The following is a 57,671-nucleotide window of genomic DNA, read 5'->3' as shown; positions in this document are numbered from 1 at the left end:
TTTGTCGGCCATCAACAGGTTGCGCCCGGCACTGACTTCCAGGGTGCCGGGGCCGGCGACGTTGAAGCTGCTGTAGAGAATGTCGCGCCCGGCGGAAACCACTGACACGTCCTCAGGGCGGCTGTGAACGAACAGGTTGCCGCGGCTTTCACCCAAGTAATCGCCGTTGTAACCCAACAGTTTAGGAAGCACCGTCGACGAGCCCATATCGGTACCTGAACTGACAATGTCGCGCCCCGCCCGCATCCAGACCGGGCCTGCGGACTCATAGCGGACCTGGCCTTGACGCGGGCTGCCGAATGTCAGGATCTCACCGCTGCGCAACCCTACGATGTCGCCCTGCTGGGCATAAAACCTGGCCGGTTCTGCCTGGGAAGCCGGACGCGCAAGATCAGTCGCGCTGCGGAAGGCGAACAAGGAAAGGTCGTCCTGTATCGCGTCACTGCCCAGGTTGTTGACGACCAGGCTAAACCCGTTCCTGCCGACAAAGGCTGGCGCGAACGGCGTCGGTATAGCACCCTGGCTGTCACCCGACTGGTTGACCGCATAACCGCTGGCGTAAATTGAGTCCCCGGCCAACATGGCCAATCGTCCTTTGCTCGACGGCGCCAATAACAGCGAATAAGCAGGATTGTTAGGCAGCGGGCCAGCACCCAGCGCGGATGCGCCGAGATAAATACTGCCATTGGCTGCTACCACGCCGAGCTTGGAGGGGAAGATGAAACGCCCGTCCGAACTGGAGTAGTTTTGCTCGGGCAGAGGATTCAGCTGGCCATTGGCGCTCAGCGACATGCTCTGCACGCTAGGCGTCAAACTGCCACCTGCGGAGAACAAGTCGATGGCGGTACGCTCGGTCCATAATGAGAACCATGTGGTGCCATTGCCATAAGCGCTACCGTTGTAACTGAACGCTTGGGTATTTTCGGTAGAGACGCGTCCAGGGTCGCCGGTCCCCGCCAACACCAGGTCACCTCGCGTCGACAGGGTGGCCGTGGCGTCGCCCAGCATCAAAGTGATCCCGCCCGTGGCCGTGCCCAGGCTTGCGGTGTACGGCGAGTAGGCTCGGCTTTCCTTGACATCCTGATCGTTACGCATACTGCCGTAGTTCAAGGCAATGCCCCCCAGGCTGCCTGCCTGCAGGTTCAAGGCGCCACGCAGGTTGGTCAGCACGCCATTGAGGCTGAGTGTTTGTGCCTTATAGTCGACTGATTGCAAGCTGGCGGTATTACTGCGGGTCGCACGAGCGTCCAGCCCAGGGTTCAAATCGCCTCCCATGCGTACATCCAGGTCGCCGCCCCCCGTCAACAGCAATTGACCGTCCACCACCCGCCCGGTACTCCCCACTGCCAACACCAGGCCTTCACTGCGCGGTGCTCTCAAGCCATCCACGGAGCCACGGCGCGTCTGCATGCCACCATCGCTGCCCAGGTCCAGGGTCAGATTGCCGCCGCCCAGCGTGCCGACACCGGTGAACCCCACCAGGCGTGGCAGCTGGTCTATCTGTGCAGCGTCGTCAAAATACCGGTTGGCAGTGCCGCTTTTGCCCTTTATATAAGTGCCAAAGTTGATCCACCAACTGGTCGGTATCGGGGTGACACCCGCCGTGCTGCCTGTGCCTTGGCGCCACAACCAGTTGCCCAGGTTCGCACTGTTGAGTTGGCTGCGACCGTCATTGTCCATTGGCCTATCTTGCATCGACGTCCAGACAGCGCCCGTCAGGCTACCGCCGGTGCGCAGCAACACGTTGCCGCCGCCGTCGGGGTACCAGGCGGCGTAAGGGCTGGCGCTGCTTTCATCGACCAAGGCTTCATACGCCTTGGCCGCGCTGCCCAGCACCGTCCTATCCGCAGCGGTGACGCGAGCCTGGTTGAAGTCGGCGGCGGCACCACCTGCGCGAGACGCGCTGGACGCCCCTGCGGTGTACACGCCGTAGGGCGATTGCATTGAGACGTTGCCCGCAGCGATCAGATCCAGATCACCGGTGCCGGTGCGCAGCACACTGAAATGCTGACTCACGGGTGAAACCAGTTTGACCGGACCGACGATCACCTGCTCAGGGATTGCTGGAGTGGGTTCGCCCAAGGAAACGCACAGATCTGCGTCGCACGTGCTTTCATTTTCGGGTGATACCGGCGCCCCGGGAGTAAAGCCAAACAACTCGGCTAAGTCGCTCCACACGTAGTTGACGCGCACGCACAAGTCCGGGCAAGAAGCCCACTCGGACTCCGGCACCGGAGTACCCGCCGTGACGCCGAACAGCTCGGCGGCAAAGTCACTCCAGTACCAGGCGCCGCCTGGCCGGGCCGGTTGCCCCGGGATGGTGGTTTTACTGTGAGTCTCGTAAATGCCGTAGTGCGTGTCCGCCAGGGTCAGGTCGCCGGCAAAGGCCGGCTGGATAGAACGCGTGTCGGCCGCCTGGGTATCAGCACCGGACACCAGACGCAACGACCACGACTGCGAGCCTTCGGCCAACATCGGCGCCACAGCCCAGTTCTGGCGTGCCGTGGCGCCGGTCACGGTGTGCAACGGCACCGATATCGCGCCGTTCGGCAGTTTGACGTCCGTGCCATAAGGAATCAGCGCGCCAACCTTGAGAGCCAGGTTCACAGCCAGCAAAACACCGTCGGTAGCACTGCCGATCAGCACCCCTCGGCTGGGTAACGGCACGCCGGCCGGCCAGGTCATCGCGCGCAGGGCGGCAGCGCCCGCCAATACGGTGCCGGCGTCCAGTCGTGTATCGGCAGCGAGCACCACAGGTTGTTGCAACAACGTGCCGGCGGCATACAGCAGGTTGCCGGCGCTGTCGCGAACCGCCGCGCTCAACACGGTATTGGCCGGCAGGGTCAGTGGCGCATCGAGGATGCCCTGCGTCGGCAGCACAGTGCCTTGCGCCAGCGTGGTGGCCTGGATCGGTAACGAGTAGTTGAGGGTCTTGCCAGTGGGGAATGCACTGCCCTCTGCCAGCACCACACCAGGGCCGGGCACGATCACATCGCTGCCGAACCCTTGCAGGCCGGGAGTCAGCACCCAGCCGTTGTCGTCCGGGGTGGGCGGCGGCGGGGCAAAACCGTCGTTGATGCTGCCGTAGACGTCCAGGTTGCCACCGGCACGCACCACCAGGCTGCCGACCTCGCCCGAACCATACACCGACGTCTTCGGCGTATTGCGGTTGAGGCTGGCATAGCGCATGCCCGACAGGTCCAGGTCGCCACTGACCACCAGATCGCCTTCGGCGACGATTTCCACGCCTGGGCGCAGGTGGAAGGCGTCGGCGTAGCGGCTGTTGTTCAAGCCCGCCAGCTTGCCTTGCGTCAACCCGAGGTTGTTCAAGGCATTGTTGATAAAGGTTTCACTGAGCGCGTGTTTTTTATTCAGGTAATCCTGATCGATCATCTGATACGGCCGGCCACTGACCGACGGCTCAACGCCGGGCGGCGCATCGGTGTAACGGGCAACGGCGTTCAGCGCGATGGAGCGAGCGCCAAGGATATCGACGCGCCCGCGCGCATCGATGGCCACATCATTGGCATTCAGCCGGGGGGCATTCAGTTCCAGGGTGCCACGGGCCAGGCCGTCGTATTGCCCCGGGCCACGGCCCAGGACCGCAGCCGTGCCGTGGCGCACGTCGATACGCGCGCCATCGGCCAAGGTCAATTGACCGTCACCGCTGTTGAGTTCAACCATCGCCCGGTTCGGCGCATCGATGATTTTGCCGTAGCTGTCGACCCGCAACGCCGTACCGTGGGCATCCAGCACCGCACTGCCGGCGAGGGTCAGACCCTGCTTGCCGGCCAGGCGGATACTGCCGACCCGCTCACCACTGGCGTCGATAGTGCCCACCACCGTCAAACTGCCGTTATCCACCGAGACGTTGACCTGATTGGCCTTGAGTTCATCGCCGATAACCAGGTTGCCCTGCTTGAGCTGGAAGCTGCGCGAACCCCACACCTGTCCCTGGTTCAAGCGTTGGTTCAACGCGGCGAAATCCCCCATCTGCTGCGCACGAATGTCCACCCCGCCCGCCTGGTACGGTACCAGGGTGCCACCGGCATCGTAATAGCCGCTGCTACCGGCGCGGATCTGCCCTTGCAAGTCGACCTGCCCTGCTCCGGCGTCCACCGCCACGGCTTTGAGCAGGCCACCTTGGTTGTATCGGGCTGACAGGTCGACGAGCGCACCTGCGGCCTGATAAATGTTGCCGTGGCGGCTTTCCAGGCTGACGTCACCGCCCCAGCTGTATTTGCTCACGTCGTTGTTCCGCACGGTGCGACCACTGAGGTCCAGACGCGAAGAGGCGCCCAGGGTCAGCGCTTCATCGGCGCTGAGGGTCAGCTTGCCGCTGGGCAACACCACCGCCGTATCGACCGCCACGCTGCGCCCGGACAGCAATAACTCGGCGCCCAACGCGTCGATGGCCGTCGCATCCGCCGGGGCCGCACCGTTGGCCGGGGCCACTACGGTCACTGCGCCACCGGCGGTGATCCGGTTGATCGAACCGGCTTCACCGGTCAACAACGGCGCGGTGATGGTCAAGTTGCCGCCACTGTAGGCAAAGCCCTTGCCCGCTTCATAAGCGCCCTGGGACTGATGCACCGCCAGGCTGCCTTTGTGGTTGGCCGTAATGCGTTCGTCGGCGTTGAGGTGGACATTGGCAAAGCCCAGGGTCATGCGGCCATTCTCGGTCAGGCCATCGGGCTGGGCGTTGCGGCCATAGCCGAATTCGATGCGCCGAGCCTGCAGCTCCAGGGTGCCGCTGCCAGTGCCCGCGCCTTGGTTGATCACGGCCGGCGGCGCACTGGTATCGCCTCCCCACACCAAGGTGCCGGTCTGGATCAACGCCACATCCGCCGCGTTGCCATAGCCATAGATCGCCGGAGTCGTCAGTAACAGTTCATCCAGCAGTGACTTACCCGAGCTGTCGAGGGTGCTCAGGGTGGCGCTGCCATAGAAGTTCAAGGATTGCCCAGCTGTCAGTGCCAGGCTTTTCAGGGCCGGTGCGCCGCGTGAGGTATCGCCGCGCAACAAGCGATCCATCACTTGCTGATTGAGGGTCAAGCCCGACGGCAACACGCCGCGCGCGGCTGCCTCGGCCAACGCCTCCGGGCTGCCGACGTTGATCCCACCCACCGCCAGCGCCAGATGACGGGTGCCGTAGCGCACACCGTCACCCAAGGCAAAGCGGTTGGTGGTGGCAAAGGCAATCGAGCCCTCGGAATACAGTGACGTTTCACCGCTGCAAGCCCCTGGATTGCACTGGCCGATCAGGATGCTGCCTGGTCCTCTATTATTGTCGCCAGCGGTTGGGGCCAGCATCTGCAAGCGCCCATTGGACACTGCCAGGACACTATGAGCGCCTGGTCGATAGATAAAACCATCATCCGAGTCATAGGCAGCCTTGCCGAGCCCCAGGGTGTTGATCGACGCACCTTGTTCGATCTCAATGGCGCCCGAGGACGTACCCGTCATCAAGAACACTTCCGGCGCCGCCAAGCTCGCACCTTGACGCACAACCACCGAGTTCGCGCTGGATCCTGTGTCGAACCCGACGAAATTACCACCCTGGCCGTACATCACCGTCGTCAAGCCGCCCACCACCAAACGGGCGGCCCCCAAGGCATTCAAATCGCTGGCGCGTACCGCCACTGTCGACGGCGTGGTACTGGCTTGGGCAGTGTCAGAAATCACCTCGATAGCGTCGCCCTGCACCGTTACAGTGGCACCGAATCCACCCTCCGCGGGTTTAAAACGCCCCTCGCCATCAAAGGTGAACCCCACGTCTTTTTGACCGGCGATCAGTTGCAACTTCAGGGTTTTGGCGTCGGCTTCAAGGGCCGCACGCGGGACGCCCAGGCGCGCAGCGTCAGCGCGCACGAAGTCTGCGTAACGGGTTTCGTTGTACTGGGAGTACCGGCGCAATACCGCCGCCGGCGTGACGATCACCTGGCTCGACAGGCTGTCGCGAATGCCGGTGTGGGCAATCGACAGGAAGCCCTCGGTTGACCAGGAACCGTTATTCATGGCCGAAGCGTTCGGCATCGAACCTGCGGCAAACGCCGTTGCCAAGCCGTTGATCTCGACCCGAAACGCCCCCGGCAACAAGGCGTAACTAGACGGCAGCAAGGTGTAGGTCCCCGCCGGCAAGCCTGGAACCCCGGCACCGATACTGATTTGTTGCCCCACCAGCGGCTGGGTCGCACCCGGCTCGCCACCGCTGGGCGCGACTCCCGGCTGGGCGCCGGGAACAATCGCATAGATCGGGTTGGTAGCCAGCCCCGGCAAGGTAAAGCGCCCGTCCGCACCGATTTGCACCAACGGGTTGTAGCGCGCATCGGTGGAGCCGCCGCGCCCGGAGACAAACGCCGCGCCGAGCAACTCGCCGCCACCGGCAAGGTCCAGCACCGCGCCCTGCTGCACATTCAGCGAGCGCCCGACCAATTGCATACCAACGGCCAGACTGCCCGTGTTATAGGTGCCGCCGACGCCCAGCAACTCCACCTGTTTGCCGTTGTACTGCCAGGTCACGCCGTCGACTGTCCCGCCATACGGCAGCACCAGGCCACCGGCGCTGACGGAGGTCAGGCTGCCAGGCAACAGGTTGATCACTTTGGTGGAACGGACGATGCCGCCATCCATGCCCAGGGTCAGCACGCCCATGGGCGCCCGTAACACGCCGCCTTGTTCGATGGTCGAGGCACTCAGCAGTAAGCTGCCAAACACTGAATAAGGTTGCGCCGGGGCCTCACTGCCGACCCGGCCGATGCGCAAGGTGCGTGTCGGGTCAAAGTCGCTGTTGGGCCCCGTGTAGCCGGCCGTGACCTCGGCAACGGCCCCCGTAGCCGGGTAAATCTGCGCCGCCGTCAGGCTCAAGTCGGCCTGGGTGGTCAAGGCGGTTTTAGTATTGTTCGCGCTGCGGGCCAGAAAGCGCATATCCCCCAGGCTGACCAACTGGGCCTGATCGAAGGCGCGTCGGTCAATGCCGTTGGCCAACGCCTTGGAGCGCTCGGCATGGGCACCGAAGTTGAGGCTATCACGCACATCCAGCACGTTTGCCGCTTCAACCCTCAAGAGCCCGGCTGTACCCTGCGTGGAAACGCCACCCTGGACCGTCGGACGAACGGCGCCGTCGCTGCCCTGGCTGTTGTTGCCAACCCCGGCCAGGCGTACATAAGGCGCCGCCAGGAGCACCTGGGACTGTCGGGGCGCGCCATCCGTCAACGCCATGGCCCCGGAATACAGGCTCAGGCTCTGCCCCAGACGCAGGGATACGTCACCGTCGAAGCTGATCAGACCATTGCTCAACAGCGACAGGTTATCGAAGCCGCCGGCGTCGACCTGGCTGACCGTGAGCCGGCCATGACCGTAGACCAGGCTGCCCGCGGCCGATTCGGGGGTGCTGCCGGCGGGCAACGGCACGCCCGGATCGGCGGCACTGACAATCAATTCACGGGCTTGCCGCACGCGAGCCGCGGCCGATTCGGCGTACAGCGGCGTTTCCAACGCCAGGCTCAGGGAACCACCCGCCGCACCGGCACCACCGCTACCGGCCTTGAGCGTACCGTCGAGGTACACGCCAGTGTTGGATGCCAGGGAGATGTTGCCGCCACGGCTGGCGATCACGCTCGGGCCGGCACCGTCCAGGTCCAGCACCGCCTGGCTGCCGGAAGCGTCAAGGCGCGCGCCTTCGCGCACCACCACAAACAAGTTGGCGGCGGAGGCGATCCCAGTGGCCGGGTCGATCACCCCGCCAATCACGATAGTGCCGCCCTGGCCGACCGTACCGTAGCGCCGGCCGAGACTGTCCACTGCGGTGAACGCCCGCCCGGCCACGTCCAGTACTGCGTGTTCACCGATCCAGATCGAACGGCCATGGCCCTGGTTTTCAACGCCATCGGCCACGTTGGGTTGCACGCTGACAGCGCCCAGCGTGATGCTGCCACCCCAGGCATTCAGGCTGCCATCCACGGTCAACTGGCCAATGCTGCGTAGACTGATCGCTTGACCCGGATCAACCTCAATCCGCGCGCCCTGGCCGATGCGCAGTTGCGCCGACGCCATCTGCGCCGCTGTCGACAACAACGTACCGGCTTGCAAGCTCACACTCGCGCCTTTGCGGGGGGTCAACAGGCCCTTGGTGGGGTTTTCCTGATACTGCGGCGGAGTCCAGATCTCCAGCGCAGTGCGTGGCGCTGCACCGCTCGCCACGCTTTGTGCGTTGTCATTGAGGCGGTACACCGGGGTTGTCACGGCAAGCTGGGTGCCATCGGCGACCACCAGACCTTCATTGCCCGTGATGTCATAGGCGCCAAAGCCCTTATTGAAGAACCCACTGCCGAGCTGCAACGTCCCGGTACCTGGGGCAACCGCCGAATCGCTGATCAGCACCTGGCCGGCCTGCACACTCAGGCGCCCGCCGCCATTGACCCCATACCCGAGCAACTCACCGTCGAGGGCCAGGCTGCCTCGGCTGTCGCCACTATTGGCGTTGGCCGCGAGCGTCAGGTCACCACCCTTGCCGCCAGTGAGCTGGCCCTTGGCATCCAGGGCTGCGCCGGATGACACGTCGACCTGGCTACCTGCCGTCAGGGTCATATCACCGCTACTGCGCAACGCCACGCTGCCGCCGTTGAGATAGGGCAAACGACTGCCATCGCCGGTGCCCAGCCGCTGATTGCTCCACAAGCCGCTGGCATCCAGGGACACGCCGTTGTTCACCGTCAGGCTGCCACGCCCGCCGAGGGTCACATCGACTTTGCCGGCGGGGGTGATCTGCGTTTGTACGTTACCCAACTGCAGGCTGCCGGAATGCGCGGTCAGGTTGGCATTGACCTCGATTTTCGGAGCAAACAGGGTGATGTCGCCGGCTGCGGCCACCTCCAGCGCACTGTTGACCAGAATCGAACCGGTGCTGGCGATTTTGATCGCGCCCAGCTCCGTCGCGTTCAAGGCATCGGTGTCCAGATAGAGCGTGGACACCCGATCAGCCGGCAGTGCGGTGGTCAAGTCCAGACCTGCGGCGATAGCCGCCGCCCGCTGCCCGAGCACGACGTTTTTCACCGTGCCGGCATCCGCCCCCAGGGCGTACTGCAACGTGGCGCTGTCCTTGACGTAATACGGCACGTAACTACCGACCACGAATTGGGCACCGCGGGCCACGGCTTTTTGCGATTGCAAATAACCGTCCAGGCCTTTTTGCGCGGCCTGGGTCTGGCGTTCGCCCTGATAGGTGTCACCCACAACCTGGCCCTCCAGAACCGCACTGGCGGTACTGACGACCAAGCGTCCGGCATCGCGCCCCACGGTGTAGGCACCTTCTGAACGCTCACGCGGGGCGATCAAAGGGTTGTAGTAATACTCGGTCACGCCCCAGCGCTGGCTGTGGTCTTCATAGCCTTTGTAAATCCCGCTGTAGAGCAAGTCCCCCGGCGCGGTGGACAGTTCATACAAACGCCCGTCCGGCCCTTTGAGCCAGGTTTGCTGGACCTTGCCCGCCTGCACATCGAGGGTGCCGCCGGACAGGTTGATCTGCGAACCCTGTTGGGTCACCACGTCCTTACCGCTGAAGGTCACCGTACCGCCCTGGGCCATCCACTCGCCAATGCCGTGGTTACGGGTGCCCAAATAACCGCCCACTTCCAGCAGGCCACCCGCGGTGTACCAGCGGTCGGTGGCATAGCCATTGGTGCCAGCCGCGACAAAAATCAAGTCGCGGACATCCACCCACACATCGTTGTTATTCAGGGACTTGTCGTCGCGATTGACCGCCGCATCGCGCTGCTCGTTGCCTTGGATATTGACCTTGACGCTATTGGACGCCATCGACACCTTGACCCCGGTGGCGCCGGACACGTCGATCACCGCGCCGTCGCGCACCAGGGTGCGCTGCGCAGCCTTGATACCGACTTGGCCGCCAGTGGCCAGGGTCACGGAACCGCTGCGAAAATCCACCGTGCCGTCGCTGGTGATTTCCACCAGGGACTGGTCACGGCGGTAGGTATCGGCCGGCACAATGTTGCCGTTCTGATCGAGCGACGGCGTCATCAGCCCGGCGCGCTGGCTGTCGAGGGCGCTGCTGCTGTCGAGCAAAATCGCGCTGAGGCTGCCCTCGCCCAGGGTCACGCTAGCGTTGTTGCCCGTGCCCTTTACATGCAGGGCACCCCGGGCTTCCACCGACGAACTGGCGAGTAACACACCGTTTTGCAACACCTGCTGGCCAGCCAGGGTGATGTCACCGGTAGAGGCCTGAATGAGCCCGCTGTTGCTGACCTTGCCGCTGCCGGTGACGCTGACTTCATTGCCCCGCGTGGTGGACGCGACATTGCCATCGGTGCTGTAGCCCTTCTTGATCACAAAGCTGTCGCCCGCCGCCAGGGTGGTCTGGCCTCGCGCGGTGGAAATGGTCCCGGCGTTCTCCACCTCTTTGCCGAGCAACAGCACATAACCGCCGCCCGCAGTGGAGGTGGCGGGCACCTGGGTCTGGATCTGCGCGCCACGCTCGACCGTCACCTTGCCGGCGGCCTGGGTGAATCCGGGCGCGCTGTTGCTTGAACTGTACAGCCCCTTGGCGGTGAATTGCTCATCGCTGAAGCCCGTGGCGGCAGCCACCAGGTTGCGCACGTTGACCTGGCTGCTGCCGCTGAACACGACGCCGTTGCTGTTGAGGATCAGCACCGTGCCGTCAGCTTTGAGAGCCCCTTGGATCTGGCTCGGCGCCGTGCTGTTGTTGACCTTGTTGAGCGCGGCCCAATCGCTGTTCTGTTGGAACTGCACGGTGGTGTTGCGACCGATGTTGAAGGTGTCCCAATTGAGGATCGCCTTATCGGCCGTTTGCTTGATCGAGACCAGCGTCTTGCCGTTGGCATCGGTTTGCACCGGCCCCTCGGCGTTGACGAACAGCGGCTTGCCATCCGCGCCGATCACCACATTCAAGCCGTTGCCGCCCAGACCGTTATGGATCGTCTCCGGCCCCGCGCTGGCGTTATTGCGGGCAGCGGCCTGCGCCGCCTGTTGCGCGGCAATTGCGGCGACGCTGGTGTTGAGGGTCTGAAAGGAGCGTTGCAACTGCTGACCAAGCGCCTGTTGCTGGGCCAACGGCGGCGGCGTTCCCGGTGACGTCGCGCCAGGGCGTGCGCCGCCATCGGCCTGCGTCACGCCCTTGGCGGCAAACCAACCCGAACTGAACGCCTGGGGCTGCGCCGCGTGGGCACCGCCGGTAAACACCAGCAGTGCGATCACATGGGCCAGGGGTTTAAGGCGCAACACCGGTTGACCGGCAGTGGCAGGCACGTTGGCAGCGCGGTTGGCAGGCAGCTTCAGACGGGAACGCATCACTTACAGGTCCTTTTGACGGGGCAGGCGAACGACGGGCGCGCGAACACTGCGCGGGCACGTGTTGTGGTTATTGCTTAAGGCGGTTGCCGAGGGGTGCGACCGAACTGATGTCACACAATGTTCATACAACGCGGTTCAACTGGCGGGTCGCGATGCACAACGACAAAACCGGCAATGACACGAAGTCATTGCCGGTTGTGGGGCCAACCCTGTCGAGACGGGGTGTTACAACGGACGACCGATACCGTTGCAAGTGTTGGTGTCGCCGATGCGCAGCGAGCTGGTGGTGGCAACGAAGTTGTCGTAGACCGCTTTCTGCCAGGTGGTGGACAACGGAATGAACGAGTGGCTGCTGATAGCCGCGTTATTCACGCCGGTGTAGTGACGTTTCAGGAAAGTCTGGATGCGGATGTTGTCAGTGGAGTCTTTGTAGCACTGGCTGAAGACCAGGTTGGTGTAGCCGACGATGGGGTAGCCCGCAGTCGGGTTGGCAAACGTAGGGACCCAGTTCAACGGGTCGGCGGCGGCGGCGGAACCGACGGCCGGTGGCGCAATAGTATCGAGAGAAGCTTGAACGTTCACTTCAGTCGGCAGGAAGCCATTGACCGACGCAACGGCGGCGGCGCTGTTGAACGCTGCGTAGTCAGGGCTGACGTAACCGATGGCACCATTGTTATTGGTGATAGCAGTGGCGACACCTTGACTGCCGGTTACAGCGAGGTAGCTTGAACCGACCGGAGCGCTGGTGGCTGGGTCAAAGCCGATGGCGGTGACGAAGCTGTTGCTGACATTCGGTACCGATGCGGGTTTTACCGCTTTGAGGTGGTTGGTAAAAATCTCGGTGGTACCGCTAGTTTCCTGACGGTAGACCACTTTGATCTGCAGGTCTGGACCGGCAGCCCCGTTGAATTGCACGTCTTTCCAGTTAGTGATCTTGCCGGCGAAGATATCAGCCAACTGAGCACTGGTGAGCTGCAGCGAGGTTTTACCGTCGATGTGGTAAGGCACGGTCACCGAAGTGGCTTCAGCCGGGACTTGAACCAGCGGGCCATAGGCGGCGCGGCCTTTAACGGTATCAGCGTTGTAAGCAGCCAGTTCCGCGGCGCTCACCACCGAATCGCTACCGGCATAGTCAACGGTGATACCCGAGGCCAATTTCAGCTTGGTCGAATCGTTACCGAAGAACGCCTTCTTGCCGTCGCCGCTGCCTACACCGATGTAGGGGCTAAAACCTGGAATGCTGGCAGAGAGGATGCCGGTAGCCGTCGTCGATGTGGCAGTGCTGCCGTAGAGTTTTTCCGGCAAGGTGGCCCCGCCACCGACCACTGCGGCCATGGATTGGGCCGAAGCCAGTGCTGCAACTGCCAAAGAGGCCGCGATCATAGTGCGCTTAAACATGAAGAATCTCCTTTCGTCGTGTTTGTACGTTTGAGGTAGATGGCTCTTGCATGACGCCATGGCTTCGGTCCCAAGCCGTGTTCCGGGGGTGACTGGGGTGAGGCCATGGCTAGAGAATTTCGCAGCTTCCGATGACAGCTAAGGGAAAAAACCTCGGGAGGAAGGGCTTGATTTTTAAAAAGATTCTCGGGTGTTTTGGTCATGGTTTTGAGCGGTTTGGAGGCAGGTGACAGCGCGGTTTCAGTGGGGGTTTCGTCAAGGCGGCGTAGGCTGCGGCGAGGGGTTTGGCTGTGACGAAACGATGAACCCGAGGTTGCGGGCTGGCGGTATCGGCCCACCCCAAAATCAACTGAACAGGTAGGGTCCAATGTGGGAGGGGGCTTGCCCCCGATGAGGGAGTGTCAGCCAAAGATGCATAGACTGACCCATCGCAATCGGGGGCAAGCCCCCTCCCACATTCAGGTCACCAGTTGGTTGATCTCGATGATCGGCAACAGCACCGCCATCACGATCACCAGCACCACCGCGCCCATCACCACGATCATCAATGGCTCGAGCAACGCGGTCATGCCCATGGCACGGCGTTCGATGTCCCGCGACAGGGTCTGCGCCGCGCGTTCGAGCATGGGCGGCAGTGAGCCGGTTTTTTCACCGCTGGCGATCAGGTGGATCAGCACCGGTGGGAACACCTTCTCCACCGCCAGCGCCGGAGCGAGGTTGACGCCCTCGCGCACTTTGGCGGTGGCGTCGTTGACGCACTGGCTCAGGCGCTCGTTGGACAGGGTCTGGCGCGCGGCTTCGAGGGCGCGCAACAGCGGCACGCCAGCACCGCCGAGGATCGCCAGGGTCGAGGCAAATCGGGCGGTGTTCAGGCCCAGCACAAAGCGCCCGATCAGCGGCAAGCGCAGCACGCGGCTGTGCCAGTTCAAGCGCGCCACCGGGTCGCGCAGGTACAGGCGCCAGCCCCAGAAGCTGCCGACGATCCCGGCAAAACACAGCCACCCCCAGGCGCGGATGAAGTCGCTGGCGTTGAGCATCGCCAGCGTCAGCCCCGGCAGGTCCTGGCGCGCCTGGGAGAACGCGCTGACCACCTGGGGCACTACGTAGCTGAGCAGGAAAATCACAATGCCGATGGACACCAGCCCCACCACGCCGGGGTAGATGAATGCGGTGAGTATCTTGCCGCGCAGGTTGTTGCGCTCCTCGATGTAGTCGGCCAGGCGCTCCATCACCTGGGCCAGGTCGCCGGACTCCTCCCCCGCCGCGATCAGCGCACGGTAGATCGACGGAAAGTCCCGCGGCCGTGCCGCCAGGGCATCGGCCAGGCGCATGCCGCCGCGCACATCGGCGCGCACGGCGGCCAGGGTCTGGGCGATGTGTTTTTTCTCGGCCTGTTCCACCGTCGCGCTCAGCGCCGCTTCCAACGGCAGGCTGGCACCGAGCAGGCTCGCCAGTTGCCGCGTGGCCCAGGCCAGGTCGTTGTCCGACAGCTTGGCGCTGAACAGGCTGCTGCCGCCCGCGGCCCGTTGACCGCCTTCGACCTGCACCAGAAGCGCGGTCAGGCCACGGCTGCGCAACGCGGCAAACGCCGCGCTCTGGCTGTCCGCCTCCAGGTGCCCGGCCTCGACCTTGCCGCTGGCGTCGGCGGCTTCATAGCGATAGCGATTCATCAGGCGTCCCGTGTTACGCGCAGGATTTCTTCGGCCGCGGTGGTGCCGCTGCGCACCCAGCGCTCGCCGTCTTCACGCATGCTGAACATGCCGGCGCGGCGTGCCGCCTGGCGCAGCTCCTGTTCGCCAGCGCCCTGGTGGATCAGGCTGCGCACCTCGTCGTCGACGCAGAACAATTCATGGATACCGGTACGCCCGCTGTAGCCGATCTGGTTGCACTGCGCGCAGCCCACCGGGCGCCAGGTGCCCGGCACGGCCGGGTCTGCCTGCTTGCAGTGCGGGCACAGGCGCCGCACCAGGCGCTGGGCCAACACGCCCAACAGTGAAGACGCCAGCAGGAACGGTTCGACGCCCATATCGATCAGGCGGTTGACCGCCGACACCGCGTCGTTGGTGTGCAGGGTGGCGAGCACCAGGTGGCCGGTGAGCGAGGCTTGCACGGCGATCTGGGCGGTCTCCAGGTCGCGGATTTCGCCGATCATGATGATGTCCGGGTCCTGGCGCAGGATCGCACGCAAGGCCAGGCCGAAGGTCATGTCGATCTTGGCGTTGACCTGGATCTGGCTGATGCCCGGCAAGTCGTACTCCACCGGGTCTTCGACAGTGAGGATATTGCTGGTGCTCGCATCCAGCCGCGCCAGCGCGGCGTAGAGGCTGGTGGTCTTGCCGCTGCCGGTGGGCCCGGTGACCAACACGATGCCGTGGGGCTGGCGGATCAGCGTGTCGAGGCGCGCCAGCAGTTGCGGCTCCATGCCCAGGGTCTCCAGTTGCAGGCGCCCGGCCTGCTTGTCCAGCAAGCGCATCACTACGCGCTCGCCATGCCCGGTGGGCACTGTCGACACGCGGATATCAATCGGCCGCCCGGCCACGCGCAGGGCGATGCGGCCGTCCTGGGGCAGGCGTTTTTCGGCGATGTCGAGCTGGGCCATGATCTTGATCCGCGACACCAGCGCGCCATGCAGCGCCTTGCGCGGCGAGACCACGTCGCGCAGGGTGCCGTCGACGCGGTAGCGCACCACGGAGTGGGTTTCGTAGGGTTCGATATGGATGTCACTGGCCTCATCGCGGGCGGCCTGGGTCAGCAAGGCGTTGATCATGCGGATCACCGGCGCGCCGTCCTGGGTGTCGAGCAGGTCGGTGATCTCGGGCATGTCCTGCATCAGGCGGTCGAGGTCGACTTCGTTTTCGGCGGCACCGACCACCGCAGCGGCGCTGCCGGTGTCGGCATAGGCGCTGGCGAGCAGGCCGTCGAGTTCATCATCGCGCACCTGTTCAAGGCGGCTCTGGCCGAACTGACGTTGCACTTCGCTGATCGACCAGCCGGGGGTCGACGGGCAGACCGTCAGCAGCAGGCCGGCCTCGCCGGGACGCAGGAGGATGCGTTGGGATTTGGCCCAGGCGTAGGGGAGCAGGCTCATGGGGTTGACCCTTTTGGATTGAGTACATATCCGTTGCTGCGGTAACGGCGGCTTATGGTTCCGCCCTTACGGCGGGCCGCCGCGCAGTGTAAATGTGGGAGGGGGCTTGCCCCCGATAGCGGTGTGTCAGTCAATTCATCTGTAACTGAACCACCGCTATCGGGGGCAAGCCCCCTCCCACATTTTGAAGCGGTGAGTGCCCAGGAGTTTTCAGTCAAATCCGACTGCACCCGTCTGGGCACTGCATTGATTGCAGCGGGGTTGTGGCACAAATCCAGGCCATGAAAAAACACCGCCCCCCCGCGTAAACACGATGCGAAGCGAGCCGCTTTTGATCTTAAACCACGCAAGCCTGCGTTCGGGCACACCGAGCCCAAGCGAGGTGCCAAGTGGTGGGGCAAGGGCCCTTGGGTTACTTTGGGGTTTTTCCAAAGTGACCCGCCGTGAGGGCGGAACCATAAGCCGCCGTTAGCGAAGCCCCGGATATGCACTCGCTCAACATCAATCACGAGCCGGCACCGCCCTGATCACCGCCCTCGGCCCAGCCCCCGGAATCGCCTTCTCCACCGACGGCAACTGCGGTGCCTGCACATCCGGCATTGCCCAACTGCGCTCCGGCTGCAAGCCTCCCTGGGCGCGGCGCATGAACTCATAGCGGTTCAACGTGATACTGCGCCCCGCGCCACTGTCGCGAATGATGTAAGGGCGCAAAAACACCATCAGGTTGGTCTTGTTCACACTGCGCTTTTCATTGCGAAACAACGCGCCCAACCCCGGGATATCCGACAGCCACGGCACCGCGTCATTGCTCTGGCTGTAGCCGTCCTGCAACAACCCGCCGAGCACCATGATCTGCCCGTCGTCCAACAGGATGCTGGTATCGATCGCCCGCTTGTTGGTCACCGTGCCCGCGTCCACCGACGCCCGCGCGTCCACGCTGCTGACTTCCTGGTAGATATCCAGCTTCACCGTGCCGCCTTCGGAAATCTGCGGGCGCACGTTGAGCTTGAGCCCCACTTCTTCGCGCTGCACGGTCTGGAACGGGTTGTTGCTGGTGCCGCCGCCGCCCGTCACATAGCTGCCGGTGACGAACGGAATGGTCTGCCCGACAAAAATGCTCGCGGCTTCGTTGTCCAGGGTCAGCAGGTTCGGTGTCGACAGCACGTTGGTGCCGCCCTTGCTCTTCAAGGCGCGGGCCAGCACTTTGAGGTCGAGCACCTTGCCGATCCCGGGGATGTCGACGCTGCCATCGACCAGGCCGATATTCAGGCCCTTGGGCAGCACATCGATGCTGGTCTTGCTGGTCGACGTGCCATTCACCCCGCTGCCCCCCAGGTTCACCCCGCCAAAACCGCCCTTGCCGCCGAGGTTGCCGGCCTGCCACTGCACGCCGAACTCGCTGGCGTCGTCTTCGTTGACTTCGACGATCAGGCTTTCGATCACCACCTGAGCGCGGCGCTGGTCAAGCATGTCGATCACTTCGCGCAGGTTGCGGTACAGCGGGTCCGGCGCGGAGATCAGCAAGGTGTTGGTGGTGGCGTCGGCCTGGATCGTCACGCCGCCGGCGCTGAACGCGGTGTTCTGATCGCTGGGGCTGCTGCCGGTCGCCGGTTTGTCCTGGCCATACCCGGCCTGCACGCCGCTGCCGGTGGGCGTGCCGCTGCTGTTCTGCGCGGTGCTGTTGCCCTGGGTGCTCTGGGCATTGCCGCCCATGGCACTGAGCTTGCCCCGCGCCTCGTCGCTGACGCCAGACTCGCTCTCGCCGGTGAGCAAGCCGCGCAGCGACTGTGCCAGCTTGCCGGCCTGGGCGTTGCGCAGGTAGACCACGTGCATGTTGCTCGGGTTGCTCTGGGCATTGTCGAGTTTGTAGATCAGGTTGCGCGCCAGCTCGGTGCGCTCGGGGCTGCCGGAACGGATGATGATCGAGTTGGAGCGCGGGTCACCGATCACGTTGATCTTCTGGGTCTGGTCGGCGCCCTGGGTTTCCAGGAGTTCGCTGACCATGGCGGCGATGTCCACGGCGATGCCGTTCTGCACCATCACCACGTCGGTGTCGATGGCGCTGGGGGTGTCGATGCCGTCGATGATCTGCGCCACCCGCGCAAGGTTTTCCGCGTAGTCGGTGATGACGATGCTGTTGTTGCCCGGGTAGGCGTTGATCGGGTTGTTCGGCGACACGATCGGGCGCAGCACCGGGATCAGGTTCACCGCGTTTTCGTATTGCAGGCGAAAGGTGCGGGTCTGCATGCCGCTGCTGCCGGCGCTGTAGATCGGCCCGCCGAGCAACTTCGCATCGGCCTCCGGCACCACCTGGGCCACGCCGCCGACGTCGACCACGCTGAAGCCCTGCATGCGCAGCGCCGCCAGCAGCATGTCGTAGGCTTGATGCGCCGGCACCTGGCCTTCGCTGACCAGGGTCAGGTTGCCTTTGACTCGAGGGTCGACCAGAAACTGCTGGCCGGTGGCACGGGACAGCGCGCGCACCACCGCCTGGATATCGGCATCGACAAAATTCAACTGCACCGGCTGATCGCCCAGTGGGTTGCGCGTCTTGATCGCAGCTGGCGCGTGGCCACGGGCGCTGTTGGTCAGCGGGTGCTGGACGCGGGGCTTGGGCGCCGGCTCGCGCTGGCGCTCCAGCACACTCTCGCTGCTGCGCCGGGTGTCGGCCAGGGGCTGGCCGAGTTCGCTGTCCACCTGCAACGGCTTGGTCGGCGACGGGGTGTTGCTGCACGCGCTCAAGGCCAGTAACAGCAGCGGCGCGACCTTGCGAAAAGGCGCAGGGTTGGGGACTGACCACTTCATGAAGCTTCCTTAGCGCCAAGCGCCTGATCCATGCGAACGGTCCCGGACACAGTGCCGGCCGAGTTGTCGATAGCGTCCGCGCTACGCTGCAAGCGCGCCTCGGACACCTCCAGGGAAAACGAACGGGGATTGCCCAGTAACCAGTCCATCACCGCATCGGCCGGCGCGTTGTCGAAGCTCAGGCGCCAGGCGCCGGCATCCAGCGCCTGCAACTGGTAACGACCTTGCAGGCCGGCGCTGTCCAGGGCCTGTTGCAGCGTGGCGGCATCAGCGGGCCGCGGCGCCGCGACGCCCTGCAACAGCGCGTGCAAGGTGGCAGCCTGGGTGCGCAACTTGGGGGTTTCGGCCTGCCAATACGCGATCGTCTTCAAGGGCGGCTGAATCAGCACCAGCCAGGTCAACAGACCTGCCAGCACCAGGCCGGCGCCGCTGAGCATGCGTTGTTCGCGCAGGGCCAGGCCGCTCCAGAACGCCTGGGCCTGGCTGCGTAGACGGCGCCACTTATTCATCGGCGGCTCCCGGTTTTTCGGCGGTTTCCACCGGGCCCAACGTCCAGCCATGCTCATCGCGGGTCGCGCTAAACCCGGCCTGGGCCAGCGCCGCTTGCCCATCGCCCGGCGCCGTCGGGCTACGGCTGTCGGCCAGCAAGCCCACGTGCAAGCGGCCCTGTTCGAAGCTCAGGTTGTCGACGTTGCCGACCATGAACGGCAGGCTGCTGCCGGCCACTTGCAGCAGGCTGCCAAAGCGCTGGGCGGGGTCGGCGGCGGCGCCGGTTTGGCGGGCGGCCAACTGTTGGCGGGCCTGCTGCAAGGGGTTGAGGATCACCGGTAATTCGGGGAAGGCCTGGCGCACCTGCTGGCTCAGCAGCGCCTTGAGCTGCTGGCCTTCGCCCGCCTGGCGCGCGGCGTACAGGTTCAGGCCCAGGGTCCAGACGGCAGTGGCCAGGGCGACAGCGGCCAGCGCCCTGCCCCAGCCACCGCTCGCCGGTGGGTTGAGGCGGCCGTGCAAGCCCCAGCCAGGCACGGCGCCACTCCAGCGTTGCGCCTCCGGCGCCAGCGGCACCTCCAGCCCTTGATCCAACACCTGTTGCCCGAGCGGATGCACCGCCGCTTGATGCAGGCTATGGCGTGTCAGCAAATAACCGTCGTGCATGGCCGCGGCGCCGAGCGGCAAGGCATACGGCGCCGGGTACAGGCCGCGCAACCTGAACTGGCCCTGCGCCAACACCTGGCCCAGGCGCTCCAACCCGGCCGTGGACACCCAGGCCACCTGCACGCGCCCATCGCTGTCGCGCGGGCCGTGGGCCACCTGCATCTGCTCCACCGGCCCGAGGATCAACGCCTGTGCGGCACAGGCCACGGCGGCGGCGGTTTTGGTGGCGGCCAGCGGCGGCAGCTCGAGGCTGGTCGACAGGCTGTCGGCGGGGTGCAGAAAGCACTCCACCGACGGCTTGGACCGGCCCAACTGCAGCAGGCTTTCGCAACCCTCGCTCACCACGGCGCCGCGCTCCAGCCAGGCAAATTGCACCTGGCTGTCGACCGTCAGTTGATCAAGTGGCGGCAAGCCGATCCGCAGGCGTTTCATGCGCCCACCCGCGACCAGATCACCTGGGGCCGGCGGTCTTCGGGGCGATGCAACAACGCGTCGATCGTTACCCGGCGCTGTTCACGGCGTACCTGGCCCTGCAGGCGAAACCACTCGCTGGTAATGCCCACCTGCACGCTATCCACCGCCACTTGAGGCAGGTGCAGGCGGTTGACGAAATCGCCACGGTTGATAAACCAGCGCCCGCTGTCGCGCTCGGCCACCAATGCCTGGGCCTGGGCCAGGCTGAGTTCCGGCACCACCGCGCTGAGCACTTCGGCGCTGGCGGTGTTGCCGTTGACCCAGGTATTGCCGGGCAGCACGCCGACGAAGGTCTGCAGGTGTCGCAGCAGCAGCGGGTCGAGCCCTTCGATACCGCTCAGGTCATCCAGGCTGCGCAGCATCGGGTAGCGCGCCGGCAGCAGCGTCTTGTCGGTACGTTGATCATAGGAGGCGATCACTCGCCGGCTGATACGTCGGCTCACGGCCGGGTCGATGTCGATCAGGCGGCACAGGCGCTCGAAAGCTTGCAGTTGTTCGGCGTCCAGCCGCTGGCGATTGACCAGGTTGCGCAGGTTGAACTTGCCCTGCTCGTCCTCCAGGCGCCCTTCAAACGCCCCGCCTTGGGGCCGCGCCCACGGCTGATCGAGGCGCGTCAGCACGTCCTTCTGGCGCGCCTCCCACAGCAACAGGCGGCTGTGTTCCAGGCGACCTTGCAACAGCCACTGACCCTGAATGCGCAATTGCTCGGCCTCCACGCTGCGGGTGAATACGCTCTGGCGCGTGAGCATGGCACCGGCGATCACCGCCACCACCGCCGCGATCAGTAACGCGCTGATAATCGCCATGCCGCGCTGCTTCGCCGCTGCGGGCGAATCCCGTTTCATCGCGCGCCTTACAGCTGCCAGGAGCCGATATCGGCATTCACGCCGTCGCCATCCGGCTGGCCGTCGGCGCCCAGGGAGAACACATCGACCTCGCCGTTGGCGCCTGGGTTGAGATAGTGATAAGGATGGCCCCACGGGTCATTGGGCAGACGGTCGAGGTAGGCGCGCCAGTTGCTGTTTTTCGCATCCGCCGGGCGTTCCACCAGCACTTTGAGGCCCTGGTTCATCGTCGGGTAAGTGCCGTGGTCGAGGCGATAGAGTTTCAGCGCCTGCATCAACCCGCCGATGTCCTGTTTCGCCGCGGTGGCCCGCGCCTGGTCCGGACGGTCGAGTACCTTGGGCACCACCATCGCCGCCAGAATCCCGAGAATGACCACCACCACCATGATCTCGATCAGAGTGAAGCCACGCTGGCCGCGAGGGCCTGGCAGTGGGGATGTTAGGCGTGCGATATCCATCTCGACATTCCTTGGCTTGAGTGCATTTCGGGGCGCAGTGTTGCAAGAACACATGTCAGTCGTATTGAAAATCCTCGGGAGTTTCGGTCGCCAATCGGTCAACTGCCAGCGCTAGGCTGCGCACCTGTTTCCAGGCTTTGAGAACGCCATGCGCAGGCACCGCAACGAGCGAGGTTTTACCCTGATTGAAGTGCTGGTGGCGCTGGCGATCATCGCGGTGGCCATGGCCGCGGCCGTGCGCGTGGCCGGGTTGATGACCCAGAGCAACGGCCTGTTGCGCGACAAGTCGATGGCGATGCTGGCGGCGCAAAGCCGGCTGGCGGAGTTGCAGTTGGAGGGGCGTTTGAGCAGCGGTAAGAAGACCTTCGCGTGCGATCAGGGCCGCTTGAAACTGCGTTGCGAGCAGACCCTCAGCAACAGCCCCGACAGTCAGTTGGTGCAGGTCGATGTGCAGGTGCGGGACGCCAGCCGCGAGGCGCCGCCGTTGGCGCGCCTGGCGACGACCCTGGCCAGGCCGCAGGTCAAGGCCGAGTGAGGCGTGGCAATGCGGGCGCCTGCGGCAACGTGTCGAGCTGCACGCGCACCTTCTCGCCGCCGCGCTCGATCTCGACACCGTCGCCCGCGATGGCCGTCAAGCGCACGCCGGGGCTGAGGCGCTCGCCGAGCAGAAAACTGCGCGGAGGGCCATCGTTGAGGCTGAGGATCGCCACCGCACCCCGCGCTCCGGCCAAGACCCCCGAGACCTTGACCTGCAATGCCGTCGGCGCCGTGGAAAACCACTGCAACGCCGGGTTATCGCTGCGCGCCGCCAACACCTCGGCGGCCACCGGCGGCGTGTGGGATTCGGCGGAAGTGAGCAGCAACGGCGTCCAGACCGCCACGCCGGCCAACGCGGCAACCACGGCCAGTGCCTGCACGCCGAGGGCGGGAGAAAAACGAAGGGCAAGTGCCATGGGTGGACCTCCTGTTTGTCCGTGGCATCAGCCTACAGGCCAATTCGCACGTTTTTATTTCATAACCTCGCCAGCTTTCCAGGTGCCGCCCCATGAAACAGCAAGGTTTCACCCTGATCGAACTGATGGTGGTGCTGGTGATCATCGGCATTGCCAGCGCCGCCATCAGCCTGACCATCAAGCCCGACCCGCTGCACCTGCTGCGCAAGGATGCCGAGCGTTTGAGTCAGTTGCTGCAAGTAGCCCAGGCCGAAGCCCGCGCCGATGGGCGGCCGATCACCTGGCGCGCGGACGCCAAGGGTTTCCGCTTCAACCGTCGCAGTGATGACGGCCTCGGCGTGGAGTCATTCCAGGGCGACACCCAACTGCGCCCGCGCCTATGGGAGAGCACGCCGATGCAGGTCACGATCGAGCCCCGGCAAACCTTGGTGCTCGACGCCGAATGGATCAACCCGCCGGTGCGGGTCGAGCTGTCCGACGGGCAACACCGCCTCAGCCTGCAACGTGATGCCGCCGGTTTGATGCGCGTGGTGAGCCAGCCATGAGTGCCTCGCAGAAAGGCTTCACGCTGATTGAGGTGATGGTGGCGATCATGCTGATGGCGCTGGTCAGCCTCATCGCCTGGCGCGGCCTCGACAGCGTGACCCGTGCGGATCAGCACTTGCAGGCCAGCACGGAACAGACCGAGGCGTTGTTGCGGGCGCTGAACCAGTTGCAGCGCGATCTCAACATGCGCGCCAGCGTGGAGCTGAGCGTGCCGGCTTCTCTGCAAGCCGATAAAACCAAGCCCAGCGGGTTGGCGGCGGTGACGGTGCGCAGTTCCGACAGCAAGGGCTTTCGCCTGGACGTGATCCGCAGCGCGCCGGTCGCGGCGGATGGGCTGCAACGGGTGCGGTGGTGGCTCAAGGGCGACAGCCTGTACCGCGCAGCCGCACCGGCGCGGGATCGCTTTCCGTTGCCGGCGGCTAAGGATGGGGTGGTGGTGTTGACCGGGGTCAGTGATCTGCAGGTGCGGGTTTGGGAGGCGGACAAGGGCTGGCGGCAGTTGAGCGGGAATCGGCGGGAAGATCCGCTGGGGCTGGAGGTGAGCCTGGTGCGGCAGACGGCGCAGGGGGTGGAGCGGTATCGGCAGGTGGTGGGGCCGCTTTGGTAGGGGTGGGTGATGGGGGCATATTCGTTTTTTCGGTAATGGCGGCGGTTGAGTACATATCCGTTTTTTTGGTAACGGCTGCTTAGGGTTCCGCTCTTACAGCGGGTCACTTTGGAAAAGCCTGTACGGACCGGACACATGGTTGACACCTGTGCGGGGACATAGTGGACACATTATGCACCGTAGTCAGGGGTATTCACGTCGAAGGTCCGTAGGAAGTGATGGCAGAAGTAGACGTCAAACAAGCCATCGCTTTCAGCGTTAGGGCGTATTGCGATGTGCTGTCCAACCAGTCCTTTGGCGATGCTGAAGTAGCGTTTCTGAAAGCGAAACCGACTGTGATAAACCTTGGCCAACACATCATCCGGGCCATATTCAAAGTCTGACAGTTGCTGCGGATACGCCCAGGGGCTGCTCCGATAGCGGTCCATAGGCACCTTGTAGCCCAGCGCCTGATGCGGGCGTTGTAGGTTATAAACCTCACGCCATTGATCAAAAGCCGATTGAGCGTCCATCAGTGTGGAAAAGTGACGTCCATTGAGCACTTCTGCTTTGAGTGAACGATGGAAACGCTCGAGCTTTCCATTGGTTTGAGGGTGTCGAGGACGGCTAAAGCTGATCCGAATTCCCAGTCGAATCAGCCAGATACTCAGCTCTGTAATTTCTCCTGGATTGCGTGGCGAACCCCAGGGCGGGCCGTTATCAACGTTGATACGAGCCGGCAAGCCATAGCGCTGGAAAACCTCAATCATCTTCTCCTTCACCGTGGCTCCCCGTTCGTTGTCACAAGCCTGAATGGCCAGGCTGAACCGAGAGTGGTCGTCCAGCAGGGTCAGGGGGTGGCACCGACCTTGTTGCAGCGCGAAATGCCCTTTGAAATCCATCTGCCAAAGATCATTAGGCGCGTCGTGTTCAAACCGCAGCGTCGCCGCTTGTTCTTTCTGAGACGGTTGAATCAGGCCATGCCGGCGCAAGACATTGGTAACGGTACTTGGAGCGATACGCCTTTCCAACAGGCTGCTAATGGTGCGTCCGCCCCATGCTGGATGGGCCTGCCTAAGGGCGATGACTTGTGCTTCCAAAGCGGCCGGGGTCAGTTTGGGGCTGGTCGCTGGTCTGCGGGATTTTTCTTGCAGACCAGACTGGCCCTGCGCTTCGTAGCGTTCGATCCACTTGTACGCTGTTTGCGGGCTGATACTGAATCGTCGGCACAGCTCACGTTTATTGCTGCCGGGTTGCCGTGCTAAGGCAACGAATTCTTCTTTCAGGCTCATGGTGTCTCTCGTAGTCCAAGGCATGATGGTTTTCCGGCGAAATTAGCTCGCTGGAAAGTGTCCACCATGTCCCCGCACACCCGTCAACCATGTGTCCGGTCCGTACAAAAAGCCCCAAAGTAACCAAAGGGCTCTTGCCCCACCACTCGGCACCTCGCCTAGGCTCGGTGTGCCCGAACGCAGGCATTACTCCGCGGGCCGCCGTCACGGGCCATCCATGGCCCGGGACGGCTAAACCGGCATCCCTGCCGGTTTACCCGCTGCGTAATACCTGCGTTCGGCCAGCGTGGTTTTACGGGGCGCCTAAGATCAAGATCAAGAGCAGATCAAAAGCAGAGCAAGGTCTATCTGATCTATGGAGATCCAAATGTGGGAGGGGGCTTGCCCCCGATAGCGGTGGGTCAGTCATGCATGTAGTGGCTGACATATTGCTATCGGGGGCAAGCCCCCTCCCACATTTTTGACCCGGTTCGGCTTCCAGGATCAGGTCGGCTATAAGGCCGCCTCGCTTTGGCTTTTGATCTTAGGCGAGGCACCGAGTGGTGGGGCAAGAGCCCTTTGGTTACTTTGGGGCTTTTTGTACGGACCGGAACCATAAGCCGCCGTAACCTAAATAACGGATATGTACTCAATCCAATCCAATCCAAAAAAAATGCCCGGTCAACCTAACTCAACAACACCACCCCCCCCGGCAATTCCGTACACTTCGCCCCATACGCATCACGAATCAACAACGCCACCCCCGCCAATTGCTGCAAACTGAACCGCGCCTGCACCCGGCGCTGGCCCAGTTGTTTGTTCAATAACACCAACATCCCCGGCCGGTAGCGATTGATCTCGTCCACCACCGTCGCCAGCGTCGCGTTGTTGAACACCAGCACCTGCTCGCGCCAAGCCACCACCGCCTGGGCGTCCACCGTCTCCACCGCGCCGATCCCGGCGGCGCCATAGGTGAGTTGCCGGCCACTCTCCATGTGTACAGTGCGTCCGGCGACATCCACCGACAGCCACCCTTCGATACAGGTGACGCACACGTTGCGATCGGTATGCCGCACATTGAACCGCGCCTGTGCCGCACTGACCCAGCCAGCGCCGGCCTGGACCTTGAGCGGCTGGGCCACATGGGCGAGCACTTCGACTTCGCCTTCGAGCAATTCGATCCCCTGCCCCACCCGGCTGATGCGCGTCTGGGTATTGAGTTCCAGGCTCACGCCGTCGCTCAACAGTACCTGGCGCTGCTCGCCGACCGCAGTGCGATAGTCCGCGGTCAAGCCGGCCAGCCCACCCGGGGCGCCGACGCCCACCATCACCAACGCCGCCGACGCCGCTATTGCGCCGCCGAGGAAGGCTCGCCGGCCAAAATGGCGCGGGGGCTGCGCCTGTTCAACCGCTGTGCCCACTTGCCGCCATAACGTCTTGGCCTGCTCGAACGCCTGGGCATGCTCCGGGCTCTGGGCGCACCACGCTTTCAGGGCCTTGGCATCGGCTACGGTGGCCCGACCCGAGGTCAGCAGAAGCAGCCAGTCGCGGGCTTCATCGTGCAATGGGCTGGCGGGGGTTGCCCGGGCGGTGGAGAGGCTAAAAATGTTCAAGCGCGCAAATACTCACGGATTTATCAGGGACTCAACACTAAGACGGTTTTCCGGCCCCGGGACCGAACCGCTGGATCACTTTTCTTTCCAGGCGCTTGGCACAGTGGCCCAGGGCGGCCTTGATTTCCTTTTCGACCATGCGCGTGGAAATGCCGAAACGTTGGGAGATTTCCAGGTGCGGCGCTTCTTCCAGGCGCGCGGCGATGAGGATCTTGCGACGGCGCGCCGGCAGTTCGTAGAGCGCCTTGACCAGGGACTGGATTTCTTTCTGCCCGCCCACTACCCGCGAGGGGTCCTGGGCTTCGTCGGCGCTTTGCAGCAGCTCTTCGACTTCGCTGCCGGTCAACAGCCGGGCGTCGGCTTCGCGGCGATCGGCGGCGATGTTCAAGGCCATGCGGTACAGGTAGGCATTGGGCTGCGCCAGGTTCGGCGGCATGTCCATGCGATCGACGCGCAGGTAGGTTTCGTGCAGCACATCGTTGGCCAGGTCCTCTGAGCCCAGGCGCTTGCGCAGACGCACCTTGAACTCCTCGTAGGACGCCAGGAACAGGCTGACCATCGTGCTGTGCCCGGAATCTTTCATCCGCCCCAGGCTCCTTTCCCTGCTGTGCATTCCATGCGCGTTCCTGTTGTGTCGGGCATCAAAAGTAAAGTCACCGGCTGGCGCAGCGAGCTCGGCGCCGGGCGTTCGACCCGGGCAGCGCCCAGGCTGCGCACCAGGGCTTCATCGCGTTGTTCATCGCCGGTGGAACTGACCAACCGGCTGTATTCGATCAGCCCTTGAGGGCTGACCCAGACCTGCACCAGCGCTCTGAAGCTGCCGGGGTGGGTCAACGGCGAACGGCACAGGCTGGTTTCGATCGCCTGTTGCAACGCCGCGGCATAGCTGTTGTTGATCCGTGCTGCGTTGCGTGCCGATGCACCACGGGCGGCAGGGGGTTGGCTGACCTCGGGCAGTTGCAAGGTGAACGCGTCACTGCGTGCATAGCGCGCCATCAGGCCACTCCCCGTCAGCAACATCGCCAAAGCCTCCTGCGCCGTGAAGCGCCCGCGCACGCTGATGGAGCGCCGGCCCCGCGTCAGTTCACGGTCGACCAGCACCGCCATGCCAGTGGCGCGGCTGTACGCTTGCAGTGCGTGTTCCAGATCTTGTGCCGGCAGGTCCAGTATCAACAGCGGCGGCTCTGCCCTCGCCGGGGTACCCAGCGCCAGCAGCAACAGCAAGGCCAGGGCACCGATGGCGCGCCGCAAGCCCCACTGTTCACCCCCCGCTCTGCATCGCTGCACGGCCGACGTGTCCTTGAAAACCGTCATCCTGAGGCCAGTTTATGAACCTGATGTTACGGTGATAGCAAAAAAAACATCACGGTGATGGGAAACCCGCTGCACTACACTTTCAAGCCTTATCGGCCCAATTCCCCAGGCCCGCCAGGAGGCCCCATGAAGCGACTCCCCACCCTCGCCAGCCTGTTGCTGTGTACCGCGCTGCCCCTGCTCGCCCACGCCGAAACCGCCGCCAAAGGCTGCACCGAGGTGACGGTGGATGGCTATAAGGCTCCTGACTATGGCTGCCTGGGCCAGCAGATGGGCAACAACGCGGACGCGGCCAAGGCGGCGCAGAAAAACCGCGAGGCGCAGAACGTACCGGTGCAGAAGCGGCCGCCGAATCAGGTGGGACTGTCCACCCCGGCGGCGACCAGCATTCGCATGGGCAATACGTTCGGGACGTCGGTCAAACCGCAACGGCCTTGAACCTCTGACAGGCCATCAAGGCTGAACCGCTCAACCGAGCACGCCCATACAATTCGCTTGGCTGCCCTACCCCCTAATCTCCTGACTTTCCAAAAAGGCGGGAGAGTAGGCATGTACAAAAAAGTGAGAACGGTATCGCTGGCATTGACGCTGTTGACCGGCGCCATGATGAACTGCGCCTTTGCGGCGACGCCAGCGGTCGCCGTGGCACCGCAATATGACACGAGCCATGTGTACGTCGCCCCGGCCGATGTGGACCGTTTCACCCAGAGCTTCCTCGCCACTTTCGGCGGCAGGAGCACGCCCCAGGTGGTGGTGAATGTGCTGCCGGTGCCCAGCAGCACCACCTCGCAGTTGCTGCAGACGCCTGTAGGCACAGTGTCGCTGTTTGGCTTCACCACCCCCATCCCGCATCCGTTCGGCCAGGAACGCAACGGCTATCTGGTCAAGGACATGGACGCAGCGCTCAAAGCCGCCCGGGACAACGGTGCGGCGGTGATCGTCAGCGACTTTCCCGACCCGATTGGCCGGGACGCGGTGATCCAATGGCCAGGTGGTGTGAACATGCAGCTCTACTGGCACACCAAGACCCCAGACTACGCGGCGTTCCAGACCCTACCGGAAAACCGCGTTTACCTCTCCGCCGATCGCGCCGACACGTTCATCCGGTCGTTCCTGGGCTTCTCCCATGGCAAGGTGCTGGCCGATGACAAGCACGCATCCGCGGTCGACGTGGGCCAGGTCAGCGGCACCTACCGGCGCGTCGAGATCGAATCGCCGTTCGGACGCATGACGGTGCTGGTCACTAACGGCCAACTGCCCTACCCGTTTGGGCATGAAACCACCGGCTACCAAGTGGCGGACCTAACCGCCACGCTCGGTAAAGCCACCGGCTCGGGTGCCAAAGTGCTGGTGCCGGCCTTCACCAGTAAAAACCGGCGCAGCGCGCTGGTTGAATTCCCGGGCGGCTATATCGCGGAAATTCACCAGCTCAATACGGTGCACTGAGCCCATGCCCATGACTCGACGCACCGGCTGGGGCCTGGCTGTGCTGTGGCCGCTGCTCGCCAGCAGTGGCCACGCAGACGAGTTGGCCACACGACCGGCGATCAAGACCAACCGCTGGCAGGAAGACTGGTCCGTACTCAGCGATCCGGCGCTGCGCACGCAGCCACTGGACAGCTTGAAGTACCTCCCGCTGTCCAGCGCCAACCCATTCACCTACCTGTCCCTCGGCGCAACATTGCGCGAGCGCTTCGAGATGAACGATGCCAGCGGTTTTGGCGTACACAATGTGGCCCGTGATAGCTACTTGCTCCAACGCTTCCAGGTCCATGCCGACCTGCACTTGAATGAAAACTGGCGTGTGTTCACCCAACTCGAAGATGTGCGGGCCTACGACAAGACCACGATCGGCGGCGCCGATCAGAACCGCGTGGACCTGCGCCTGGCCTTCGCCGAATACATCAACACCTTCGACGCCGGCACCTTCAAGAGCCGTATCGGCCGCCAGGACTTTGCCTTTGACTTGCAGCGTTTCATCTCGTCGCGGGACGGCCCGAATGTGCGGCAATCCTTTGATGCGCTGTGGGCCGACTGGGAGACCCGTCAGTGGCGCTTTATCGGCATCGCCAGCCAGCCGGTGCAGTATCAGGACGGGCGGCACTTCGACGACAAATCCAACAGCGATGCGCGCTTTCATATGCTGCGGGTCGAGCGACTGGTAGGCGGCAAGAATGAACTGTCAGCCTACTACGGCGTGTATGAGCGCAGCGCCGCGCACTATCTGGATGCGGACGGCGATGAAACCCGCCATTTCGTCGACGCACGCCTGGGCGGGGCGGCCCAGGGTTTCGACTGGGACATCGAAGCCATGCTGCAAAGCGGCTCGGTAGGCCACAAGGACATTCGCGCCTGGGCCGGCGGCAGCCGCACCGGATACACCTTCGATAGCCTGGCGTGGAAACCACGCATCGGCCTGCAATTGGATATTGCCTCGGGCGACCGTAAAGCCGGCGACGGCACCCTCGGCACTTTCAACCCGCTGTTTCCCAACGGCTACTATTTTTCCCTGGCGGGCTATACGGGCTACAGCAACCTGATTCACGTCAAGCCCTCGATCACCGTTCAGCCTGTTGACAAGCTGAGCGTGCAGACCGCCGTCGGCCTGCTCTGGCGGCAGACCACCAGCGACGCGGTCTACACCCAGCCGAACTTGCCGGTCGCCGGCACCGCAGGCCAGGGTGATCGCTGGACCGGTGCTTACGCTCAACTGCGTACCGACTATGTATTTACGCCAAACCTCAGCGGCGCGGTTGAAGCGGTGCATTACGCAGTCGGCCGGACCTTGCGCGATGCCGGAGGCGACGACAGTAATTATTTGGGGGTAGAGCTCAAGTTCAGTTGGTGAACCCAAGCAAGCACACCCATACAAGCCCGTTGCCCGGTTTGGGGCAATAGTGATCCTGACGTTTTTCGTTCCTCAACCAAGGAGTTTTCCATGAGCACATTCGTTGCCAAAGACGGTACCCAGATCTACTTCAAGGACTGGGGCAGCGGTAAACCCGTGTTGTTCAGCCATGGCTGGCCGCTGGACGCCGACATGTGGGAATACCAGATGGAATACCTGAGCAGCCGCGGCTTTCGCACCATTGCGTTTGACCGCCGGGGTTTCGGGCGCTCGGATCAGCCGTGGAGCGGTAACGACTACAACACCTTTGCCGACGATATCGCCCAACTGATCGAACACCTGGACCTCAAGGACGTGACCCTGGTCGGCTTTTCCATGGGTGGCGGCGACGTCGCACGTTACATCGCCCGCCACGGCAGTGCCCGTGTCGCCGGCCTGGTGCTGCTGGGCGCGGTGACGCCGCTGTTCGGTCAGAAACCGGACTACCCGCAGGGTGTGCCCACCGATGTGTTCGACGGTATCAAGGCCGGCCTGCTGAAGGATCGGGCGCAGTTCATTGCTGATTTCAACCTGCCGTTCTTCGGCATCAACAAAGGCCAGAAAGTCTCCGACGGCGTACTGACGCAAACCCTGCAGATCGCCCTGCTGGCATCGCTCAAGTCGACCGTGGATTGCGTCACCGCCTTCTCCGAGACCGATTTCCGCCCGGACATGGCCAAGATCGACGTGCCGACCCTGGTGATCCACGGCGATGGCGACCAGATCGTACCGTTCGAAACCACCGGCAAGGTAGCGGCCGAGATGATCAAGGGTGCCGAGCTGAAGGTCTACAAAGACGCGCCGCACGGGTTTGCAGTGACCCACGCCCAGGCATTGAACGAAGACCTGCTGGCGTTCCTGAACCGCTGAACCGCTTAGATCCCGCTCTCCTTATTTGGCCGGGCTTGCCCGGCCTTTTTTTGCTCAGGCAAAACGCTGACCGAGGGTGAAGCGACCCGGCCCGGCGATCAGCACGCTGGTGAAAATGATCAACAGCAGCCAGCCGAACTGCCCTTCCAGCAACGTCCACTCCGGGTGCACCACCAGCATCGCGATCAACAGCACCGCGAGGATCGGCAGGCAGGCCAGGCGCACCAGCACCCCGGTGATGATCAACAGCGGGCACAGCACTTCGGCGCCAATCGCCAGCAGCAACGTGACGTGGGCGCCGAGGTGAAACGGGTCTTCGATCAGTTTCAATTGCTCGCTGTAATTGAGCAGTTTGGGCATGCCATGCACCCAACACAGAAACAGTGCGCCGCTGACCCGCAGAAACAGCAGACCCACATCCTGATTTCTTGATTCGTTCATAAGCGACCTGTCCGTGAGATGACTGCCGCCGATTGTGTGCGCAAAGATGCCGGCGAGCTTGCAAGCGTGTGCTGACCTCACTCCCCGGTGCCGGCAAACCCCGCGACGATTTCATCGATCACCACCCGCACCCGCGCGGTGTGGCGCAGGTCGGCGTGGGTCACCAGCCAGACGTCGTAAGGCATCGGCCGAGTGCGCTCCGGCCAGAGACGCACCAGCCCGTCGCGTTCGCCGGTACACACCGGCATTTCACCGATACCGATGCCGGCGGCAATGGAACGGCGCACCAGCAGGCCGGAGCTCAGGGTGGCCGCGATGCGGCCGCGGCCCAGGGGTTCGCAGACCAGGGTCATGTCCTTCTGGCTCTGCAGATAGGCGTGGTACACCACCAGATCATGGCCTTCGAACAGGCTGCCGGGCTCCGGTGCGCCGTGGCGATCGATATAAGCCTGGGAGGCAAACAACCCAACCGGCCAACGTGCGATACGCCGCGCGATCAGGTCAGGGCTGTCCGGGCGCATGTTACGCACGGCGATGTCGGTTTCGCGCTTGGCCAGGCTGAGAAACTGGGTGGACGCGTCCAGATGCACGCGCACGTCGGGGTGCTGCTCGTGCAAGCGGGCAATCGCCGGGATCAGAAAATCGATGGCCAACGAGTCGGTGGTACTGACCCGCACGGTGCCGGTCAGGCGTTCGTCCAAGCCTTGTATCTGGCGCTCCAGCTCGAGGGCCGAGCGCTCCATTTTTTCCACGCTGCGCAGGGCGGCTTCGCCGACGGCGGTCAGCGCGTAGCCTTCGGAGGTGCGCAGGAACAGGGTGGCGCTCAAGGACTTTTCCAGCGCGTTGATCCGTCGGCCGACGGTGGCCTGGTCAACCCCCAGCACCCGCGCCGCGCCACGTAAGGTCGACTCGCGGCACACCGCCAGGAAGACCCGTGCATCGTCCCAATTCATGCCCTCTCCTTATGCTGCATATATGCATCGATGTGCCGCATACTCGCAGCGTTATTGCATCATGCAACGGGGCTATGCTGAGCGCCAGAGAAAACCCTCAGGACCGCCGTCATGCCCGACACTCACACCCCGCCCCGCCGCGCACTGTGGTTACCGATCTTCGCCGGCCTGTGCGCCAGCCTGGTCAGCATCGGCCTGGCGCGCTTCGCCTATACCCCGCTGATCCCCTCGCTGATCCAGGCTCACTGGTTTGCCGCCAGTGACGTGGTGTACCTCGGCGCCGCCAACCTGGTGGGCTACCTGGTCGGCGCCCTGATCGGACGACCCCTCGCCCGGCGCACCTCGAACACGGCCGCCTTGCGACTGATGATGGTGGCCGTGACCCTGGCGTTCTTTGCCTGTGGCTTTCCCTTGTCGTTGCTCTGGTTCTTCGCCTGGCGCCTGCTGTCGGGCATCGCCGGGGGCGCGATCATGGTGCTGGTGGCGGCGACGGTGTTGCCCCACGTACCCGCGGCACGTCGGGGCCTGGCCAGCGGCGCGATCTTCCTCGGCATCGGCCTGGGCATTGCAGGCTCCGGGACGATTGTACCGCCGTTGTTGAGCCTGGGTTTGCAACAGACGTGGTTCGGCCTGGGCCTGTTGGCGCTGGTATTGACGGCAGCGAGCTGGTTCGGCTGGCCTTCGGGCACCCTGCATGAAGCGGCACCGCAAGCCAACGCATCCGTCGCGACCCCGCCGGGCGTATACCTGCTGTTTGGGCAATACGCGTTCATGGCCGCCGGGCTGGTGCCAGCCATGGTGTTCCTGGTGGACTACGTCGCCCGTGGCCTGGGGGCCGGGCCGCACGTCGGGGCGATGATCTGGGTAATGTACGGCCTGGGGGCGATTGTCGGCCCGGTCACGTATGGATTTCTCGCCGACAAGCTCGGTGCGCGCCTGAGCATCCGCCTGGTGCTGGCGGTGCAGGCGATTACGATCGGCCTGCTGCCGATCTCCAGTTCGTTCACCGCGTTGGCGCTGCTGGCGGTGATCCTCGGTTCGTTCCCGCCGGGTATCGTGCCGCTGGCATTGGCGCGGGTTCATGAGCTGGTGCCCAACCATCACCATCAACAGCTCGCCTGGAGCCGCGCAACGGTATCTTTCGCCACGTTCCAGGCGCTGGCAGGCTTTGCCTACTCGGCGCTGTTCAACGGCAGCGGCGGCCAGCATGCCCTGTTGTTCATGATCGCGGCCGGGGCCATCGTGGTCGCGCTGCTGCTGGAACTGGGCATGATCCTGCTGAACCGCCGCCCGTCAGAGGCGGTCCCAACCCATACGCTCATCGCCACAGGAACTCTCGAATGACGCTCCCGCACGAAATGACCCTGATCGAAATCACCCAGCCCGGCGGCCCCGACGTCCTGCAACCGCGGCGGGTCGCCGTACCGGTGGCGGGCCCCGGCGAGATCCTGATCCGTGTGCAGGCGGCCGGGGTCAATCGCCCGGACGCCTTGCAACGCGCCGGCAAGTACCCGCTGAAACCCGGCATGAGCCTGATTCCGGGGCTGGAAGTGGCCGGTGAAGTGGTGGCGCTCGGCGACGGCGTCAGCGCATACGCCATTGGCGACAAGGTGTGTGCCCTGACCAATGGCGGCGGCTATGCCCAGTTTTGCGCGGTGCCCGCCAGCCAGGCGTTGCCGATCCCCGAGGGCATGGACTGGATTCAAGCCGCCGCCGTGCCGGAAACGTTCTTCACCGTGTGGTCCAACCTGTTCGGCCTCGCTGGCGCGCATAAAGGCCAGCGCGTGTTGATCCACGGCGGCACCAGTGGCATCGGCACCACCGCGCTGATGCTCTGCCGCGAGTTCGGTATCGAGGCCTTCGCCACCGCCGGCAGCGCCGACAAATGCGCCGCCATCGCCAAGCTGGGCGCCGAACCGATCAACTACCGCGAGCAGGACTTCGCCGACGTCATCGCGCAGAAGACCGCCGATCAGGGGGTTGATGTAATCCTCGACATCATGGGGGCCTCGTACCTGAACAATAACCTCAAGGCCCTGGCCATGGACGGTCACCTGGTCATGCTCGGCTTTCTCGGCGGCGGCAAGGCGCATGACGTCGACCTGCTGACCATCCTCGGCAAACGCGCGGTGATAACCGGTTCACTGTTGCGCCCCCGCACCCGCGAGGAAAAGGCCCTGATCGCCGAACAGCTGCACGAACAGGTATGGCCTGTGCTGGCCGCCGGGCGTTGCCTGCCGATCATCGACAAGGTCTACGCCTACACCGACGCCGCCCAGGCCCATGCCCGGATGGAAGGTGGGGATCATATCGGCAAGATTGTGTTGCAGGTGGCGTGACGCCTGATGCCGTCACTGTCGGGCCTTGGCAGGGCCCGACAGCTCGCACAAGAAATGACCTATTGGGCATGCACCGGGTAATCGATATAGCCCACTTCATTGCCACCATACATCCCCTCCGCCCGCAGCGGATTCAACGGCCAGCCATTGAAGAGCCGTTGCGGTAAGTCCGGGTTGGCAATGAAGGGCCGCCCGAACGCAATCAGGTCGGCCAACCCCGCGTCGACCAACCGCGCACCGCGCTCGGCGGTGTAACGCCCGGCGTAGATAATCCGCCCGGTGAAGGTGTCACGCACGGCCTGACGGAACGTGTCGGGCAGGTCGGGGGCGTTGTCCCAGTCGGCTTCGGCAATCGAGACATAGGCGATGCCCGCCGCTTGCAGCACCTTGATCGCTTCCAGGTAGGTGTGGTGCGGGTCGTCTTCCACCAGGCCGATGTACACGCGGTCCTGATCGGTGCCGCTGAACAACGGCGAAAAGCGCACGCCCAGGCGTTGCGGGCCGACCACCTGGCTCACAGCCTCGACAATCTCCCGCAAAAAACGCAGACGGTTGTGCAGCGAACCACCGTACTCATCGTCGCGCTGGTTGGCGTGGGCCGAGATGAACTGGTTGACCAGGTAACCGTTGGCCGCATGGATCTCCACCCCGTCAAACCCGGCGTCCAATGCACTGCGTGCCGCCTGTGCGTAGTGCCCGACCAATGCCTTGACCTCAAGGGTGGTCAAGGCACGGGGCACGGGCGGTTGGACCAGTTCACCCTGGCCAGGCCCGGTGGCGATGAACGCCTTCGCCTGTTCGGCCTGGAGCGCGGACGGTGCGACGGGCGCGGCGCCGTCTGGCTGCAACGCATTGTGGGACACCCGGCCCACATGCCAGAGCTGGGCGAAGATCACCCCGCCTTCGGCATGCACCGCGTCGGTGACGGTGCGCCAACCGTCGATCTGCGCCGGGGTGTAGATGCCCGGCGTCCAGGCGTAACCCTGGCCACGCGGCTCGATCTGGGTGCCCTCGCTGACCATGAAACCGGCCGAGGCGCGTTGACGGTAATACTCGGCCATCAGCTCGGTGGCGACATCGCCGGGTTGCGCGCTGCGTTGACGCGTCAGCGGTGGCAGGACGACGCGGTTGGCCAAGGTGTGATGCCCGAGTTTTATCGGGGTACTTAAAACACTGTGGGTCATTTGAAAGATTCCAAATTCAGGACGAGCGAAACCGTTGGCGGCTCTTGAGAGCCGCCAATCCATGCAGGTTTAAAACCGTTGATTAACTTATGCGGTGAGCTTCAGCAGGGCCTTGGCAACAGCGCTGGAACTGGCAGGGTTCTGCCCGGTGACCAGCAAACCGTCTTCAAGCACAAAGGATTGCCAATCGGCGCCCTTCTCATACTTGCCGCCCAGTGCCTTGAAATCGTTTTCGATCAGGAACGGCACCACATCGGTCAGGCCGACCGCGGCTTCTTCCGCGTTGGAAAAGCCAGTGACGCGACGGCCCTTGACCAGCGGCGCGCCATTGACCGCCTTGACGTGGCGCAAGGCACCCGGTGCGTGGCAGACAAAACCGATGGGCTTGCCGGCCCGCTCGAACGCCTCGATCAGGGCGATGGACACCGGCGATTCCGCCAGGTCCCACAGTGGGCCGTGGCCACCCGGATAGAACACGGTGTCGAAGTCGGCGGTGTTGATCGTGTCCAGCTTGACGGTGTTGGCCAGGGCCTGCTGCGCGGCCGGGTCGGCGGCAAAGCGGCGGGTCTGTTCGGTCTGCGCATCCGCTTGATCGCTCGCCGGGTCCAGTGGCGGCTGGCCGCCGGCCGGGGACGCCAGCACCACATCGGCACCGGCGTCCTTGAACACGTAGTACGGTGCGGCAAATTCTTCGAGCCAGAAACCGGTCTTGCGCCCGGTATCGCCCAGCTGGTCGTGAGAGGTCAGTACCATTAATACTTTCATGTTCCAGTGCCTCGATAGGGTTAAGGTCAGTGTGTGTCAGGGCAACCCAACAGCTGTCGGGTCAGCAGCAGCGCCTGATCAAACGGCGCGGATGTACGGGTGATCTTGCTCATGACGCTGCTCCCCAGCCACAACGCATACAGGCTCCGGGCCAGGCTTTGCGGGGCTTGCGCCACTGTCAGCGAACCGTCTTCGACGCCGCGCCCGATCGCGCCGGCAAGCAAGGCGATGGTCCTCGACGTACCGCGATCCAGGGCCAAGCGCATGGGTTCTGAAAGGTCTGACACTTCCGCACCGAGTTTGACGGCAAGGCATTTGCCCGCGTCGGTGCAGCCGGTCTGGTTGTCGATCCAGCCTTGCCAATAGCGCATCAACTTGGCGCGCGGGGACAACCCGGGCTGCTCGAACAGTTGCGTCATGCCCTCTACGTAGTGATCGAAGTAGTGGTCGAGCAATACCACACCGAATGCATCTTTGGAGTGGAAGTAGTGATAGAACGACCCTTTGGGCACATCGGCGGCTTGCAGGATTTCGTTCAACCCCACCGCAGAAAACCCTTTGGCGCCGACAATCGATTGCGCCGCGTCGAGAATGGTCTGCCGTGGACTTTTGCTGGCGCTGTGCATGCTTCACTCCGTCCGATTAGACCAGTCGTCTAGTGCATGGGGTGAATGTTAGGAGCCGGGCCGGGCGCCCACAATGTCATATCCGCAAGGATTGCGGACATGCGCCGAACCCGGTTGCCGTTTTCCCGGCACGCGCCGACAATCGCCCCTCCCGCCCGCGTTGGAGTATGGCGATGCATAGCGTTGCGCTGATGGTTTACCCGAACTTCCAGTCCCTGAGCCTCAGCCTGGGCTCGGTGTTCGAGTGCGCGAACCTGCTGCGCGGCGAGCCGGCCTACGAGTTTCACCTGGTGTCGGAAAGCGGCGGCGCGGTGATGACGTCCCAGGGGTTCTCGGTGAACACCACGCCGATCCGGCCGCAGGGCTATGACACCCTGATCGTCAGCGGTTACCTGGAATTTCGCCTGCCGGAGGCCAACCTGCTAGCGCTGGTCAAGGCCGCGTCCGCTCAATCGCGGCGTGTCGCCTCGCTGTGCATGGGCATCTTCGTGCTGGCCGAGGCCGGGTTATTGGCGGGCAAGCGCACCACCACTCACTGGATTCACGCTCCGGCGTTTCGCAAGCGCTACCCGGATATTCAGTTGGAAGAAGACAAACTGTTCATCGTCGACGGCCAGATCTGGACCGGCGCCGGCATGAGCGCCGGGGTCGACCTGGCGCTGGCGATGGTGGAGAACGACCTGGGCAGCGACCTCGCCCGGCGTATCGCGCGCAAGCTGGTGATTGCCCAGCGTCGGGGCAGCGAACAGTCGCAGTTATCGGCGTTGCTGGAATTGGACCCCAAGTCCGACCGCATCCAACTGGCCCTGGCCTATGCCCGCGAGAACCTGACCCACGACCTGTCGGTGGAAGCCCTGGCCGATGTCGCCCGGCTCAGCCCGCGCCAGTTCAGCCGGGTGTTTCGCGAAGAAACCGGGCAGACACCGGCCAAGGCCATCGAATCCCTGCGGGTGGAAGCGGCGCGGGCGATGATGGAAACCAGCCGCCACCCGGTCGAGGTGGTCGCCCGCGAAACCGGCTTCGGCGACCGCGAGCGCATGCGCCAGGCGTTTCTGCGCGCCTTCGGGCAGCCGCCCCAGGCCATGCAGCAGGCTTTTTTCAGCGAGCGCAGCGTTTAGTGCAACGACGCCCGCGTGATCAGGTAACTGGTCAGTTGCGGATCATCGTCCAGTTCGAGGGTCTGCACCGGGCGTGGCAGGTTATCCAGCACGGTGCGCCAGAACGCCTGGGACACTTCATCCTGGTCATAGAAACGCACCAGCCAGTTGGCCGCGCCGCTGCATAGCACCTGGGTGGCGATCGCGCTGCCGATGCCCTTGCGCCGGTAGCGCTTGAGGATGAACAGGTCGGCCAGTTCCAGGGCATCGATGCCCGGCAATTCACTGCCTTCGATCAGCAGGAAGCCGGCGATATAACCGTCGACCAGCAGCAGGTTGGCGCTCCACTGCGGGTCGTGCCAATAGCGGTTCAGGTGTTCGTCATGGATGTAGAAACGGCCGTCCGCCTCGACATCTTCCTGCTCCCAGTCCGAGGACTCATAGGCGTAGTACTGGTACAGATTGCGGATCAGCTCGGACGCTTCCGGGCCGGTCTGGATCAATTCGACGGTGGTTTCAGGCATGAGGCTCTCGGTGAAAAAACGCAGGGCGCCATTGTTCACAAAACGCTGCCCCAGTCCAATAGCGGCATGAACCTTTCTACTTGCTGAACCGATTGCAGATAGCTGCCGCCTCGCCCGAACCTTCGAAACATTTCGAATAAACTTCGCCGGCTGCCTCTTTTTTTCTCAAGGACATGTACTTTGACCAACGTCTGTTCCGCCGGCCTGGATGTGGGCTTCGCCTCCCTGGATTACCTGCAGATTTTCATCCTGGGCGTGATCCAGGGCATTACCGAATTGTTGCCGGTGTCGTCCACCGCCCATATGCGTGTGGTCCCCGCCCTGCTCGGCTGGCAAGACCCGGGCTCGGCGTTTTCGGCGGCGATGCAACTGGCGGCGCTGGCGGCGGTGGTCAGTTACTTCTGGCGCGATGTGCGCCAGGTGGTCACCGGCAGCATTGGCGCGGTGCGCCAGGGTGACTACAACAATCAGTGGTTCAAGCTGGCGGTGGCGATTGTGCTGGCGACCATTCCGATCTGCATTGCCGGCCTGGCGTTGTCGTCGACCTTGAATGCCTGTAACTCGCCGCTGCGCGGGCTGATGGTGATCGGCATCGCCTGCGTGGTGATGGCAGTGTTGCTGGCGGCCGCCGAACTGCGTGCGCGGCATACGCGGGAGGTGAGCGAAATGCGCCTGCGCGATGCGTTGATCGTCGGTATCGCACAGATTGGCGCCTTGATTCCCGGGGTCTCGCGCTCCGGCTCCACACTGACCGCCGCGCTGTTCCTCAATTTCAAGCGTGAAGAGGCTGCGCGTTTCTCCTTTCTGCTGGGCCTGCCGGCGATCGCCCTCGCCGGCTTGAAGGAGCTGTGGGTGCTGCTGCACGCCGATATGCCGGTGCATGCCTGGCCGCACTTGCTGTTTGGCCTGGTAGTCGCCAGCGTCTCGGCGTTCTTCGCGATCTGGGGCCTGATGAAGTTCCTGGAGCGGTTCTCCACCTGGCCGTTCGTGATCTACCGCGCGCTGCTGGGGATCTTCTTGATCGTGGCGGTCAGCACCGGGTTGTTGAGCTGAGCCTCATCGACCTCAGCGCTCGAAATCGCGCGCATCGTGCCGCTCCGGCAGTTGCTCTTCGAGCGGCCCGGACACCCGGTTGACCCGCCGTCCACGCTGCACCGCCGGGCGCGCCTCGATCGCATCGGCCCAGCGCAGCACATGTTTGTAATCCTGCACCGAAAGGAACTGCGCCGCGTCATACAGGCGGCCTTTGACCAGGCCGCCGTACCAGGGCCAGATGGCGATGTCGGCGATGGTGTAGTCGTCACCGGCAATGTACTCGCTCACGGCCAGGCGCTTGTCGAGCACATCCAGTTGGCGCTTGGTTTCCATGGCAAAGCGGTTGATCGGGTACTCCATCTTGCTCGGCGCATAGGCGTAGAAATGCCCGAAACCACCGCCCAGGTACGGCGCGCTGCCCATCTGCCAGAACAGCCACGACAGGCACTCGGCGCGGGCCGCAGGTTCGGTCGGGAAGAACGCCCCGAATTTCTCCGCCAGGTACTGCAGGATCGCACCGGACTCGAACACGCGAATCGGCGTGGCGCCGCTGCGGTCGAGCAAGGCGGGGATTTTCGAGTTCGGGTTCACCGCGACAAAGCCGCTGCCGAACTGGTCGCCGTCGCCGATCTTGATCAGCCAGGCGTCGTATTCCGCGCCGGTATGCCCGAGGGCCAGCAGCTCTTCGAGCAGGATCGTGACTTTCTGCCCATTGGGCGTGGCCAGCGAGTACAGCTGCAGCGGGTGTTTGCCGACCGGCAGTACCTTGTCGTGGGTCGCCCCGGCGATGGGCCGGTTGATACTGGCGAATGTGCCGCCACTTTCGGTGTCCCAGGTCCAGACCTTGGGGGGTACGTATTCGGTCATGCTCACGACTCCTGATGTGCTTGAGGTCAACGAATCGACCCAGACTAAACCAAAGGTTGGGGTTGCGTCACAACCCAGCCTTCATCCTTGAGCGCTGGGTGGACACTTATCGGTAACGCCTTTCAATTGCCCCAGGTAGCTGTCCACTTCCTTGAACAACCACTGGGAAAACGCCTGCTGCTTGGTGTGCGAACCTTCGCGGGGCGGCCAGACCAGCCAGTAGGGATACGCGTAGGGCACACTGATATCGCCGAGCTGCACCAGTTCGCCACGGGCGATGGCGTCCTGCACCAGGCTGCGCCGCTCCAGGGCGATGCCCTGCCCCAGGCGCACCGCCTCCAGGATCAGGTTGGAGTCATTGCTGCATAAGCCGGCGTGCTCGCCGGACATCTCAACGCCCGCCGCCTCGCACCATGGCAGCCAGGACTCGGTGCTATGGATGACCGGGCTGTCGACGATCTGCTGTGGTGTCTGCGGCAACTGCCCGTGATTGAAATGAGGCGCGGCCACGGCGATCACTTCATCGTGAAACAACAGCCGCTGTTCCACGCCGTCCCAATCGCCCTCGCCCATGCGGATGCCGATATCGACCGATTCCTGATGCAGGTTGGAAATGCTCAGACTGGCTTGCAAGCGAATGCGGATATGCGGGTACAACGCCTGGAACGTCGGCAGGCGTGGGACCAGCCAGGAGCAGCCGAACGAGGGCAGCACCGCGACCACCAGTTCATCGGTCTTGGGTTGGGCCTGGATCAAGCGCGTGGCTTCGGCGATATCTCCCAGCGCCTTGCGAATCTGCAAGGCGTACAGGCGCCCGTCTTCGCTCACCCGCAGGCCGCGACCTTCGCGCACGAACAGGGCCAGACCGACGAGCTCTTCCAGCACCTTGATCTGCTGGCTGATGGCTGAGTGGGTAACGTGCAGTTCCCTGGCCGCCAAGGTCACGCTGCCCAATCGCGAGGTGGCTTCGAAGCTGCGCAGGCAGGTCAAGGGAGGAAATGCGATCATGTAAGCTCAGCTAACCTTTTACGGTAAAAATAATCGATATTGCAGGACCTGCAGCCGCTTTAAAGTTACCTAAATTAACCAATCCTGCCAACTACCCATTACCAAGGAGGCTTTATGAAACTGGTCGGCATGCTGGACTCGCCTTATGTACGTCGCGTGGCCATTTCCCTGGAACTGTACGGGGTGGATTTTGTGCATGAGCCCTTGTCCGTGTTCAGCACCTACAACGCATTCGCGCGGATCAACCCCGTGGTCAAGGCGCCCACCCTGGTGCTGGACGATGGGACCGTGTTGATGGACTCCAGCCTGATCCTGGATTACCTCGAAACCCTCGCGCCAGCTGACAGAAAGCTGCTGCCGCAGCCCCCCGCGGCACGCGCCAAGGACCTGCAGTTGCTCGGGCTGGCCCTGGCGGCCTGTGAGAAAAGCGTGCAGATCGTCTATGAACACAACCTGCGGCCGGCCGAGAAGCAGCATGCGCCGTGGCTCGACCGCGTCAGCGGGCAATTGCTGGCCGCGTATACGCTGCTGGACAAACACCTGAGCCAGGCCGACAGCGAAGCGCTGACCCAGGCCTCGCTGACGGTGGCGGTCGCCTGGTCCTTCAGCCAGTTCACCGTGGCCTCGGTGGTCAAGGCGGATGCGTTCCCCCATGTGCAACGCCACGCCGAACGCCTGGAGCAGCACCCGGCCTTCAAGCGCTACCCCATCGAGTGACCGGAGTTACACCCAGCCGCCATCGACAATGAAGTTCTGCGCCGAACACATCGCTGACGCCTGCGAGGCGAGAAACAGCGCCATGCTGGCGATGTGTTCCGGCAATACGCTGCCAGGCAGGCACTGGCTGCGGCTGATCAGTTCCTTGGCGGCGTCGTCGACCCACATCGTCAATTGTTTTTCGGTCATCACCCAGCCCGGCACCAGCGTATTGACGCGGATACGGTCCGGGCCCAGCTCACGCGCCAGCGCCCGCGTCATGCCATGGGCGGCGGCCTTGCTGGCGGCGTACACCGGGTAGCCAGCGGAGGCCATCATCCAGCCAACGGAGCCCAGGTTGATGATCGAACCGCCACCCGCACGTTTCATCATCGGCACCACAGCCTTGGCGGCAAAAAAGGCGTGCTTGAGGTTGACCGCGATCAGCTTGTCGAACGTCTCCGAATCAACCTCCTCCAGGGTATGACGCACGTCGTTGGCGGCATTGTTCACCAACACGGTGATCGGCCCCAGGGCGTATTCGAAGCGCGCAATCGCGGCCTTGTAGGCAATCTCGTCGGTGATATCGCAGTGACCGAACTCGACGGTGTGCCCCTGGGCACTCAACAACGCGGCCAGGCGCTCGCCCTGGCCTTGCGCGCGGTCGACGAACGCCACCTTGGCCCCCTGCCCGGCGAAGGCTCGCACCATGAATTCGCCGATCCCCGAAGCGCCTCCGGAAATCAATACGGTCTTGCCCTTGAGGTCGGGATAAACGGCCTGTTCAGTACTCATATCAAGGTTGCCTCGATCAATTAGTCTTATTTTATTTTACGAAATCGGCGTTTAAGGCTATAAATTTGCGGCCTCACCGACAAAATATCGCACATTAGTAGAACTATTCCACTCAAAACAACAAAAGGAAGTTCGACCATGAAGCACCCTCGATACCTGTTGTCCGGCCTCGCCTTGTCCATGCTGATCGCCAGCGGTGGCGCGCAGGCCGCCGGTCTGTCCAGTGAACACAAACCCTTCGGAAAAACCAACGACGGCACCGCTGTCGAGCAGTACATATTGCGCAACAGCCATGGCATGCAAGCCACGGTCATCACCTATGGCGGCGTGTTGCAGGCGCTGAAAGTGCCGGACAAGCACGGCAAGGTCGAGGACGTGGTGCTCGGCTTCGATGATGTGCAGGGCTATCAGCGCGGGACGGCGTTTTTTGGCGCGACCATTGGCCGCTTCGGCAATCGCCTGGCCGGCGGTGCGTTCGAGCTCGACGGCAAGCGTTATCAGGTGCCGCTCAACGACGGTCCCAATTCGCTGCATGGCGGCGCCCAGGGCTTCGACAAGCGCGTGTGGCAAGCCAAGCCCGTCAAGGACAAGGATTCGGTCGGCGTGACCCTGACCTACCTGTCCAAGGACGGCGAGATGGGCTTTCCCGGCAACCTGACCACCGAAGTCACCTATCGGCTCAACGACAACAACGAATTGCACATCGACTACAAGGCCACCACCGACAAACCGACGGTGCTCAACCTCACCAACCACAGCTATTTCAACCTCGCTGGCGCGGGCAACGGCGACATCCTCAAGCAGGTGGCGACCTTGCACGCCAGCCACTACACGCCGGTGAATGCCACCTTGATTCCCACCGGTGAAGTGGCACCGGTCAAGGGCACGCCGATGGACTTTCTCCAGCCCACCGCCATCGGCCAGCACATCAAGGACGCGCATCCGCAACTCAAATTCGCCGAGCCGAAACAGGGCGGGTTTGACTTCAACTGGGCGCTGGATACCCAAGGCGACATCAAGCAACTCGCCGCCGACGTGTACGACCCCGCCTCCGGCCGCCGTTTGCAGCTCTACACCACGGAACCTGGGGTGCAGTTCTATACCAGCAACTTCCTCGATGGCTCGGTGAAGGGCAAGGCAGGCAAAACCTACCTGCATTGGAGCGGTTTCACACTGGAGACCCAGCACTTTCCCGATGCGCCGAACCAACCGACGTTTGCCTCGACACGCTTGGACCCCGGGCAGACCTACACCCAGCGCACCCTCTTCAAGTTTTCCGCCGATTGAGGATGGCGGCGGGCTTGCCGGCGACCGAAACGCTGTCGCCGGCAAGCCGGCGTCCGGCGCTAATGTGATGCAAATAGTCCCCAAAACCGTGCTTGGCTGCTATTGTGCCGCGCTTTGAAAAGCCGCCTACCAGCAAGGAATTGGACGTTGAACACTGACGAAAAAATGACCGGGGACCTGTTCGAGGTGGATAAGCGTCTGTCACTCAAACCCGTGGTGGACTTCAACGCCTACCTGCGCAACGCATTCGGCGACGGCCCCTGCACCTGCGTGCGCTGTGCTGCCGCTGGCGGGGAGGAAACCGGCTATGAGTTCCAGCACACCTTCAACCTCGACACCAAACCCACCCACCGCCGCTTTGCCTCGACGGCCGGCAGCGATGTGCTGTTGATGTTGAAAAAGGCGTGGCTGTCGTACACCAAGGCGGAGTTGCCGCTCAGTGGTGTGCTGGCATTGCCGACGGTGAAGGAGTTTGTCGAGCCACAGCTGCACAAGCGCCTCGCCCCGTTGTTTCTGGCCAGTGGGTTGGCCAAGGATGTCGAGCGCGAACTGCGCATCCAACCGCAGGCCATGGCCTGATCCCTCCCTTTGAGCCGCCCTTGAATGTGCGGCTCAGGCGTCGGGGTGATAAATCGAACCGTTGAGTGAGCACAGTAGCGAGCGTCCTACCCAGGGACGCCGCTGTCCCTACGCCAATCCTGCCTATTTCGGCTTTTTCCTTGCGCAAGTTTCATCAGTGGGATCAGCATGGCCCTCAATGAATAGCCGCTTGATCGAATAACGCGCCTTCACCGCCAAAGCCGAACACCGTCGCACCGAGACGGGCATCCTGCGCGTGACGATGTCGCCCGACTGCCGCCGCGCAGGGTTGGCGCAGCGAAAGCACAGCTCAGGTTTTGCGTTGATCACAAGGAGTTCTGGATGGCCGCACCAAGCAAGAAGATGAGCCTGTTGGGCCTGACCACCCTCGTAGCGATCAACATGATGGGCTCGGGGATCATCATGTTGCCGGCCAGCATGGCGCAACTGGGCGCGATTTCGCTGCTGTCGTGGGTCGTCACTGCGCTCGGTTCGATGGCGATTGCCTACGGCTTTGCTCAATGCGGGCTGTTCTGTACCCGCAGCGGTGGGATGTCGGCGTATACCGAGGAGGCCCACGGCAAGTCGGGGTTTTTCCTGTGTTCGTTTCTGTATTTTCTGTCGCTGATCATTGCCAATGTGGCGATTGCGATTTCGGCGGTGGGTTATTTGTCGTCGTTCATTCCGTGGCTGGGCAGCGGGCCGGGGCCGTTGTTCGTCGGCAGCCTGGCGCTGATCTGGCTGACCACCGTGGCCAACTTCGGCGGCCCGCGCATCACCGGGCGCATCGGAGTGGTCACGGTATGGGGCGTGATCATTCCAGTGGCGGGGCTCTGCGTGATCGGTTGGTTCTATTTCAAGCCCGAGGTGTTCACGGCCGCCTGGAACCCACACCAACGGCACCTGTGGGACGCCGTCAGTGCGAGTATTCCTCTGACCCTGTGGGCGTTTCTTGGCATGGAGTCGGCCGCCCAGGGCTACGACGCGGTGGAGAACCCCAACCGCACCGTGCCCCTGGCCTGCCTGCTCGGCACGCTTGGGGTGGCGGTGGTGTACGTGCTGTCGACTGCGGTGATCCAGGGCATCGTGCCCAATGCCGAACTGGCGGCGTCCTCCGCACCGTTCGCACTGGTTTACGCACAGATGTTCAGCCCCTGGGTCGGCAAGCTGATCATGGCGTTGGCGGTGGTGGCCTGTATCGGCTCGTTACTGGGCTGGCAATTCACCCTGGCGCAAACGGCCAAGATGTCGGCGGACCAACGCCTGTTTCCGCGGTTTTTCAGCCGCATCAGCGCCGCGAATGCACCGGTGCTGGGGCTGCTGGCGTGTGCCGCGCTGCAAAGCCTGATTGCCTTGTCGACCATCTCGCCCAGCGCCAGCGCGCAGTTCAGCAAACTGGTGAACCTGGCGGTGGTGACCAACCTGCTGCCCTACGTGACCGCCCTCACCGGCCTGCTGGTGATGATGTACAAGGCACACGCCAGCGCGACGGTGCAGGCGCGCAATACGCTGGTGGTGCTGGTGTCTGTGGGGTATTCGCTGTATGCGATTTATGCCTGCGGTGAAGAAGCGGTATTTGGCGCGATGCTGGTGCTGGCGTTCGGGTATCTGTTGTATGGCTTCCTGGCCAAGCGGTTTATTGGGGAACCGGCAGATTCCCCTGGCAGATGAAGATCAAAATGTGGGAGGGGGTTTGCCCCCGATTGCGCCAGTCGATACATGTATTGACTGAACCACCGCTATCGGGGGCACGCCCCCTCCTACAGTGCTTACCGCGTTTGCCTGAACTGATTATTTACGCGCCGCCTCCCACTGCTTGAGCAGGTCGCCGTAGGCCACGGTTTCGCCTTTGGGTTTCTCGTTGGCCAGTTTCGGCTTCGGCGCGCCCGGCTGGTCGAACCAGTATTGGGCGTCACGCTCCGGGTTCATTTTCGGACCGCACACCGGTTGCACTTTGGAGCGCTCCAGGCGCGTCATGATCGCGTCTTGCTCCTTGGCCAGGTTGTCGAGCGCCTGTTGCGGGGTTTTCTCGCCGCTGGCCGCCGCCGCAATGTTGCTCCACCACAATTGCGCCAGGCGTGGATAGTCCGGCACGTTGGTGCCGGTCGGGGTCCACTCGACCCGGGCAGGGCTGCGGTAGAACTCCACCAGGCCGCCAAGCTTCGGCGCCAGGTCGGTCATGGCCTGGGAATTGATGTCCGACTCACGGATCGGCGTCAGGCCGACGATGGTTTTCTTCAGCGACACGGTTTTCGAGGTGACGAACTGCGCGTACAGCCAGGCCGCGAGCTTCTGCTTCTCAGGCGTCGACTTGAGGAAGGTCCAGGAACCCACGTCCTGATAACCCTTCTTCATGCCCTTTTCCCAATAAGGCCCGACGGGCGACGGCGCCATACGCCATTTCGGCGTGCCGTCGGCGTTGACCACGGGCAGGCCCGGCTTGGTCATGTCGGCCGTGAACGCGGTGTACCAGAAGATCTGCTGGGCGATGTTGCCCTGGGACGGCACCGGGCCGGATTCGGAGAAGGTCATGCCCGCCGCTTCCGGCGGTGCGTAGGCTTTCATCCAGTCCACGTATTTCTGCGTGGCGAACACGGCGGCCGGGCCGTTGGTGTCGCCGCCCCGGGTGACGCTGGAGCCCACCGGGTGGCAGTCCTCGACGCGAATGCCCCACTCGTCCACCGGCAAACCGTTGGGCAAACCCTTGTCGCCGCCACCGGCCATGGAGAACCAGGCATCGGTGAAGCGCCAGCCGAGGGACGGGTCTTTCTTGCCGTAGTCCATATGCCCATAGATGCGCTTGCCGTCGATTTGCTTGACGTCCTCGCTGAAGAACTTGGCGATGTCTTCATAGGCCGACCAGTTCACCGGCACGCCGAGGTCGTAGCCGTATTTTTCCTTGAACTTGGCTTTCAGCTCCGGCCGCTCGAACCAGTCAGCGCGGAACCAGTACAGGTTGGCGAATTGCTGGTCGGGCAACTGGTAGATCTTGCCGTCCGGCGCGGTGGTGAAGGAGATACCGATAAAGTCCTTGATATCCAGGGTCGGCGAGGTGAAGTCCTTGCCTTCGTTGGCCATCAGGTCGGTGATGGATTCGGTTTTACCGTAGCGAAAGTGCGTACCGATCAGGTCGGAATCGTTGACCCAGCCGTCATAGATGTTCTTGTCGGACTGCATCTGGGTTTGCAGCTTTTCCACCACATCGCCTTCCTGCAGCAGGTCGTGGGTCAGCTTGATACCGGTGATTTCACTGAAGGCCTTGGCCAGAACCTTGGATTCGTACTCATGGGTGGTGAGGGTTTCCGACACCACGTTGATCTTCATCCCACGGAACGGTTCGGCGGCCTTGATGAACCACTTGAGTTCCTCGAGCTGCTGGTCGGCCGTGAGGGTCGACGGTTTGAACTCGCTGCCGATCCATTTTTTCGCCGCTTCTTCATACGCATCGGCCCAGGCCGTGGCACTCAAACCGCTGAGGGCCAGTACGGCGGCCAATGAAATGCTATGTCGCAGCTTATTGTTTTTATCGAACATAGAGACCTCCTGGTTGATTTCAAAAGGGACTACAAACGCCACACACCCCTTGTAGGAGCGAGCTTGCTCGCGAAAAACGCCCAGACACCGCGCACGCCCAGAAACGCCGCGTTATCGTTGACGAATTTCGCGAGCAAGCTCGCTCCTACAGGGAATAGAGGCATCCGCACTAGCCCCAACGCATCACACACAACAGCCATACAAGGGAGAGCGCGGACGCCACCCAGATGCTCCAGTCGGTTACGCCGATCACCAGCAGGTGCAGGTAGGCGCTACCGAGAAGACCGATAAACAAACGATCACCACGGGTGGTGCTGATCGGCAGAAACCCGCGCCGAGGGATACTCGGCGCGCGCAATTCCCAAGTGGTCATGCCCGCCAGAATCAGGGCGATACCGCCAAAGAACAGCGCAGTGGGGGTGGTCCAGGCCATCCATTCCATCATCGACTCCTCAGACCCGGCCCAGGGCAAAGCCCTTGGCCACGTGGTTGCGTACAAACCAGATCACCAGCATGCCGGGCAGGATGGTCAACACCCCCGCCGCCGCCAGTACGCCCCAGTCGATCCCCGATGCCGAGACGGTGCGGGTCATCACCGCGGCGATGGGCTTGGCGTTGACCGAAGTCAGGGTGCGCGCCAGCAGCAGTTCGACCCAGGAAAACATGAAGCAGAAAAACGCCGTCACGCCGATACCGGAGCCGATCAATGGGATAAAAATCTTCACAAAGAACTTGGGGAAGGAGTAGCCGTCGATGTAGGCGGTTTCGTCGATTTCCTTGGGCACACCCGACATGAAGCCTTCGAGAATCCACACCGCCAATGGCACGTTGAACAGGCAGTGCGCCAGGGCCACCGCGATATGCGTGTCGAACAGGCCGATGGACGAATACAGCTGGAAAAACGGCAACAGAAACACCGCCGGCGGCGCCATGCGGTTGGTCAGCAGCCAGAAAAACAGGTGCTTGTCGCCCAGGAAGCGATAGCGCGAGAACGCATACGCCGCCGGCAGCGCCACGCTCAAGGAGATCAGCGTGTTCAGGCTCACGTAGTACAGCGAGTTGAGATAGCCGGTGTACCAACTCGGGTCAGTGAAGATCACCTTGTAGTTGGCCAGGGTGAAATCCTGCGGAAACAGCGTCAGCCCGCCGAGGATTTCGGTATTGCTTTTGAAGGACATGTTCAGCAGCCAGTAGATCGGCACCAGCAGGAACAGGATGTAGATCAGCAGCGGTATGACTTTGCGCTTGCTCATGTTGGTGGCCTCAGCGGTTGGCGTCGGAATGGGTCATGGCGGTGTAGAACAGCCAGGACACCAACAGGATGATCAGGAAGTACACCAGGGAAAACGCCGCGGCCGGGCCCAGGTCGAATTGGCCGACAGCCATCTGGGTCAGCGTCTGGCTGAGGAACGTGGTGGCGTTACCCGGCCCGCCACCGGTCAGTACGAAGGGCTCGGTGTAGATCATGAAACTGTCCATGAAGCGCAGCATCACCGCGATCAGCAGCACACTTTTCATCTTCGGCAGCTGGATATGTCGGAAAACCGCCCAGGCCGACGCCCGATCGATACGCGCCGCCTGGTAGTACACATCTGGAATAGCGCGCAGCCCCGAGTAGCACAGCAGCGCCACCAGGGAGGTCCAGTGCCAGACATCCATCACCAGCACCGTGACCCAGGCGTCCATGGTGTTGGCCGCGTAGTTGTAGCTGATGCCCAGCGCATTGAGGGTAGAGCCGAGCAGGCCGATATCGGCGCGGCCGAAAATCTGCCAGATGGTGCCCACCACGTTCCACGGAATCAGCAACGGAATGGCGAGGATGATCAGCACCAGCGACGACCAGCGGCCCTTGGTCGGCATGGTCAGGGCGATGGCGATGCCCAGCGGGATTTCGATCAGCAGCACGCACGCCGAGTAGATGAACTGGCGCAGCAGCGAGTCGTGCAGACGCGGGTCGAGCAGCACCTGTTTGTACCAGTCGGCGCCGACGAAATAGCGGCTGGACTGGTCGAAAATGTCCTGCACCGAGTAGTTGACCACCGTCATCATCGGGATCACCGCACTGAATGCCACCAGCAGGAACACCGGCAACACCAACCACCAGGCCTTGTTGTTCTGCACCTTATTCATGGCCGCACCTCCAGCAGGTAATCGTCGGCGTAGAGCATCAGCCACTGCGCGGGGAAGCTGATAGAGGCGGTGCCTTCGGGCACCGGTTTGTCTTCGGCCAGGCGCACTTTCAGGGTGGCGCCGTCCAGGTTCAGGGTCAGGATCTTGTAGGTGCCGAGGTCTTCAATATGGGTGACGTCGGCTTGCAGTGCGTCAGGGTTATGCTCATCCCACACATGAATGAATTCCGGGCGGATACCCACCTGCAAGGTCGTGTAGGGCGTGTCGGCGAGGCGTTGCTGCACGGCCTCGGACAACCGCAGATGGGTGTCGGCAAAGCGCACTCCGCCGGCCTCGGCCTGCACTTCGATCAGATTCATCCCAGGGCTGCCGATGAAATAGCCGACAAACGTATGGCTCGGCCGCTCGAACAACTCCCGCGGCGTGCCGAATTGCACGATTTGCCCGCCGTACATCACCGCGATCTTGTCGGCGAAGGTCGAGGCTTCCAGCTGGTCGTGGGTCACGTAGACCATGGTGATATTGAACTGCTCGTGGATCTGCTTGAGCTTGCGTCGCAGTTTCCATTTGAGGTGCGGGTCGATCACCGTCAGCGGTTCATCGAACAGGATCGCCGAGACGTCGTCGCGCACCAGGCCCCGGCCCATGGAGACTTTCTGTTTTTCGTCGGCGGTGAGGTTGCGTGCCTTTTTGCTCAGCAGGCTTTGCAGGTCGAGGACTTCGGCGATTTCCTGCACCTTGCTGTGAATTTTCGCCTCGGCCATGCCCTGGTTACGCAACGGGAAAGCCAGGTTGTCGAACACCGTCATGGTGTCGTACACCACCGGGAACTGGAACACCTGGGCGATGTTGCGTTTTTCCGGGGTCAGCTCGTTGACCACTTTATGGTCGAACAGCACGTGCCCTTCGGACGGGCTGAGCAGGCCGGAGATGATATTGAGCAGGGTTGATTTGCCGCAGCCCGAAGGCCCGAGCAAGGCGTAGGCGCCGCCCTGCTCCCATACGTGGTTCATTTCCCGAATGGCGTAGTCCTCGGGACCTGTCGGCGTAGGGCTGTAGCTGTGCGCCAGGTTCTGCAAATGGATCTCGGCCATCAGGCAACCCTCGCGACACGGCGTCCGGGGGCCTGGACCAAACGGCCCTGGCCATCGAACACAAACAGTTTATGGGTGGGGATATACACACGGATCGGCGCGTCGACGTCGTACTCATGCACCCCCGGCAAGTGCAGCACCAGCAGGAAATGCTCGCTGCGCACATGCAGGAAGGTTTCCGAGCCGCTGATCTCGGCGACTTCCACGGTCACCGCCAGTTCGAGGTCGTCGTCGTTGCTGGGCACCAGGCTGATATGGCTGGGGCGCACGCCAAAGCGGAACTCGCCCTCGCCGATGGGACGCAGGTCAACATTGAGTGGGAAGTGTACGAAATTGGCGAAGCTCACTTCATTGCCGCTGATGCTGCCCGGCATCAGGTTGATCGGCGGTTCGGAAAACAACTCGGCGGCCAATACGGTCTGCGGCTGGTGATAGACCTCGGCCGCCTTGCCGCTCTGGATCACCCGGCCTTCGTGGAGGATGGTGGTGGTGCCGCCGAGTGCCAGCGCTTCGTTGGGCTCGGTGGTGGCGTAAATCGCAATGGTGTGGCGGGCCTTGAACAGCTCGCGCATTTCCTGACGCAGCTCTTCGCGCAGTTTGTAGTCCAGGTTCACCAACGGCTCATCGAACAGGATCAGTTCGGCATCCTTCACCAACGCGCGGGCCATCGCCGTGCGTTGCTGCTGGCCGCCGGACAGCTCCAGCGGGTGGCGCTTGAGGAACTTCTCGATGCGCAGCATCTTCGCGGTTTCCAGCACCTTGCTCTGGATCAGCTCGTTGGACACACCGGCCTGGCGCAACGGCGAGGCGATGTTCTCGAACACGGTCATGGTCGGGTAGTTGATGAACTGTTGATACACCATCGACACGTTGCGCAGGCGCACCGGTTTAGCGGTGACATCCACGCCGTTCATCAGGATGCGGCCGCTGTCGGGCTTGTCCAGGCCGGCCATCAGGCGCATCAGGCTGGTCTTGCCGGACAGGGTGCGACCGAGCAGCACATTGAAGGAGCCGGCCTCGAAACGCAGATTGGCGTCGTCGATCCAGGTCTGGCCTTCGATGACGCGGGAGACATGTTCCAGGGTCAATGACATGACACGCCCTTTTTTATTATTGGAATGAATCTGGCCAGTGGTCACAGCGAGTTTCGTGCCAACCGCAGCAGGTGCTTGATCCACAAGGAAATGCACTGAAAGCGAGGTTCGGGAGCGAACAAAAATGAACAATTCGGACTGAACAACTGAACACTCAGCGGGTTGACAATGAACAGTTCTGAACAACACTGTTTGAACCCGATTGACTGAACAACGCAGAACACATGCGGGAGGGGCGGTGCGACTATTCGACTTGCCCCCTCCCACATTGACCGGGTGACATCCGTTAGATTGCGCAAGACCCAAAAACAATAAAAAGAAGGTCTCCATGGCCGAACCGCTGACTCACGACACCCTCATCCAGGAGTCCTGGCGCCGCTGCCGCGCATTCGGCCTGGACCACCAGAGCCCACCCAGCTTTGACCAACTGCCCGCCGAGGGCATCAGCCAATTGCTGGAGAGCCAGCATTCCCTGGTGCAGACCACCCACCAGGAAGTGTTGCCTTACTACGAGAACATCCTGAGCAACTCCAACTGCCTGATCATGCTGGCCGACAACCAGGGCCAGGTTTTGACGTCGTGGGGCACCCAGCGCTTTATCGACCCCAAGTTGGCCCGTGGCTTCAGCCCCGGCGCCAGCTGGATGGAGCGTTCCAGCGGCACCAATGCCATCGGCACCGCGCTGGCCTGTGCCCAGGCGGTGCATATCGAACACGATGAACACTTCCTCAAGGCCAACCGCTTCATGACCGGTTCGGCGGCGCCGATCTTCGACGCCCAGCGCGAAATCATCGCGGTGCTGGACGTGTCCAGCGACAGCTACCTGCCGCCCTCCCACACCCTGGGCATGGTCAAGATGATGAGCCAGACCGTGGAAAACCGGCTGATCCTCAACCTGTTTCGCGGCGAGCATTTCCAGCTGACCTTCAACACCGGGCTGAACAACCTCGACAGCCAATGGGCGGGCTTGCTGATCTTTGATGAAAGCGGCCAGGTGTTATCGGCCAACCGCCGCGCCGACAACCTGCTGGGCATCAGCCTGTCGCGGGTGATGATCGACCGCTTGTTCAAGGTGTCGATGCTGGAGTTACTGAATCAGCCGGAGGGTTTGCCGTTCTCCTTGCAGGCGGCCGGCCGCAATCGCTTCCAGTGTTTGTTGAAGCGGCCCAAGCAGATGCCGGTACACGCGCGGGTTTTCAGCGAACCGGCACCGCCGCAAGCCGCACCGATCAGCCTCAAGACCCTGCATTTTGGCGATGTGCGCGTGGAAAAAGCCGTGCGCCAGGCCGAGCGCCTGCTGGAAAAGGACATTCCGCTGCTGATCCACGGTGAAACCGGCGTGGGCAAAGAGGTATTCGTCAAAGCCCTGCACCAGGCCAGTTCGCGCAGCCAACAGGCATTTATCGCGGTGAACTGTGCGGCGATTCCCGCTGAGCTGGTGGAATCGGAACTGTTCGGCTACGAAAAAGGCGCCTTCACCGGCGCCAATCAAAAAGGCAGCGTCGGCCTGATCCGCAAGGCCGACAAGGGCACGCTGTTTCTCGACGAGATCGGTGATATGCCACTGCCGACCCAGGCCCGCTTGCTGCGGGTCTTACAGGAACGCTGCGTGCAACCGGTGGGCAGCAGCGAGTTGTTCCCGGTGGATTTGCGCATCATCTCCGCCACCAACCATGTGCTACGCGAGCAGGTGCAGGCCGGGCGCTTCCGTGAGGATTTGTACTACCGCATTGGCGGGCTGACCCTGGAGTTGCCGCCACTGCGCGAGCGCACTGACAAGCGGGCGTTGTTCCAACAACTGTGGCAGCAACACCGCGAACCGAAGCAATGGGCCGGGCTGAGCGCCGAGGTGTTGGCGTTGTTCGAGCAGCACCCGTGGCCGGGCAATTTGCGCCAGGTCAGCAGTGTGTTGCAGGTGGCGTTGGCCATGGCCGAGGAGCAGCCGATCCGCCCGGAGCATCTGCCGGACGACTTCTTCGTCGATCTGAACGTGACGGCGCCGCTGCCCACCAGCGCGCCTCTGGAGGACAGCATTGACCTGACGCGGCGCTTGAAAGCGGCAGGCGGGAATATTTCCCACCTGGCGCGGGAACTCGGCGTGAGCCGCAACACCCTGTACAAGCGCCTGCGCCAAGGCAATGACTGAAACCCGGGCAGCAATCGACCGCTGCCCTCAGGCTTGAAACCGCCTCGCCCGCACGCGACACTGCGCCGCTCCATCACGAGGACACCGCCGATGACCGCAACCGCCGCCACCGTTTCTGCACGGGAGGCTTATCAAGTGCTCAAGGATATGGCCCTGGAAACGCGGGTCATCAGCGCCTGCGCGGCAGCGGATGACACGGTGAGCGTGGAAACCGACGGCTGGCGGATGGTGCTGCTGACCCAAGGTACGGTGCTGGTGGGGTGCCAGCACTGCCGCTCACCCGACGGGCGGCATGGCTCATTGGACAGCTGGCAACGCTATGGCACCAACCCAGTGGCATTGATGAGTACGTGGGAGCACGCGCAAGTCGAGCGCCTGTTGTCGGTGTCTCAGCGCCAGCTCCACGACACGCCGGTGTAGATGCCCCGACCGTCCCCGGGCGTGGAGCGGGCGGCGTCCAGGCCATTGTCGTCATAACCCGGGGTGACGGTGTTGGCGTAGCGGCGGTTGGTCAGGTTGCGCAGGTCGACCCAGGCTTGCCAGTCCTGCTGCGGGGCGTCGTAGCCGAACGTGGCGCCGAGTAAGGTATAGGCCGCCGCGTAGTAGGAATTGGCGTAATCCACCGCCACCCGCGAGGAATGCTCGGTGTTGAGGCTGGTGTAGAAACCGGTCGGATGGCTGTAGCGCAACTGTGCCTGGTAGTAGTGCTTGGGAATGCCCGGCAAGGTGTTGTCGCCGAAGCGGTCGTCGTTGCGGTAGTGGAAGTCGCTGAAGGTGTAAGCCTGGCGCAGGGCGAGCTTACCGCTGCCGCCGCCGTCCCACAGCGGGCTGAGCAGGCTCAGTTCGACACCTTGGTGAACCGTGGGGCTGGCGTTGGCCTCGGCGAGGATCGCGTTGCTGGTGGGGGTCTGGGCCTGGGTTTCAACGGTGAGCAACTCGTGGCGCACTTCCGAGCGGTACAGTGCCAGGTCCCATTGGCCGAACCACGCGTCACCACGGCCGCCGACTTCCAGGGTGGTGGCGGTCTGGTTTTTCAAACTCACGCCTTCGCGTTGCAGGCCGGTGGCCGGGCCGCTGCCCGGCCCGAAGTATTTGTTGGAACCCCAGATCATCGACCAGGCATGCGGCGGCTCGACCGAGCGGCTCAGGTTGCCGTACACCTGCAATTGCGGGGTGAAGTCATAGCGCAGGCCGATGCGCGGCGCATAGTCCCAGTCATGTTGACTGAGCGGCGCCTGGCCGTCGGGATAGGTCACCTGGGTTTCGCGGCGGGTGTAGATCGCGGCCAGGCCGGTGGTCAGCCACAGGTCCGGGACCAGTTCCAGGTCGTTGCCGATATGCAGCACCGTGTCGGAGCCCAGGTAGCTGTAGTCGCGGGTCTTGGTGCCGGGGGCATAGCCTGCGGTATTGCCGACAGGAATTCGCACGTATTCCGACGCGCCATTGTTGGGCATCGCCTGGGTGGTGCGCAGGCCGATCGTGGTTTTACTGTCGTGACCGAACAGGGTGTCCTGGCGAATGTAGTTCAGCGTGCCGCTGATATCGGTGTAGGCGACTTTCAGGCGATTGGTGCCCTCGCGCAGGTCCATCGGGTAGTCGTGATAGGCCAGGCCGACTTCGAGCCGTGCGTTGTCGTCGAGCTGCAACGTGGTCTTGTTGGCGATCCAGGTGGAGCCCGGTTGCAGGCGTTTTGAATCGCGGGCGGCGTTGAGGCTGTTGGCGGCACGCGGATCATGGCTGATCTGGTAGCGCGTGAGCTTGCCTGGCGTGTCGTTGGTGGTTTCGCGGTAGCGAAAGTAAAAGCGCGTCTCCAGGTTCGGGTTGAAACGGTAGCCGAAGTTGGCCGCGACGCCCTTGCCCGTGCCGGCGCTCTGCTGCTGATAGCCGTC

At 63.1% G+C, this 57,671-nt stretch carries 47 protein-coding genes (2 of these 47 running past the window's edge); 17 read left to right on the top strand and 30 right to left on the bottom strand.

What is annotated here, in order from left to right:
• From ACVWZP_RS02405 to gspG, 9 genes are all read right to left on the bottom strand, one after another.
• On the bottom strand, nt 1–11,325 hold the 5' portion of the coding sequence (locus tag ACVWZP_RS02405) for a filamentous haemagglutinin family protein (RefSeq protein WP_457369340.1). The gene continues 1,296 nt to the left of window position 1, outside the view; the window shows 11,325 of its 12,621 coding nt (coding positions 1–11,325); the start codon lies at nt 11,323–11,325; its stop codon lies beyond the left edge, outside the window.
• 228 nt (nt 11,326–11,553) lie between these two features.
• Nucleotides 11,554–12,726: a substrate-binding domain-containing protein gene (locus tag ACVWZP_RS02400; RefSeq protein ID WP_457369339.1), complete on the bottom strand. Its 1,173-nt coding sequence runs from the start codon at nt 12,724–12,726 to the stop codon at nt 11,554–11,556.
• 458 nt (nt 12,727–13,184) lie between these two features.
• The gene (gene gspF, locus ACVWZP_RS02395; protein WP_457369338.1) at nt 13,185–14,396 is read right to left on the bottom strand and encodes a type II secretion system inner membrane protein GspF; all 1,212 of its coding nucleotides are present in this window, start codon (nt 14,394–14,396) and stop codon (nt 13,185–13,187) included.
• The gene (gene gspE, locus ACVWZP_RS02390) at nt 14,396–15,814 is read right to left on the bottom strand and encodes a type II secretion system ATPase GspE (protein WP_046489235.1); all 1,419 of its coding nucleotides are present in this window, start codon (nt 15,812–15,814) and stop codon (nt 14,396–14,398) included. The genes gspF and gspE overlap by 1 nt, the downstream gene beginning before the upstream one ends.
• Nucleotides 15,815–16,315: 501 nt before the next feature.
• Nucleotides 16,316–18,619 carry a type II secretion system secretin GspD gene (gene gspD, locus ACVWZP_RS02385; RefSeq protein ID WP_457369337.1) on the bottom strand — a complete coding sequence of 768 codons (2,304 nt, stop codon included), beginning with the start codon at nt 18,617–18,619 and terminating at the stop codon, nt 16,316–16,318.
• A complete protein-coding gene (gspM, locus tag ACVWZP_RS02380; RefSeq protein ID WP_017849138.1) occupies nt 18,616–19,128 on the bottom strand; it encodes a type II secretion system protein GspM in 513 nt (170 codons plus the stop codon). The genes gspD and gspM overlap by 4 nt, the downstream gene beginning before the upstream one ends.
• Nucleotides 19,121–20,203 carry a type II secretion system protein GspL gene (gene gspL, locus ACVWZP_RS02375; RefSeq protein WP_457369336.1) on the bottom strand — a complete coding sequence of 361 codons (1,083 nt, stop codon included), beginning with the start codon at nt 20,201–20,203 and terminating at the stop codon, nt 19,121–19,123. Before gspL ends, gspM begins: the two co-directional genes overlap by 8 nt.
• Entirely contained in the window at nt 20,200–21,090 is an 891-nt protein-coding gene (gene gspK / locus ACVWZP_RS02370; RefSeq protein ID WP_457369335.1) for a type II secretion system minor pseudopilin GspK, read from the bottom strand. Before gspK ends, gspL begins: the two co-directional genes overlap by 4 nt.
• An 8-nt stretch (nt 21,091–21,098) precedes the next feature.
• Nucleotides 21,099–21,548: a type II secretion system major pseudopilin GspG gene (gene gspG / locus ACVWZP_RS02365; RefSeq protein ID WP_017849135.1), complete on the bottom strand. Its 450-nt coding sequence runs from the start codon at nt 21,546–21,548 to the stop codon at nt 21,099–21,101.
• 148 nt (nt 21,549–21,696) lie between these two features.
• Between gspG and gspI the strand changes: the two genes are divergently transcribed.
• Nucleotides 21,697–22,083: a type II secretion system minor pseudopilin GspI gene (gspI, locus tag ACVWZP_RS02360; protein WP_017849134.1), complete on the top strand. Its 387-nt coding sequence runs from the start codon at nt 21,697–21,699 to the stop codon at nt 22,081–22,083.
• Here the strand turns inward: gspI and ACVWZP_RS02355 are convergent.
• Nucleotides 22,070–22,501 carry a type II secretion system protein N gene (locus ACVWZP_RS02355; RefSeq protein ID WP_046489241.1) on the bottom strand — a complete coding sequence of 144 codons (432 nt, stop codon included), beginning with the start codon at nt 22,499–22,501 and terminating at the stop codon, nt 22,070–22,072. The two genes, gspI and ACVWZP_RS02355, sit on opposite strands and share 14 nt — an antisense overlap.
• 92 nt (nt 22,502–22,593) lie before the next feature.
• Between ACVWZP_RS02355 and gspH the strand changes: the two genes are divergently transcribed.
• Both gspH and ACVWZP_RS02345 read left to right on the top strand, forming a co-directional pair.
• Complete coding sequence (gene gspH, locus ACVWZP_RS02350; RefSeq protein ID WP_046383040.1) at nt 22,594–23,046, top strand: type II secretion system minor pseudopilin GspH; 453 nt, start codon at nt 22,594–22,596, stop codon at nt 23,044–23,046.
• Entirely contained in the window at nt 23,043–23,654 is a 612-nt protein-coding gene (locus ACVWZP_RS02345; protein WP_046383039.1) for a type II secretion system protein GspJ, read from the top strand. Before gspH ends, ACVWZP_RS02345 begins: the two co-directional genes overlap by 4 nt.
• A gap of 170 nt (nt 23,655–23,824) precedes the next feature.
• On the opposite strand, the gene ACVWZP_RS02340 is transcribed toward ACVWZP_RS02345, so the two are convergent.
• The 4 genes from ACVWZP_RS02340 to ACVWZP_RS02325 all read right to left on the bottom strand — a co-directional run bounded on the left by ACVWZP_RS02340 (nt 23,825) and on the right by ACVWZP_RS02325 (nt 27,741).
• Nucleotides 23,825–24,949, bottom strand: coding sequence for an IS481 family transposase (locus ACVWZP_RS02340; RefSeq protein ID WP_032804350.1), 1,125 nt, complete (start codon nt 24,947–24,949; stop codon nt 23,825–23,827).
• 641 nt (nt 24,950–25,590) lie between these two features.
• A complete protein-coding gene (locus tag ACVWZP_RS02335; RefSeq protein WP_017846681.1) occupies nt 25,591–26,517 on the bottom strand; it encodes a FecR family protein in 927 nt (308 codons plus the stop codon).
• Between the two features lie 37 nt (nt 26,518–26,554).
• Nucleotides 26,555–27,100: an RNA polymerase sigma factor gene (locus tag ACVWZP_RS02330; protein ID WP_017846682.1), complete on the bottom strand. Its 546-nt coding sequence runs from the start codon at nt 27,098–27,100 to the stop codon at nt 26,555–26,557.
• Nucleotides 27,097–27,741, bottom strand: a complete 645-nt coding sequence (locus ACVWZP_RS02325; protein WP_126588347.1) for a secretin and TonB N-terminal domain-containing protein — start codon at nt 27,739–27,741, stop codon at nt 27,097–27,099. Before ACVWZP_RS02325 ends, ACVWZP_RS02330 begins: the two co-directional genes overlap by 4 nt.
• 216 nt (nt 27,742–27,957) lie before the next feature.
• Between ACVWZP_RS02325 and ACVWZP_RS02320 the strand changes: the two genes are divergently transcribed.
• The 4 genes from ACVWZP_RS02320 (at nt 27,958) to ACVWZP_RS02305 (ending at nt 31,588) form a co-directional block, all read left to right on the top strand.
• The gene (locus tag ACVWZP_RS02320; protein WP_046383038.1) at nt 27,958–28,269 is read left to right on the top strand and encodes a hypothetical protein; all 312 of its coding nucleotides are present in this window, start codon (nt 27,958–27,960) and stop codon (nt 28,267–28,269) included.
• A 111-nt stretch (nt 28,270–28,380) separates the two neighbouring features.
• Nucleotides 28,381–29,277 carry a glyoxalase gene (locus ACVWZP_RS02315; protein WP_128191869.1) on the top strand — a complete coding sequence of 299 codons (897 nt, stop codon included), beginning with the start codon at nt 28,381–28,383 and terminating at the stop codon, nt 29,275–29,277.
• A 10-nt stretch (nt 29,278–29,287) separates the two neighbouring features.
• On the top strand, nt 29,288–30,679 hold the full coding sequence (locus tag ACVWZP_RS02310; RefSeq protein WP_128191868.1) for an alginate export family protein: 1,392 nt from the start codon (nt 29,288–29,290) through the stop codon (nt 30,677–30,679).
• Nucleotides 30,680–30,769: 90 nt separating this feature from the next.
• Nucleotides 30,770–31,588 (top strand): alpha/beta fold hydrolase, encoded by an 819-nt coding sequence (locus ACVWZP_RS02305; RefSeq protein ID WP_046383035.1) that lies wholly within the window; start codon nt 30,770–30,772, stop codon nt 31,586–31,588.
• 54 nt (nt 31,589–31,642) lie between these two features.
• Here the strand turns inward: ACVWZP_RS02305 and ACVWZP_RS02300 are convergent, their stop codons facing one another.
• Together ACVWZP_RS02300 and ACVWZP_RS02295 are read right to left on the bottom strand one after the other, a co-directional pair.
• A complete protein-coding gene (locus ACVWZP_RS02300; protein ID WP_372813397.1) occupies nt 31,643–32,029 on the bottom strand; it encodes a DoxX family protein in 387 nt (128 codons plus the stop codon).
• Nucleotides 32,030–32,106: 77 nt separating this feature from the next.
• Nucleotides 32,107–32,982, bottom strand: coding sequence for a LysR family transcriptional regulator (locus ACVWZP_RS02295; protein ID WP_017846689.1), 876 nt, complete (start codon nt 32,980–32,982; stop codon nt 32,107–32,109).
• Between the two features lie 111 nt (nt 32,983–33,093).
• Here ACVWZP_RS02295 and ACVWZP_RS02290 point away from each other — a divergent pair, with 111 nt between their 5' ends.
• Both ACVWZP_RS02290 and ACVWZP_RS02285 read left to right on the top strand, forming a co-directional pair.
• A complete protein-coding gene (locus ACVWZP_RS02290) occupies nt 33,094–34,326 on the top strand; it encodes a YbfB/YjiJ family MFS transporter (protein WP_108525143.1) in 1,233 nt (410 codons plus the stop codon).
• Nucleotides 34,323–35,321, top strand: a complete 999-nt coding sequence (locus tag ACVWZP_RS02285; RefSeq protein WP_457369334.1) for an NAD(P)H-quinone oxidoreductase — start codon at nt 34,323–34,325, stop codon at nt 35,319–35,321. The genes ACVWZP_RS02290 and ACVWZP_RS02285 overlap by 4 nt, the downstream gene beginning before the upstream one ends.
• A gap of 59 nt (nt 35,322–35,380) precedes the next feature.
• On the opposite strand, the gene ACVWZP_RS02280 is transcribed toward ACVWZP_RS02285, so the two are convergent.
• The 3 genes from ACVWZP_RS02280 to ACVWZP_RS02270 form a co-directional block, all read right to left on the bottom strand.
• Nucleotides 35,381–36,505 carry an alkene reductase gene (locus ACVWZP_RS02280; RefSeq protein WP_457369333.1) on the bottom strand — a complete coding sequence of 375 codons (1,125 nt, stop codon included), beginning with the start codon at nt 36,503–36,505 and terminating at the stop codon, nt 35,381–35,383.
• An 87-nt stretch (nt 36,506–36,592) separates the two neighbouring features.
• Nucleotides 36,593–37,270, bottom strand: coding sequence for a type 1 glutamine amidotransferase domain-containing protein (locus ACVWZP_RS02275; RefSeq protein WP_126588328.1), 678 nt, complete (start codon nt 37,268–37,270; stop codon nt 36,593–36,595).
• A gap of 26 nt (nt 37,271–37,296) precedes the next feature.
• Nucleotides 37,297–37,896 (bottom strand): TetR/AcrR family transcriptional regulator, encoded by a 600-nt coding sequence (locus ACVWZP_RS02270; protein ID WP_046383030.1) that lies wholly within the window; start codon nt 37,894–37,896, stop codon nt 37,297–37,299.
• Nucleotides 37,897–38,069: 173 nt separating this feature from the next.
• Between ACVWZP_RS02270 and ACVWZP_RS02265 the strand changes: the two genes are divergently transcribed.
• Nucleotides 38,070–39,014, top strand: coding sequence for a GlxA family transcriptional regulator (locus ACVWZP_RS02265; protein WP_046383029.1), 945 nt, complete (start codon nt 38,070–38,072; stop codon nt 39,012–39,014).
• On the opposite strand, the gene ACVWZP_RS02260 is transcribed toward ACVWZP_RS02265, so the two are convergent.
• Nucleotides 39,011–39,517, bottom strand: a complete 507-nt coding sequence (locus ACVWZP_RS02260; RefSeq protein WP_026139989.1) for a GNAT family N-acetyltransferase — start codon at nt 39,515–39,517, stop codon at nt 39,011–39,013. The genes ACVWZP_RS02265 and ACVWZP_RS02260 overlap by 4 nt on opposite strands.
• A gap of 180 nt (nt 39,518–39,697) precedes the next feature.
• Between ACVWZP_RS02260 and ACVWZP_RS02255 the strand changes: the two genes are divergently transcribed.
• Nucleotides 39,698–40,570 (top strand): undecaprenyl-diphosphate phosphatase, encoded by an 873-nt coding sequence (locus ACVWZP_RS02255; RefSeq protein ID WP_017846697.1) that lies wholly within the window; start codon nt 39,698–39,700, stop codon nt 40,568–40,570.
• A 12-nt stretch (nt 40,571–40,582) separates the two neighbouring features.
• On the opposite strand, the gene yghU is transcribed toward ACVWZP_RS02255, so the two are convergent.
• Nucleotides 40,583–41,419: a glutathione-dependent disulfide-bond oxidoreductase gene (gene yghU / locus ACVWZP_RS02250; protein WP_046383028.1), complete on the bottom strand. Its 837-nt coding sequence runs from the start codon at nt 41,417–41,419 to the stop codon at nt 40,583–40,585.
• Between the two features lie 81 nt (nt 41,420–41,500).
• Entirely contained in the window at nt 41,501–42,427 is a 927-nt protein-coding gene (locus tag ACVWZP_RS02245; RefSeq protein WP_457369332.1) for a LysR substrate-binding domain-containing protein, read from the bottom strand.
• Between the two features lie 114 nt (nt 42,428–42,541).
• Between ACVWZP_RS02245 and ACVWZP_RS02240 the strand changes: the two genes are divergently transcribed.
• A complete protein-coding gene (locus tag ACVWZP_RS02240; protein WP_046383026.1) occupies nt 42,542–43,144 on the top strand; it encodes a glutathione S-transferase family protein in 603 nt (200 codons plus the stop codon).
• Nucleotides 43,145–43,150: 6 nt separating this feature from the next.
• On the opposite strand, the gene ACVWZP_RS02235 is transcribed toward ACVWZP_RS02240, so the two are convergent.
• Entirely contained in the window at nt 43,151–43,918 is a 768-nt protein-coding gene (locus ACVWZP_RS02235) for an SDR family NAD(P)-dependent oxidoreductase (RefSeq protein WP_017846701.1), read from the bottom strand.
• Between the two features lie 138 nt (nt 43,919–44,056).
• On the opposite strand from ACVWZP_RS02235, the gene ACVWZP_RS02230 reads away from it, so the two are divergent.
• The 3 genes from ACVWZP_RS02230 to potE all read left to right on the top strand — a co-directional run bounded on the left by ACVWZP_RS02230 (nt 44,057) and on the right by potE (nt 47,455).
• Nucleotides 44,057–45,205: an aldose epimerase family protein gene (locus ACVWZP_RS02230; protein WP_046383025.1), complete on the top strand. Its 1,149-nt coding sequence runs from the start codon at nt 44,057–44,059 to the stop codon at nt 45,203–45,205.
• A gap of 147 nt (nt 45,206–45,352) precedes the next feature.
• Complete coding sequence (locus ACVWZP_RS02225) at nt 45,353–45,784, top strand: hypothetical protein (protein WP_457369331.1); 432 nt, start codon at nt 45,353–45,355, stop codon at nt 45,782–45,784.
• Between the two features lie 342 nt (nt 45,785–46,126).
• On the top strand, nt 46,127–47,455 hold the full coding sequence (potE, locus tag ACVWZP_RS02220) for a putrescine-ornithine antiporter (RefSeq protein ID WP_457369330.1): 1,329 nt from the start codon (nt 46,127–46,129) through the stop codon (nt 47,453–47,455).
• Between the two features lie 120 nt (nt 47,456–47,575).
• On the opposite strand, the gene ACVWZP_RS02215 is transcribed toward potE, so the two are convergent.
• The 6 genes from ACVWZP_RS02215 to ACVWZP_RS02190 form a co-directional block, all read right to left on the bottom strand.
• Nucleotides 47,576–49,318 (bottom strand): ABC transporter substrate-binding protein, encoded by a 1,743-nt coding sequence (locus ACVWZP_RS02215; RefSeq protein ID WP_057004393.1) that lies wholly within the window; start codon nt 49,316–49,318, stop codon nt 47,576–47,578.
• Between the two features lie 169 nt (nt 49,319–49,487).
• A complete protein-coding gene (locus ACVWZP_RS02210; RefSeq protein WP_010567825.1) occupies nt 49,488–49,760 on the bottom strand; it encodes a DUF2160 domain-containing protein in 273 nt (90 codons plus the stop codon).
• Between the two features lie 10 nt (nt 49,761–49,770).
• Nucleotides 49,771–50,571: a carbohydrate ABC transporter permease gene (locus ACVWZP_RS02205; protein ID WP_017846707.1), complete on the bottom strand. Its 801-nt coding sequence runs from the start codon at nt 50,569–50,571 to the stop codon at nt 49,771–49,773.
• A gap of 10 nt (nt 50,572–50,581) precedes the next feature.
• Nucleotides 50,582–51,448, bottom strand: a complete 867-nt coding sequence (locus tag ACVWZP_RS02200; RefSeq protein ID WP_003192014.1) for a carbohydrate ABC transporter permease — start codon at nt 51,446–51,448, stop codon at nt 50,582–50,584.
• Nucleotides 51,445–52,542, bottom strand: a complete 1,098-nt coding sequence (locus ACVWZP_RS02195) for an ABC transporter ATP-binding protein (protein ID WP_017846709.1) — start codon at nt 52,540–52,542, stop codon at nt 51,445–51,447. The genes ACVWZP_RS02200 and ACVWZP_RS02195 overlap by 4 nt, the downstream gene beginning before the upstream one ends.
• The gene (locus tag ACVWZP_RS02190; RefSeq protein ID WP_102618745.1) at nt 52,542–53,636 is read right to left on the bottom strand and encodes an ABC transporter ATP-binding protein; all 1,095 of its coding nucleotides are present in this window, start codon (nt 53,634–53,636) and stop codon (nt 52,542–52,544) included. Before ACVWZP_RS02190 ends, ACVWZP_RS02195 begins: the two co-directional genes overlap by 1 nt.
• Before the next feature lie 328 nt (nt 53,637–53,964).
• On the opposite strand from ACVWZP_RS02190, the gene ACVWZP_RS02185 reads away from it, so the two are divergent.
• Both ACVWZP_RS02185 and ACVWZP_RS02180 read left to right on the top strand, forming a co-directional pair.
• Nucleotides 53,965–55,782, top strand: coding sequence for a sigma-54-dependent Fis family transcriptional regulator (locus ACVWZP_RS02185; RefSeq protein ID WP_108525129.1), 1,818 nt, complete (start codon nt 53,965–53,967; stop codon nt 55,780–55,782).
• A 90-nt stretch (nt 55,783–55,872) separates the two neighbouring features.
• Nucleotides 55,873–56,202: a DUF7693 family protein gene (locus ACVWZP_RS02180; RefSeq protein WP_057004397.1), complete on the top strand. Its 330-nt coding sequence runs from the start codon at nt 55,873–55,875 to the stop codon at nt 56,200–56,202.
• Here ACVWZP_RS02180 and ACVWZP_RS02175 read toward each other — a convergent pair.
• On the bottom strand, nt 56,172–57,671 hold the 3' portion of the coding sequence (locus tag ACVWZP_RS02175) for a TonB-dependent receptor family protein (protein WP_457369329.1). Its footprint extends 618 nt past the window's final position; 1,500 of the gene's 2,118 nt are visible here — the last part of the coding sequence; its start codon lies beyond the right edge, outside the window; the stop codon is at nt 56,172–56,174. The genes ACVWZP_RS02180 and ACVWZP_RS02175 overlap by 31 nt on opposite strands.

The sequence above is a fragment of the Pseudomonas sp. TE36184 genome (genome assembly GCF_054060055.1).
The sequence above is the reverse complement of the archived record's forward strand: the minus strand, read 5'-3'. Positions and strand labels throughout refer to the sequence as shown.

Excerpts from the sequence above, each read along its gene's own strand:
- ACVWZP_RS02235 (WP_017846701.1), bottom strand. The coding sequence starts at position 43,918 with ATGAGTACTGAACAGGCCGTTTATCCCGACCTCAAGGGCAAGACCGTA.
- ACVWZP_RS02215 (WP_057004393.1), bottom strand. The coding sequence starts at position 49,318 with ATGTTCGATAAAAACAATAAGCTGCGACATAGCATTTCATTGGCCGCC.
- ACVWZP_RS02265 (WP_046383029.1), top strand. The coding sequence starts at position 38,070 with ATGCATAGCGTTGCGCTGATGGTTTACCCGAACTTCCAGTCCCTGAGC.
- gspI (WP_017849134.1), top strand. The coding sequence starts at position 21,697 with ATGCGCAGGCACCGCAACGAGCGAGGTTTTACCCTGATTGAAGTGCTG.
- ACVWZP_RS02285 (WP_457369334.1), top strand. The coding sequence starts at position 34,323 with ATGACGCTCCCGCACGAAATGACCCTGATCGAAATCACCCAGCCCGGC.
- yghU (WP_046383028.1), bottom strand. The coding sequence starts at position 41,419 with ATGACCGAATACGTACCCCCCAAGGTCTGGACCTGGGACACCGAAAGT.
- ACVWZP_RS02305 (WP_046383035.1), top strand. The coding sequence starts at position 30,770 with ATGAGCACATTCGTTGCCAAAGACGGTACCCAGATCTACTTCAAGGAC.
- ACVWZP_RS02320 (WP_046383038.1), top strand. The coding sequence starts at position 27,958 with ATGAAGCGACTCCCCACCCTCGCCAGCCTGTTGCTGTGTACCGCGCTG.
- ACVWZP_RS02315 (WP_128191869.1), top strand. The coding sequence starts at position 28,381 with ATGTACAAAAAAGTGAGAACGGTATCGCTGGCATTGACGCTGTTGACC.
- ACVWZP_RS02340 (WP_032804350.1), bottom strand. The coding sequence starts at position 24,949 with ATGCCTTGGACTACGAGAGACACCATGAGCCTGAAAGAAGAATTCGTT.
- ACVWZP_RS02190 (WP_102618745.1), bottom strand. The coding sequence starts at position 53,636 with ATGTCATTGACCCTGGAACATGTCTCCCGCGTCATCGAAGGCCAGACC.
- ACVWZP_RS02400 (WP_457369339.1), bottom strand. The coding sequence starts at position 12,726 with ATGTTTAAGCGCACTATGATCGCGGCCTCTTTGGCAGTTGCAGCACTG.
- ACVWZP_RS02275 (WP_126588328.1), bottom strand. The coding sequence starts at position 37,270 with ATGAAAGTATTAATGGTACTGACCTCTCACGACCAGCTGGGCGATACC.
- ACVWZP_RS02185 (WP_108525129.1), top strand. The coding sequence starts at position 53,965 with ATGGCCGAACCGCTGACTCACGACACCCTCATCCAGGAGTCCTGGCGC.
- gspE (WP_046489235.1), bottom strand. The coding sequence starts at position 15,814 with ATGAGCCTGCTCCCCTACGCCTGGGCCAAATCCCAACGCATCCTCCTG.
- potE (WP_457369330.1), top strand. The coding sequence starts at position 46,127 with ATGGCCGCACCAAGCAAGAAGATGAGCCTGTTGGGCCTGACCACCCTC.
- ACVWZP_RS02195 (WP_017846709.1), bottom strand. The coding sequence starts at position 52,542 with ATGGCCGAGATCCATTTGCAGAACCTGGCGCACAGCTACAGCCCTACG.
- ACVWZP_RS02245 (WP_457369332.1), bottom strand. The coding sequence starts at position 42,427 with ATGATCGCATTTCCTCCCTTGACCTGCCTGCGCAGCTTCGAAGCCACC.
- ACVWZP_RS02290 (WP_108525143.1), top strand. The coding sequence starts at position 33,094 with ATGCCCGACACTCACACCCCGCCCCGCCGCGCACTGTGGTTACCGATC.
- ACVWZP_RS02295 (WP_017846689.1), bottom strand. The coding sequence starts at position 32,982 with ATGAATTGGGACGATGCACGGGTCTTCCTGGCGGTGTGCCGCGAGTCG.
- ACVWZP_RS02205 (WP_017846707.1), bottom strand. The coding sequence starts at position 50,571 with ATGAGCAAGCGCAAAGTCATACCGCTGCTGATCTACATCCTGTTCCTG.
- ACVWZP_RS02300 (WP_372813397.1), bottom strand. The coding sequence starts at position 32,029 with ATGAACGAATCAAGAAATCAGGATGTGGGTCTGCTGTTTCTGCGGGTC.
- ACVWZP_RS02230 (WP_046383025.1), top strand. The coding sequence starts at position 44,057 with ATGAAGCACCCTCGATACCTGTTGTCCGGCCTCGCCTTGTCCATGCTG.
- gspF (WP_457369338.1), bottom strand. The coding sequence starts at position 14,396 with ATGAATCGCTATCGCTATGAAGCCGCCGACGCCAGCGGCAAGGTCGAG.
- ACVWZP_RS02210 (WP_010567825.1), bottom strand. The coding sequence starts at position 49,760 with ATGGAATGGATGGCCTGGACCACCCCCACTGCGCTGTTCTTTGGCGGT.
- ACVWZP_RS02345 (WP_046383039.1), top strand. The coding sequence starts at position 23,043 with ATGAGTGCCTCGCAGAAAGGCTTCACGCTGATTGAGGTGATGGTGGCG.
- gspM (WP_017849138.1), bottom strand. The coding sequence starts at position 19,128 with ATGAATAAGTGGCGCCGTCTACGCAGCCAGGCCCAGGCGTTCTGGAGC.
- ACVWZP_RS02355 (WP_046489241.1), bottom strand. The coding sequence starts at position 22,501 with ATGGCACTTGCCCTTCGTTTTTCTCCCGCCCTCGGCGTGCAGGCACTG.
- ACVWZP_RS02240 (WP_046383026.1), top strand. The coding sequence starts at position 42,542 with ATGAAACTGGTCGGCATGCTGGACTCGCCTTATGTACGTCGCGTGGCC.
- ACVWZP_RS02260 (WP_026139989.1), bottom strand. The coding sequence starts at position 39,517 with ATGCCTGAAACCACCGTCGAATTGATCCAGACCGGCCCGGAAGCGTCC.
- ACVWZP_RS02180 (WP_057004397.1), top strand. The coding sequence starts at position 55,873 with ATGACCGCAACCGCCGCCACCGTTTCTGCACGGGAGGCTTATCAAGTG.
- gspG (WP_017849135.1), bottom strand. The coding sequence starts at position 21,548 with ATGGATATCGCACGCCTAACATCCCCACTGCCAGGCCCTCGCGGCCAG.
- ACVWZP_RS02200 (WP_003192014.1), bottom strand. The coding sequence starts at position 51,448 with ATGAATAAGGTGCAGAACAACAAGGCCTGGTGGTTGGTGTTGCCGGTG.
- gspL (WP_457369336.1), bottom strand. The coding sequence starts at position 20,203 with ATGAAACGCCTGCGGATCGGCTTGCCGCCACTTGATCAACTGACGGTC.
- ACVWZP_RS02310 (WP_128191868.1), top strand. The coding sequence starts at position 29,288 with ATGACTCGACGCACCGGCTGGGGCCTGGCTGTGCTGTGGCCGCTGCTC.
- gspH (WP_046383040.1), top strand. The coding sequence starts at position 22,594 with ATGAAACAGCAAGGTTTCACCCTGATCGAACTGATGGTGGTGCTGGTG.
- gspD (WP_457369337.1), bottom strand. The coding sequence starts at position 18,619 with ATGAAGTGGTCAGTCCCCAACCCTGCGCCTTTTCGCAAGGTCGCGCCG.
- ACVWZP_RS02280 (WP_457369333.1), bottom strand. The coding sequence starts at position 36,505 with ATGACCCACAGTGTTTTAAGTACCCCGATAAAACTCGGGCATCACACC.
- ACVWZP_RS02330 (WP_017846682.1), bottom strand. The coding sequence starts at position 27,100 with ATGAAAGATTCCGGGCACAGCACGATGGTCAGCCTGTTCCTGGCGTCC.
- ACVWZP_RS02270 (WP_046383030.1), bottom strand. The coding sequence starts at position 37,896 with ATGCACAGCGCCAGCAAAAGTCCACGGCAGACCATTCTCGACGCGGCG.
- gspK (WP_457369335.1), bottom strand. The coding sequence starts at position 21,090 with ATGAAACGGGATTCGCCCGCAGCGGCGAAGCAGCGCGGCATGGCGATT.